This is a genomic window from Ensifer sp. ENS08 (assembly GCF_014852195.1).
GTDB classification, from domain to species: domain Bacteria; phylum Pseudomonadota; class Alphaproteobacteria; order Rhizobiales; family Rhizobiaceae; genus Ensifer; species Ensifer adhaerens.
The window spans coordinates 115,344-171,644 of the sequence record NZ_JACVBF010000012.1; the positions used below are offsets into that span (position 1 = coordinate 115,344).

The following is a 56,301-nucleotide window of genomic DNA, read 5'->3' on the forward strand; positions in this document are numbered from 1 at the left end:
GCCGCAGAATGAAGCCGTGTTCGAACAGGGGGCGACGGCCGATTTCTTCTTCCTGCTGCTGAATGGCCGGCTGAAGGTGACCCAGGTCACCAAGGACGGGCAGCAGATCATCGTGCGGGTCGTCAATCCCGGCGATCTCTTCGGTTTTGCCCGAGCGCTCCAGCGCAGCGACTATCCGGGCACCGCAACGGCGGCGACCGAAAGCCTGGTTCTCGCCTGGCCGACGGAGCTCTGGAACATCTTCGTCGAGAAAAATCCTCACCTTGCTGTCAATGCCCTCCACACCATCGGCCAGCGGCTCGACGAGGCGCATACCCGTATCCGCGAGATGTCGACCGAAGAGGTCGAGCGCCGCGTCGCGCACACGGTGCTCCGGCTCGCCGAACAGGCTGGCAAACCCGAAAGCGGCGGCATCCGCATCGACTTTCCGATCTCACGCCAGGATATCGCCGAGATGACCGGGACAACGCTGCACACGGTTTCGCGCATCCTCAGCGCCTGGGAGGGGCAGGGTCTGGTCGTCGGCGGACGGCAGAAGCTGACGCTGAAGGACATTCCCGGGCTGCGGCGCCTGGCGGAGCGCGCCGACAACTAGCCCGACCCTTGATCGCCTCTACATGGGGCGAGGCCGTCCGTCCCAAGAACGACAGATCACCAGCCCCTCAACGACCGGTCGTTTCTCGAACCCTGGTGATGCAGGTCCATGAATGGTTGAATTGGCTCGCGTAATTCACCAGTATCGGCAATTGCATGACAATGGCCATGACACGGGGGATGGTGTGGTTCGACTTAGCATGCGTGCCGGCCGCCGGCGGTGGACGATCGGGCGCGCACTTTTATCGGTGGGGATGCTGACGGCCGCGGGGTGTGCCCGGGATCCGCTTGCCCCGTCGATCGTGGTGTTCGGGTCCTACTTTCCAGCCTGGCTGCTTTGTGCCGGGCTTGGTATCGTCACCACGGTTGTCGCAAGGCTGATCCTCGTCCACGCCGGTATCGACGAACACCTGCCCGCGCCGCTTCTCGTCTACCTCTCGCTCGCGCTCACCACCAGCATCGTCTACTGGTTTCCGGCCTTTGGCGGAGCGCCGAATTGAGTGCCGATGACGTCTTCCGGCGTGCAGTTGCACGCACTCTCGGCCCGCTCATCATCGCCAGTGCGGCCGTCGCGGTCTATTTCACCTTCTGGCAGGTCGACCGCAGCCCGCGCACGGACGTCGCTGAAATCGATGCGCCGACGGTTGCGATCGCCGCGAGCGTGCCGGGCCGGATAATCGCCGTCGAGGTGCGTAACAATGCGAGCGTGAAGAAGGGCGACGTGCTCTTCCGCCTCGATCCGGAACCCTATCGCCTGCGTCTCGAACAGGCGCAGGCCGAACTGAAGGCGACGCAGTCGGAAGTGGCGCAGGGAGAGCGCAATCTCGATCTCGAGCGCGCCAATGCCGACGTTGCGGACCGGCAGATCGCCCGTGCTCAGAACAATGTCTTGCTTGCGCGCCAGACACAGGAACGGCTGGAGCCGCTCTTGCCGAGGCGCTTCGTGACGGCGCAGCAAGTTGACGAGGCGCGAACCGCCGTCAAAGACGCCGAAGTCAGCCTTGCTCAGGCGTTGCAGTCGGCCCACGGAGCCAACCGGGTGATCGGTACCCTCGACACTCGGAAAGCCCAGGCGGATGTCGCACGCGCGACGGTAGCACTTGCCGAGCGGGACCTGGAGAACACCATCGTGCGGGCGCCCTTCGACGGCAAGATCGTCGGCTTGCGCACGACGGTCGGCAAGGTCGTGGTTCCCGCCGAAACGCTGTTCACTCTGATCGATACCGCCGAATGGGAAACCGTCGCTTTCTTCCGCGAAACAGAACTCAAGGCGATCGCCATCGGCAGCCGCGCCGATGTCTTCGTGATGGCGGATCCGGAGCGCCGTATTTCCGGCACGGTCGAGGGCGTCGGCTGGGGCGTGCGTTCGGAAGATTCCGCCACGATCCTCGGCATACCGATCGTTTCCAACTCGCTGAATTGGGTGAGGGTCGCCAAGCGCTTTCCCGTGCATGTGCGGCTTGAAAATCCGCCGGAGGACCTGATGCGCGTCGGCGCCTCCGCCGTCGTCGTCATCGGGCCCGCGCATAACGACGCCGATGCTGTTCCAGCCGCGAAGTAGCGTCCGCTACACGTCGATCCTCTGGGACGAATTGCAACCCTATCCGGGCCGGCTGGACCTTTCCCTGCGCATGGCGCTGGTCACCACGCTGGTTGCTGTAACGGCGATGGCGCTGCGGGTCCCCGAAGCGGCGATCTCCTGTTATCTCGTCTTCTTCGCGTTCAGAGCTGATGCCGGCTCCGGCATCCTGATCGCCATCGGCTTGCTTGTCGGGGCGACGATCGGAATTCTGCTGGCCATCGTCTGCCTGATGGTGGTGGCGGACGAACCGGCACTGCGCCTGGCACTTGTCGCCTTTTTTACCTTCGGCGGCATGTACCTGACGCAGGCAAGCCGTGCCGGGCCGCCGATCGGTACGGTCGCCATGGTCTTTGCCTTCGTCATGACGCTCTACGATATCGTGCCGATCCCGGAACTGCTGATCCGAGGGCTCGCTTGGATGTGGGTGGTCGTGTTCTTCCCGGTGGTCTACCTGATCGCGATCCATCTCATCACCGGCCACAGCCCGGCGCGACGGCTACGCTCGGCGATCGCCGAGCGGTTGGAAGTGGCGGGCGCGCTCCTGTCCAGTGGAGACCACGCGGCGAAACGCGTGGCTGCGACGTTGCTGGCCGAAGGCAATGGCGAGCTCAAGAAATATGCCGGGTTCTCAAAGCTTCTGGCGTTGATGGACAAGCACGACGTGCCGCGCATGCAGGCGGCGACGGACGCGTCCTATGATTTGCTGACGCTGGCACTCGCCCTATCGCTTGATGAACGAAGGCCGCGGGAAAACGCTGCGGCGCCGGAGGTTCTTCGCCGCATTGCCGAAGCGATCCGCAGGCGGAAGCCGCCGGAACAGACGCTGCTAAGCTCACCCGATTTTCGCGCCTTTGAAGCCGGTGATGCGCTCCCGGCGCATCAGGTCGAAAGGATCGTCGATATCCTATCGGAAGCAGACCCGCCCGGGCCGGTGTCAGATGCGCATAAGGGAGGGTTCTTCCTGCCGGATGCTTTCAGCAATCCGCTCTACACGCAGTTCGCGCTGAAGGCTCTGCTTGCGGTGATGATCACCTACATCACCTACACGGCCCTCGATTGGTTTGCGATCCACACCGCCCTGATCACCTGTTTCATGGTAGCGCTTGGAACGACGGGCGAGACCATGCACAAGCTGGCACTGCGGCTGACGGGCTGCCTCCTTGGCGGCGCCGTGGCAATTGGCTCGACGATCTGGCTCGTGCCGCACATGACGGATATCGGCCAGCTCGCCTTTCTTGTCGGTGCGGTCAGCCTCATTGCGGCATGGATCTCCGTCGGCTCGGAGCGCATTTCCTATATCGGCTGGCAGATGGCGCTCTGCTTTTTTCTCGTCGTGCTGCACGGCTTCGGCCCGAGTCTGGATCTCAACGAGGCGCGGGATCGCATCATCGGCATCGTCTTCGGCAACATCGTCGTTTCGGTCGTTTTCTCGACGATCTGGCCGGTCAGCATCGGGCAGGGAATACGCAAGAGCCTTGCTACGAGCGGTGCCACGCTTGCCAATCTGTTAGCGCGCCGCGGCGGCCCCACCGGCGACTATGCCGACCTGATCAGCGGTGTCGCTGGCGCATTGCGCCAGAGTGAACTGCTGCGTTTCGAGCCTGCAAACGTGCGGCGGGGAGACATCGATGCCCGGACGACGGAGCGCATTGCCCTCAGCCTGCAGGAACTGGCCGCCCCGATCGTCGAATTGCGCGAACACGACCGGGCCTTCGGTCCGTTGCGGGGCGCGCCGACGCCGCTGAAGCGCGCGGTTCTCGGCTATGAACACGCGGTGGCGCAATGGCTGAACGATCAGGCCGAGGGATTAGAGGCATGGCACCGGCCGAAGCCCAGTGCGGATCTGGCCCTGGCGCTTCGGCGGCTGAAAGCGCGTCTCGCCCGCGCCCGGAAGGCAAGCATACATGCCGGAGGTTTTCCCCGGCGAATTCGCGACGAGCTCGCCTGGAGGCTTGCACTCTACGAGAAGATCGAGACTGTGGTTCGGCGGCTGGCAGCGGGGGATGCCTTGGAATGATGGTTTCTGCGGGGGCGAGGTGGGTTTCGGTAGGGGTGATCGCCCTTTGCCGAAGCATGTGCCGTGCTGCCCGAGGCTCTCTTCTCCTTGGCGCATTGTCGATCCCGGCAGCCTGCACGTCCGCTGCACTCGATGATCTGGCGCCACCGAGCGCCGACCGGCCGGCCGTTTCGGGAACGGGCACCAAGGACGCCTCGAAGGTGAGTGCCGGCGCGCCGGATTTCTCTCTCGCGCCGAACCCTGAGATCCCGATTACGATCGCGACGCCGTCGATCGATCCGAAACACGATTACAGCTTGCCGGAACTGGTCGATATCGCCCAGCGAACCAATCCGATCACCCGTGCCGCCTGGCAGCGCGCCCGGCAGGCGGCGATTGCCGTCGGCATCACCGAAGCGGTGTACCTGCCTCTCCTGACGGCCGATGTACTCGCCGGTCTGGAGCAGACGTCGACGACTGCGCCCGGCATCGGCGGTCCCATACCGATCGCCCCCGGCACGCTGACGACAACTGGCGCGCAGTTCATTCCATCCCTTACGGTCAAGTGGCTGCTTCTCGATTTCGGCGGGCGGGATGCGGGGAGAGAGGCGGCAACGCAATTGGCGTTTGCCGCAAACGTGACCTTCAACGGTACGCACCAGAAGCTGATCTTCGATGTTTCCAACGCCTATTTCGTCCTGACGGCGGCGCGTGTTCAGCTGAAGATCGCCCGCCAGACGGTGCAGAATGCCGAGCTTGTCCAGGCAGCCGCCAAGGCGCGCATGGGTCGCGGCATCGCCACATCGATCGAAGTCGCGCAGGCAAACCAGCAAGTGGCGCAGGCGCGCTTCAACCTGACCCAATCGCAAGGGCACGAGCGCAATGCCTATATGACGCTTCTCGAAGCGGTCGGGGTCTCGCCAACGCTCGAGATCCGCATCGCCGACGGCAGCAATCGTGCTCTGCCGAAGGCTGTGCCCGAGGACCTCAACCGGCTGATTGCGACATCGCTCCAGCGTCGCCCGGATGTGCAGGCGGCTTTTGCCCGCCTGCAGGCCGACAAGAACGGTATTGCGGCCGCCCGCGCGGAGTTCATGCCGAAGGTCGCGCTGGTGGGCAACGTGAACCGCAATATCGGCTCGCTCAGCGTCGAAGACACCCGTTTCGACCAGCGCTCGACGATCCGCGTCAACCAGCCGAACGCCAACCTGATGATCGGCCTGAGCTTCCCGATTTACGATGGCGGACTGCGCGACGCGCGGTTGCAGTCGGCGATGGCGCAGGTCGGCGCTGCCGAGCAGGAGATGGCGCAGTTGCAAAACACTGCGGCGCGGGAAGTCGTCGTCGCCTATGATCTGCTGCGCACCAGCCTGGCCGGCTATGCGGCCGCAAGCGAGCTGACGACGGCCGCTCAGACGACCTACGATGCTGCGGTCGACTACTACAAGCAGGGCCTGGGCACGATCACCGATGTCAGCATCGCGCAGACGGCGTTGCTCCAGGCGAAAGTCGCAAAGGCGACCGCCTACAGCGACACGCTTGTCGCCGCGGCAAGCCTTGCTTTTGCAACGGGAACGTTGACGAACCGCAATGCGGTCAATCGCTTCTGACGGCCTGAGGCGACGGGTCGCCCAGTGCCGAACTCACCAGAGGTTCGACGACGCCTCGATCAACAGTCCATCGAATCCGCCGGCAAGAATCCCTGCAACGGCCGTCGTCCCGGCGTACGCGGCAAGAACGAGCAATCCCAGCATCGAGATAGCCGATCCGATCCGGATTGCCGAAGCGCTTTCGCTTTCAACGGTCAGTGAAATGGCTACCGGCGCGAACGATATCGGCCGTGGCGCACCTCGGAGGTTCTGGTTGGCAGCACGCAGGAGGCGGGGTGGCCGCGGATACTTCAGGCGGTTTTTTTCGCATATTCCGGGATAGGTTTCGCAAACTGAGCTTGGCATCTGACGTGTCCCTGATCAACTGGATTTAAAGCGATCTTAAGCGCTCCGTCCGCATTGGCCGTTCCCGGGGGAACTCCTAAGTTGAGGGCTTGTTGCCTTCGAGGAGCGGCCGATGTTTCGCGAGCGCCTGGCCAACAAATTCGGTGAAGGCGCTGACGCGGGCCGTGCGCCGCAGATCCTCGTGTGTGAGAAGCCAAAGCTCTCTCGTCATATCGGCGACCGGTGCGCCGATACGGATGAGACCGGGCGTCGTGTCTCCGAGATAACAGGGCAGGGCCGCAAGACCGATGCCGGCCTTTGCCGCCTCGCGGGCCGTAACCAGCGAATCGCAACGCAAGACCGCGGGTGCCACGAGCGTCGCGCGCATCCATCGTGCCACGCTCGTGGACGCAAGCGCGTCACCAAGCCCGATCCAGTGCTCCCGTGCAATATTCAGCGTGTCGGCTGTCAGCTCCCGCACATCGAGATAGGACGGCGCCGCATAGACGGCGAAAGCGACCTTCGCGATCCGGCGACCGACCAATGCATCCGGTGAATCGACCGCGGGGCGGATGGCAACGTCCGCGTCGCGATGCGAGAGGTTTGCGAGCGCATTCGAGGTGCTGACCTCGAGCAGGACGCCGGGATGGCGTTGACGGAAATCCGCCAGGATCGACGGCAGGATGGACGCCATCAGCGTATCCGTGGTGGTAATCCGCAGGCTACCCTCGAGCCGCAGATCCTGACCCGTCAAGCGGCGCTCGAGCTCCGTGACCGTTTCAGCCATCTGCCGGGCCACGGCCAGCAGCTCCTCGCCGCCGGCGGTGAGCATGTAGCCAGACGGGAGGCGGTCAAACAGCCGGACCCCGAGCTTCTGTTCGAACGACCCGACACGCCTTAACACTGTTGTGTGATTGACGCCAAGCGCCCGGGCAGCAGCAGCAAGGGAGTTCGCCTCTGCGACTGCCAGAACGAAGCGGAGGTCTTCCCAGTCGATACGGTGATGGCTGTGCATGATTGGGCAAACCTAAGTCAGGTTGTTCATCGGATGAGCGAATTTGCACCGCTATCACCGCGTATTGTCAATCGCTTTGCGCAATCGAGCGCCACCGTCAAACGCCTTATTCGCTGTGGAACCGTCATTGAAGCGGCTGTGCAAATATGCAGACGCAGTAGGCGAAACGACAGATCGTTCTGCAACCGAGCACCATCTAAAGATGGTGTCACGATCGGATGGGCCGATCGGTGGAGCGACGCAAGATGATCCCATTCTTCAGAGATCTGGTGCCTGAGACGAGTGATCACTCGACCGTCCCGCACCTTCCTCAGGTCCGGGCGCACCAGAGCGCGTCCACCTGACCAACCCTTCCTCCATTTTCAACTCATTCTCATCAAGGAGGTCCCGTCATGGAGACCCTGTTCGTCCCATTGGCCTTGTTTGCGGGTGGTCTGCTCGCTGTCCAGGCGGGTGCCAACGCACAACTTTCCAAAGCTGTCGGATCGCCTTTTGCGGCGACCACACTTCAGCTCGCGATTGGTACCGGTCTGCTGCTTCTCGTCACCCTCCTGACGGGAACAATCGCCGCGCTTGGTGCAATTCCCGCGGTCAAGTGGTGGCATCTCGTCGGAGGCACCGCCTCAGCCGTCTATGTCGTCTCGACCATCGTTCTCTTCCCCCGCCTTGGCGCCGTCGTTTCCGTCGGATTGTTCATCGCCGGACAGATGCTCGCCTCCCTGACGCTCGATAGTTTCGGCTTGCTGGGCGTTCCGCCGACGGGACTGCGGGTCGGGGCCGTCGTTGGCACGCTCGTCGTGCTCCTCGGGGTTGCCATGGTGGTGTTCGGGCAAGGCGGAAAAGACAATGTTAAAGCCGACCGGCTTGGCTGGATTGCCCTTGCGCTGATGGCAGGGGCCGTGCTCCCGGTCCAGGGCGCCGTCAATGCGCTCCTGCGCCATGATCTCGGGGGTGCGCCGTTCGCGGTGGGTGCGATCTCGTTTCTCGTCGCCACGCTCGCCATGGCCGCGGTGATGCTTCTGGTGCTCGCCGGGCAAAAGACATCCCGTCCCAACATCACCGGCGTGCAGACGATGCCCTGGTGGGGTTGGCTCGGTGGTTTCGCCGGAGCGACCTATGTCACCACGGTCTTTACCGCAATCCCAGCGATTGGTGCGGCCGCGGCGGTTGGTCTCACCGTGGCCGGCCAGCAGGTCGCAAGCGTCTTCGTCGATCGCTATGGCTGGTTCCGTCTGCCGCAGAGGTCCGTGTCGGGGCTACGCCTGGGCGGCGTGGTGCTGCTGTTGGCCGGTGTCGCCGTTATTAAACTCGTCTGAAGCCGCAACCGATCGCGATCTGCCGAACGCCGGAGAATTGCCATGTCATCCACATCGCTTGCCTGGATCTACCTCGTTCTATCCGGCGTTGCAGACGTCGCCTGGGCCGTCAGCACCAAGTTCTCGAACGGTTACAGCCGCCTGTCCTGGACGCTGGTCTCGATCGTTGCCTTGGTGATCTTTCTGTCCCTGCTCACTCAGGCGCTCAAGACCTTGCCGCTCGGAACAGCCTACGCGGTCTGGACCGGCATCGGCGCCGTCGGTTCCGTGCTCTGCGGTGTGCTGCTCTTCGGAGAAACCATCACAGTCTCGCGGGCAATCGCAATGCTGGTGATCGCCGGCGGCGTCATCGCGCTGAAGGTCGTGCCGGCCTGAATTCCGGGCCGGTGTCGGCATTAAAACATAGTTTCTTCAATATATTGATCGATGTTCCTTAACAAAGTTCTTGAGAACGTCAGCCGGCCGACCGGCATCGTGTATGGTACGGCGCCAGCATCTCGTCACGACAGTTCGCCGCCCCACTAGATAGGCAATCGCCTTTACAGAAGCGGCCGCGCAAGCATTTCGGCGCCGAGGACGAGCAGACTGATGAGGAACCAGCGCCGGAATACGGGCGGGTCGACACGGTTGCGAACGACTTGCCCCGCCCACATGCCAGCGAGCGACGGCGCAATCGCGAGGCCGGAGAAGAGCAGATTGTCGGCCTCGAAAGCGCCCCGCCAGACGAGCCCGGCGGTGAGGGCGACTGTGGAGACGGTGAAGGAGAGGCCGAGCGCCTGCACCAGTTCGTCCCGTTCAAGACCTAGCGCCTGCAGATAGGGCACGGCCGGGATGACGAAGACGCCGGTTGCGCCCGTGACGATCCCGGTTGCCGCGCCGACCACGGGAGACAGCCACGGCTCCCACTTCGCCGGAACGCGAAGCTGGCGCGCAAAGAGCGTGAAGGCGGCGTAGAGAAGGAGGGCCGCACCAAGTGCGCCCGTCGTGAGCGCGGTGCTGCCACCGGCAAGCACCGAAGAACCGCTGAGCGTGCCAAGAACGACCGCCAGCATCATCGGCCAAAGCCGGAGCGCAAGCGCGCCGAAGCTCGGGCCCGCGAGAAGCTGCCAGACATTTGTCACGAAGGACGGGGCAATCAACAGGCTGGCGGCCGCAAGTGGAGAGATGAGCGTACCGAGCACGCCCATCGCCAGGGTCGGCAACCCCATGGCGGTGACGCCCTTGAGGATGCCGGCGGCGAAGAAAGTTGCGGCAATCGCAACGACGAGGGACGGAGCAAGATCGAGCATGCCATCGGCATAGCGTATACCCGCATGGGCACAATGCGGATCATCCGCAGTCAGACTTCGGCTGGTCCGAAGGCTGTTTTTCCGTTAACCTCCTTTGCATGCGTTTCGATCTTATCGACCTTCGTCTGTTTCTTGCCGTGGTGGATGCCGGCAGCATGACCCATGGTGCTGCGGATGCCGGGCTTTCGTTGCCCGCGGCAAGTGAACGTCTGCGCGACATGGAGATGATCGGCAAAGTCAAGCTGCTCGAACGTGGTCGCCGCGGGGTGCGGCCGACACCGGCCGGAGAAGCGCTCGCGCATCACGCCCGGCTGATCCTGCGCCAGATGGCGCGGATGCGCGGCGAGCTTGGTGAACACGCCGATGGCCTTCGAGCAACAATCCGGCTTGCGGTGAACACGGCCGCACTCACAGAGTTTCTGCCACAGCGGCTCGGCGTCTGGATGACGGCGCATCCGCGGATCGACGTCGATCTGAAGGAACGGCAAAGCATCGAGATTGCGAGAGCCGTCGCCGCCGACCTCGTGGAGATCGGCATTCTTTCGGACGCGGTCGATACTGGCGGCCTGCAACTGCGTCCCTTTGCCGTCGACCGGCTCGTCGTCGTCATCCCACGCGATCACGTATTCGCGGCACGCAGGCGAGCACTCTTCGCCGACATTGCGGACCAGCCTTTCGTCGGCCTGTCCGATGGCGCATTGCAGAGCCATATCGATGCACAAGCTCGGAGATTGGGGCTGACGCTGAAGATGCGCTCGCGCATGCGTAGCTTCGAAGGCATGTGTCACATGGTTTCGGCGGGTGTCGGCCTTGCCATCATGCCGGAGACGGCGGCACGGCGCGGCGGCAGATCTGCCAAGACCGCGTTCGTGCGCCTTGCCGATGACTGGGCGACGCGGCGGCTGTCCGTCTGCGTGCGCGCGGAAGAGGAACTGTCCCCGCCGGCGCGAGACCTGTTCGAGCATCTGGGCTCGAGCGGTTCGCATTGACCTTAGAAACGCGCCGGTAGTCTCACGCGCTCCCTTCCATGCGTTTGGCGTCGTCGCGCGAAGGCGGCCTTTGATCGCAAAAATTGATTTTCCCTTGGAACTCTTCGCGCCTTTGGCGGTTGGGCTCCCATAGGGATATCGTTCGGCCCGATCCTTTCCGGGCCTATAGCGTGAGAAGGAGATGGAGCATGATACTTTTCCGAACAGGACAGGACACGCCCCGGACTCCCACCTTCTCTCAGACGGACCGCCCGTGCGTTCCCACGCACGAGACACCATGCCGGACCTCTTCTGCAGGCAGCGGGGCATCATCAGGATCGGAAAATCGATGCCGGCCTATGTGATCGATCTCGCCTTTGTCGAACGGATGCTAGAGATGGCGGAACGGCGTATCGCCGAGCCCACGTCGAGCGAAGCTCTCTACCGAGAGATCGCCGACGAACTTGAGCGAACCGAAGGAGATCCGAAGATGGCGCGCATCCTGCTCGTCACCTTTACCAATTCCTACGCCGCGCACGTCACAAGCGGCGATCGCCTCCGAAAGCTGAGAATTGAAGCCGAATGGGGATCTTTCTTGCGCCGAAGGTGGCTTTGAGGCCGCGAACAGAGCGCGTCCACGACAGGCGTCCTGAAACGCGGCAGTCGAGCTTAGCAGAGCAACAGGAATACGGGCATCAGCGCGACCAGATAGGCGAGACCGTCGGCCGCCAGGCGATCGCGGAGGTTATGCGCAGCGAAGGAGTTGCCCGATAGGCGTCCATTATAGTTCATTTTTATTCTTCCTGGGTCGTTGTTGTCGAGCCCGCCGGGAGGAGAGGCCGGGCTCGTCGCATATGGGAGACAGCTCGGTCGGGATCAACGAAGAGCGCCAGGCAAAGCAGCGCCCCACTCGAAATTCCGACGTCGACCGCTTGCTGATCTTCCAACGCGGTGCTTGAGGAGCCGGGTGTTACCAGGGTTTCGACCCGATGCAATCCTTTGCCGGTCACGTCCTTGCACGTTTGCGTGAGCCCTGCGGTTTGCGTCTGGCAACCAGGTGCGCCCTAGCCGGCAAACCTGACGATTATTTGCACTTGCGCTCAGTTTGCCAGGCCGATCGGATTTGCCTTCGGACGGGAGGCATCGCACGTGGCCATCTGGCTTCCCGACATGACCGCGTGCGATGGTTATGGTTGGTTTAGGCTCGCTGTGCCAGCGACGCCCCTTCAGGGATTCGGCCTTTTTCCCGCCGGATCGCCAACTTCCGCACCAGGACATAGAACACCGGTGTCAATACGAGGCCGAACAAGGTAACGCCGAGCATGCCGGCAAAGACGGCGATGCCCATGACGTGGCGCATCTCTGCGCCAGCGCCTTTAGCAATTACCAGCGGAACGACGCCTGCGATAAAGGCAAGCGACGTCATCAGGATCGGTCTGAGCCGAAGGCGGGCCGCCTCGAGCACGGCGGACAGAGGATCGGCACCTTCATCCTCTTTCGCTCGCGCGAACTCGACGATCAGGATCGCGTTCTTGGCCGCGAGCCCCACGAGAACGACAAAGCCGATCTGCGTGAAGATGTTGTTGTCGCCGCCCGTAAACCAGACGCCTGCGATTGCGGAAAGCAGCGCCATCGGTGCGATCAGCAACACGGCGAACGGCAAAGACCAGCTGTTGTACTGGGCGGCGAGAATGAGAAACGCCAGCAGGACAGACAGAGGGAAAATGTACATCGCCGTGTTTCCGGCCTGCTTTTCCTGATAGGCGAGCTCCGTCCATTCGAAGGTCATGCCGGGTGGCAGCGTCTCTGCCGCGATCCGTTCTATGGCCGCGGTTGCTTGGCCGAACGAATAGCCGGGCGCCGGACCGCCGCTGATATCGGCCGACGGGAAGCTGTTGTAATGCATGACGCGATCCGGTCCCGAACTGTGCTTGACCGTCAACAGCGCCGACAAAGGTATCATCGCGCCCGCCGCGTTGCGCGCCTTCAGCCGGCCAATGTCTTCCGGCTGCATGCGGAATGGCGCGTCTGCCTGGACCACCACGCGATAGGTCCGGCCGAAGCGGTTGAAATCGTTGGCGTAGAGAGAACCGAGGTTGACCTGCAGCGTTTCGAAGATGGTGTTGAGCGGCACCCCTTGAGACTTGGCTTTCACCCGGTCGATGTCCACCTGCACCTGCGGCGCATTCACCTGAAAGCTTGCAAGCATTCCGGCAAGCTCCGGCGTCTGCATCGCCTTGCCCATGATCGCGCCTTGCGCTTCGGCGAGCGCCGCAAAGCCGAGACCGGCCCTGTCCTCGACCTGGAACTTGAAACCGCCGGTCGTACCGAGACCCGGGACGGGCGGCGGCGGGAAGATGCCGGCAAAACCGTCGGGTATCTGGCTGAACTTACCCATCAGGCGACCTGCGATCGCGAATGCGGACAAGGAGGGATCCTTCCGTTCGTCGAAGGGCTTCAACATCGTGAAGATGACAGCGGCATTGGGAATATTGACCATGCCGTTGACCGAAAGCCCCGGAAAAGCGACGACGCTTTCGACGCCCGGTTCCGCGAGGGCTATCTCCGACATCTTCTTGACGACCGCCTCGGTCCGGTCAAGCGAGGCTCCCGTCGGCAATTGGGCGATGCCGACCAGGTAGTATTTGTCCTGCGCCGGGACAAAGCCGTTCGGCACGGTCTGGAAGCCCAGCCATGTCGTGGCGACCAGGCCGGCGTAAACGAGAAGGACGAGTGCGCTGAACCTGACGGCGCGGCGCACGGACCAGACATAGGCGTTCGAAGCGCGCTCGAAGAACCGGTTGAAGAGCCGGAAGAACCAGCCGAACAGGCCGTCCATCACGCGCGTCAGGAGATCGCGCTTCACTTCGCCGTGGTGCGGCTTCAGAAGCACGCCTGCAAGTGCCGGGGAAAGGGTGAGGGAGTTGACCGCGGACAGGATCGTCGAGATTGCGATCGTCAAGGCGAACTGACGATAGAACTCGCCTTGCAGGCCGGATAGGAACGCTGACGGAATGAACACGGCCGAGAGCACGGACGTGATCGCTATGATCGGCCCGGTCACTTCGTCCATGGCCTTGCGCGCCGCTTCCTTCGGCGTTTCGCCAAGCGCGATGTGACGCTCGACGTTTTCTACGACGACGATCGCGTCGTCGACCACGATCCCGATCGAGAGCACCAGGCCGAACAGCGACAGCGTGTTGAGCGAAAAGCCGAACATGTACATCAGCGCGAATGTGCCGACCAAGGAGATCGGCACGGCAACCAGCGGGATGATCGACGCGCGCCAGGTCTGAAGAAAAAGCACGACCACGATGACGACCAGCACGATCGCTTCAAGTAGCGTCATCACCACGGCCTCCAGCGAGGCCTTCACGAAGACGGTGGGATCGTAGGCGATGCGATACTCTATGCCCTCAGGAAAGCCTTTCTGCAGGTCTTCCATCGTGGCGCGAATGGAGCTCGCCACGTCGAGCGCGTTGGCGCCGGGGCTTTGGATGATCTGCAGCGCCAGCGCCGGCTTGCCGTCAAGAAGACTGCGCAGCGCATAGGAGTCGGCGCCCAACTCGATGCGGGCAATGTCGCGCAGCCGGGTGACCTGGCCATCGGCGCCGGTCTTGACGACGATGGCGCCGAACTGCTCTTCGTTGGATAGCCTGCCGAGCGTGTTGACCGTGACCTGCAGCGCTGCCGAGGCATCCGGTTGCTGGCCGACGGAGCCGGCGGCCACCTGAGCGTTCTGCTCCTGGATTGCAGCAACCACGTCGGAAGCGGTCAATCCGCGCGCCGCGACCTTGGCCGGATCGAGCCAGACCCGCATGGAGTATTCGCCGGCTCCCCAGACGAGCACGTCACCCACACCCGACAGGCGCGCGAGCTGGTCGCGGACCTGCAGCGTCGCGAAGTTCGATAGGTAGAGAGGATCGTAGCGGTCATCGGGCGAAACCAGATGCACGACCATCAGGATGTCGGGCGAGGTCTTCTGCGTCACGACACCGATGCGCTGAACTTCCTGCGGCAGACGCGGAAGCGCGCGCGAAACCCGGTTCTGAACCTGGATCTGCGCCATGTCGGGATCGGTGCCCTGCTGAAAGGTCACCGTCAGCGTCATGCGCCCGTCGGTTGCGGCCTGCGAGCTCATGTAGAGCATGTTCTCGACGCCGTTGATCACCTGCTCCAGCGGAGCCGCCACCGTTTCGGCGATCACTTCGGGGCTGGCACCCGGATAGCTTGCGGTCACCTGCACGGTCGGCGGCGTCACCTGGGGATATTCGCTGAGCGGCAGCTTTAGGAGGGTCAGGCCACCGCCGATCAGCATCAATACGGAGAGAACGACCGCAAAGATGGGGCGGACGACAAAAAAGCGTGGAATGTTCATCGACGCGCCTCCTGCGAAGCGGCGGCCGCTAAGTCACCTTCGGCCGCCTCGCCCGACACCATCGAAACCATCTGCGGGTCAACCTCCATACCAGGGCGCACGAGGCCCTTGAGAATGATCTTCTCACCCGACCTGAGACCGCTTGCGACGACACGCAAGCCGTCGATCATCGGACCGAGTTCGATCGGCCGGTACTCGGCCTTGTTCCCCGAGCTCAGCGTCAACACATAGCGGCGACCCTGGTCGGTACCGATCGCCTGATCGTCGATCAGAACGGTGCGGGCTGGCTGGGCCGTCACAAGGTTCACCCGAGCAAAGAGACCCGGGGCCAGCAGTCCATCCGGATTCCGGACGATCGCGCGGGCCCGGATCGTGCCGGTGCTGCGTTCGACCTGGTTGCTGATGAAGTCGAGCACGCCGGCATGGGGGAAACCGGCATCCGTCATGAGGCCAATCCCGACCGGCAGCTTCTCGGTTCCGCCTTCTCCCTTGTCAGGACGCGCTCGCCCGCCAAAATCGAGAAACGTCGCTTCGTCGATGTCGAAGTAGACGTAGAGCGGATCCGTGGAGACGATGGTGGTGAGGAGCGTGGCGGCACCCGCATTGCCGCCTGAAACAAGGTTGCCCTCGGTCACCCGGACACGATCGACCCGCCCGCCAATCGGGGCTGCGACGCGCGTGAAGGAGAGATCAAGCTCTGCCGCAGCCACTGCCGCCTTGGCGATTTCGACCTCGGCCTGCCGTTGGCGCCGCACTGCCTCGGCATCGTCATAGGTCTTGCGCGACACGGTCCCGTTCGGAGCCAGGGATTTGGCGCGGCGGAACGCGATGTCGGCGTGATCGAGAAGAACGATCGCCTGTTTCAAGCGCGCCTTGGCGGCGTCCAGGGCGACTTGGAACGGTCGCGGATCGATCTGGAACAGGACCTGTTCCGGTTTGACGAGAGCGCCTTCGGGAACACTCACCCTGTCGATGGCGCCGCCGACACGCGGACGCAGTTCAACGGATTTTGCCGCCTCGAAGTGGCCGGTGAACTCTACGGCTGGCGCGACCTCTCGCGTGATGACCTCGGCGACCGGAACCTTGGGCATGGGCGCACCCGTGGTTCCGGTCGCCGCGACTGCCTCCGACGCACTGGTCGAGGAGGCAAGCCCAAGAAGCCGACTGGCGAAGGTTCCCATTCCATCGCCGTCGGCAAGCGCAAGCCCTCCAACGGTTGCGATACCGGCTAGGAACAGGGCGGCGGCCTTTTTACTCATTCTCGTTCACCTTCATTTTGTTCACGCTTGCGGCCGGAGCGGCCACGGCAGCGATCAGTTCTTCGCGAAGGTGCGGTTTCCAACGATGGAAAGGTCAAGACCTCCTGAAACTTCTTTCGCTCACCCTGATGCGAATGGTCAGGTTCTGCCGATAAGAGATTGGAAAATCTGGATTTTCGTCTTGTGTATTCCCCGCGGCTGGCACTCAGGCGGGGGCCGCCGACCACGACTGATCTGTGCTCTTTGCTGGGGCGCCACGCCACCGTCATTCGTGTAGTCGCGCCGAGGGTCCCACTAGGCAATCGGTCCAGGTTCGCCGTCGCATTCCAATCTCCGAAACTGAGAACGTCGGCGGTGATCCGATACCCCTTGACCTTACCAGCGCTGGAAGCCGCAGCCTGAGGGCATTTTCGCTTGCCGCCGTCAGGAACCGGCCCGCGAGAGAATTCGAACTCTGTGAGGAAACATTTGATATGACCGTCAAACGCATAGACATACGATCGGCACGAACAAACCTCGAAGTGCACGCCGACCAGACCATTCTCGACGCTGCGCTCGCCGCCAAGCTTCCTTACCCCCATGGCTGCAGATCCGGGCGGTGCGGCGCTTGCAAGTCTCGGCTGATCGAAGGCGAGGTGGAGCTTCTCCAGCATTCGCCCTTCGCCCTCACCGATGAGGAGAAAGCCGGCGGTCTCATCCTTGCCTGCCGGGCGCTTCCGGTAACGGACACCGCCGTGGCATGGCTTGGAGGCGGCGAAGAAGATGCCGTCCAAACGCCCCAACGGCTAAGCGGCATCGTTACGCATCTGGAGGACCTCACGCACGACATCAAGCTGGTGCGCATCGATGCGGAAGATGGGGGCAGCTCTCGTTTCGTCGCTGGACAATATGCACAGGTGAGTTTCGACGGGGTCCCCGCCCGCAGCTATTCCATGGCCAACCGGCATGGCGACGGCCGGGTGGAGTTCCACATTCGCCACGTGGTCGGCGGAGCGACCTCGCAATATGTGCACGGCGCTCTGAAGGCCGGGGACAAGGTGACGCTCGAATACCCGATGGGATCCTCCTATCTGCGGGAGAACCACTCCGGCCCGATCCTGTGCATCGCCGGCGGCTCCGGCCTCGCCCCCATCAAATCGATCGTCGAAACCGCCCTTGCCCACGGCCTGAAGCAGCCGATCCATCTCTACTTCGGCGCACGCAGCGAGCGTGATCTCTACCTCGTCGATCATTTTCGCGCGCTCGCCGAGTGGCACGCCAATCTCGTCTTCAGGCCCGTCTTGTCGGAGGCGGATTCGGCAGGATACCGCCGTGGATTCGTGACGGAGGCAGTGGCCGAGGATCTGTCTGACCTCGACGGATGGAAAGCCTATGTCGCCGGCCCGCCGCCGATGGTGGATGCGGCAATGGAGGTTGCGTTTGCGCGCGGCCTGAACCGCTCAGACATGCATGCCGACGTGTTTTTCACGCCCGAGCCGGCGGAATAGCCGCTCTCGGGCGCAAAATCGGCGGTGCAACTGCTTCATCTCAGCCTGGCGGAAGCTCAGCGAAACTGGGCGCCCGTCAGTTCCTCCATCTGCGGCCTTCGGATCCTGACCTTGTCGACGTTGCGGCCATCCAAGGCGACGACTTCATAGGTCAGGCCACCAAAGCTGACGCTTTCGCCCTGGTTCGGCAGGTGTCCGAGGCGCCAAAGAACGAGGCCCGCCAGCGTGGAGTAGCGGTCGGCCTCATCCACGAGATCGACCTCCAGCAGTTTTGAGACATGCCGGATATCGATCCACCCGTCGACGAGGAGCGCTCCGTCTTCCTCGCGCTCGACCGTCAACTGATCATCATCATCGTCGGCAAAGTCGCCGGCGATGGCTTCGAGCAGGTCTGTTGGTGTCACCAGGCCTTCCATCGAGCCATATTCGTCAAGGACGATCGCGACCTGAAGGGGAGACTGTCGCAACTGCTCAAGCAGGCGCAGCGCGCTGACGGTTTCATGCACGACCAAGGGCTGGCGAAGGGATCGGCTGAAGTCGATCTTGCCGGTCTCGAGCAGGTCTCTCAACAGGTCTTTCGCCAGCGCGACGCCCAGAAACTCATCGAGATTGCCGCGTCCGATCGGGAAGCGCGAATGACCTGTTTCGATGATCTTGCGGCGCAACTCGTCGTCACTCTCCTCGATATCCAGCCACTCGACATCAAGCCTCGGGGTCATGACCGATTTTGCCGGGCGCTCTGCAAGTGTCAGTACGCCTTCGATCATCTCGTGCTCCACCGGCGTGAACAGTTCGTCCTCCGTCGCCCGCTCCGCGATGACATCGGCCGTTTCGCCGAGCGACGTCTCGCTCTTGCGTCGACCGAGGAGGGAGAGAACGGCATTTGCCGTACGCTCGCGCAAGTCACCCGTCGTCATGAAGCGTTCGCGGTTGCGGCGTCCGATCTGGTTGAAGGCCTCGATCAGCACCGAGAAGCCGATCGCCGCATAGAGGTAGCCCTTGGGGATATGAAAACCGAACCCTTCGACGATCAAGGAGAAGCCGATCATCATCAGGAAGCCGAGGCAGAGGATGACGACGGTCGGGTGTTTCGACACGAAGGCCATCAGTGGTTTGGACGCAAGCAGCATCACGCCGACGGCGACAATGACCGCGATCATCATCACGGAGAGATGCTGAACCATCCCGACGGCGGTGATGACGCTGTCCAGCGAGAAGACGGCATCGAGGACGACGATCTGCACGAGGACCTGCCAGAAGACCGCATGCTCCACCTTGCCTTCCTTGTGACCGGCATGGCCCTCGAGGCGCTCGTGCAGCTCCATCGTCCCCTTGAACAGAAGGAACAGGCCGCCGAACAGAAGGATCAGGTCGCGGCCGGAGATCTCAGCGCCGAGCACTGTGAACAACGGAGTGGTCAGCGTCACGATCCAGGCGATCGAGGCAAGCAGGACGAGACGCATGCCCAGCGCCAGTCCGAGGCCGATCAGTCGGGCTCTTTCCCGTTGATGCTCTGGAAGCTTGTCCGCGAGGATGGCGATGAAGACGAGGTTGTCGATACCGAGCACGATCTCGAGAACGATGAGGGTGGCGAGACCCGCCCAGGCGGCCGGATCAGACATCCATTCGAACATCATTGGGTTTAAAGGCCAGCCCTCAAGGCAAGGCCAATCCTTCTATTGTTGATGGGAAAAGAAAAAACGTCGCCCGCCCGTCTGGTCGACGGTTGCGGGCGCAAAGTAGGTGACCGCGAAACCGCTTCAGCGGAGCCGCGCTTGTGGGGTCTGATGAACGTTGGTCAGGGTCGGCGTCGTCAGGCATGCCGCGTGGTCCGCCTTGTCGGATAGGCCATGGAGCGGGCGGCAAACAGCAAGCCGAACTCCGCCCATCCTGCGCGACCGACAAGGTGGCGGGTCGTCGTGACCGGATGGGGGACAGGCGGTGGGCTTGGTGCAGCTGGGATCATGAGAAAGGGTTGGCTCTGAGGGAAGGCTGGCTTCCGGGGGAGGGGGACGGTCCCCGGAAGCCAAAAGCGGCGTCAAATATCTTCGTCGCCGCCGAAATCCATGTCGTCAACGGGCGCTTCCGGCTCCGGGGCAGGGGCGGCTGGTTGAGCGGCCTGGGCCTCGTTACCACCCAACATGCCGGCAATCGCATTGCCGAGCAGGACGCCACCGGCGACGCCCATTGCGGTCTGCGCGGCGCCCGCGAGGAAGCCGCCGCCGGTGCGCTGTTGCATCGGCTGGCCGTAAGCCTGGCTCTGGTTGCCCCATGGCGAGCTCGGGGCCGCACGGCCATACCCGGCCTGTTGTGGCGCCGGGCGCTGAGGGGCAGCGTTGCTGCCGAACATCGAGGAGAAGAAGCCGCCGCGCTGCTGGCTTTGTGCGGTGTGCGCTTCCAGTTCTTCGATACGGCGTTGAGCCGCCTCCAGTGCCTGTTCCTGTACGACGATCGTCTGCGCCATGTAATAGGGCGCGCCCGGCTGCTGGCCGATCCGCTCTTGAATGAAGCGGTCGGCTTCCGCGTCGCGCGGAGCGGATTGGCGCTCCGCCTGGGCGAGCTTGGAGAACAGGCCGTCTATGGCCTGTTGATCATTGCGATCCATAAGATATGTCCTTGATATCGGCGACTGTTACTCTTCGCGCTGGCCGGTGAAATTCAGCAGCAGCTGGAAGATGTTGACGAAGTTCAGGTAGAGCGAGAGAGCGCCGAAGACCGCCAGCTTCTGCTGGGATTCCTGGTCGAAGTTGTCGGCATACTGCTCCTTGATGTTCTGCGTGTCCCAGGCGGTCAGACCGACGAAGACGACGATGCCGATCACCGAGACGGCAAACTGAAGGGCGCTGGAACCGAGGAAGATGTTGACGATCGAGGCGATCATCACGCCGATCAGGCCCATGATCATGAACGAACCGAACTTCGCGAGGTCCCGTTTCGTCACATAGCCGTAGAGGCTCGTCGCTCCGAACATGGTAGCGGCGATGAAGAATGTGCGGGCGATGCTGGCGCCGGTGAAGACCAGGAAGACCGAAGCGAGCGACAGGCCCATAACGGCGCAGAAGGCCCAGAAGGTCATCTGTGCCGAGGATGCCGACATCGAATGCATCTTGAAGGAAAAGAAGAAGACGAAGGCGAGCGGCGCCAGCATCACCACCCATTTCAGCGGCGTGGAGAAGATCGGCACGTAAAGCGCCGGCGTGGTGCCGACGATGAAGGCGACAAGGCCCGTCACGACGAGGCCGAGGCCCATATAGTTGAAGACGCGCAGCATGTGCTGGCGAAGGCCCTCGTCGAGGGCGGCGGCCGAAGCCTGACTCATACCGCCAAAGCGGTTCTGGTTCTGATACATGAAGGTTTCCTCAGTAAAGTGAGTTCTTGAGAAGCTCGGCCTCGTCGCTGAGGCCGATGCCCGGCGTGCTTGAAACGACGGCATAGGCAACCTCGCCGACCTGCCACCAGGCAGCCTCGGCATTGGAAAGGTTGAGGTCCTTCACGGGTTCGACCGCGAAACGACCGGGCCTGCCGGCGAAAAGTGAAATGACCGTGCCCGCATCGGTCTTGACGCTCATCTCGACGCTGGGTCCGAATTCCGAGGGGAACACCTGGACATCGATGACGTTCCAGCCCTTCGGGAGCTCCGGCATGACGATGGCGGTCGCGGCACGAATGTCGTCCCGGTCATAGGTCTGAACCTCCGGCTGCGACGGCATTCCAGCCCTGACGACCGAGGTCTGATGGGCGCGGATGGCGTGCTCCACGAAAGCCGGCGGATGGGCCGAGGCATTGACTTCGCTCGGGCCGACCGCCGAATGGGCAATCCACCCGACCGACACCATCAAGCCGACCGCCGCAACCTTTTGCAGCGCGTTCCAAACGCGCGCATTCGCAAGCCCAGAAGAAAGGCGCCGGGCCGCCTCGCGCGTCTCTGGACGACCGGCAACGACATCCGACGTCATCGCCAGTTTGAGCGTGGTGCGCATGCCGAGGTCGGCCATGACGCGCGCCGCCGCATCCGGATTCCTGGCAAGCCAGGTCTCGACCCGCAGCCGACCGGTCGCGTCGAGCTGATTGTCGATGTAGGCGTCGAGATCGCCATCGGTAATCGTATCGACGTCAGTCATTGTCGCCTCCGACAAGCTTCAGATGGTTAGGCTTCCTCCGTCCGCTTTCGAAATCTCTGAGCGCTGCTCGTGCGCGGGAGACGCGCGACATCAAGGTCCCGACGGGGATGTCGAGTATGTCGGCGGCCTCCTGGTAGGAGAGATCTTCGACAGCAACCAGATGTAGGGCTTCGCGCTGCTCCTCCGGCAGCAGCATGAACGCCTCGCGAACCTGAGCGAGCCGGACGCTGTGTTCCTGGTGGGCCGGGTAGGACGATACGGCTTCCTGCGCCGTCTGGCTGTCACGCTGGCCGCGCGATATTACCGATCGTACGCGGTCGATATGGGCGTTGCGAACGATGGCAAAGAGCCAGTTTCGAAGGTTCGCTCCCGACCGGAACGTCGAGCGCCGCTCGTAGGCTCTCACCAAGGCATCGTGAACGAGATCTTCTGCGTCGGGCGAATTGCGCGCAAGCGAACGCGCGTAGCGCCGTAGCGCGGCCAGCTGCCCAATAACGTCGAAAGCGCCTTTTTTCGATTCCATACCCGCATATACGGAGCCGATGCGATTTCTCATCCATCGTCGACGAAAAAAATATCATTCAGCCGGATGCAGCAGTTTCAGAGTGCATGCCCGCTGGCAACACCGAAGCGCGCCTGCGCTGGCTATAGGGGCGGCGAGCCGCACCCGCGCCGCGCTCTATGCGCTCGCAGCAAACGCTTCGAGGGTCGCGGCAAGCAGCATACGGGCACCTTCGATGGAATGCGCGGGCTCGACATATTCCGCTTCGTTGTGGCTAAGCCCGTCGCGGCAAGGCACGAAGATCATGGCTGCCGGCGCGACACGACTGACGAACAAGGCATCGTGGAAGGCGCCGGAGAGCATACGCTTGGTCTTCAGTCCGAGCGATGCGGCAGCGCGATCGAGGCAGGCGAGCAGGTCGTCTGAAAAGAGGGCGGGCGGCATGTCGAAGATTTGCCGCGTTGCGCTCTGGCAACCGTTGGCTTTAGAGGCGTTGTCACATGCCTGCCGGACCCGCTCTTCCAGGTAGTCGATGGCGTTGGTCTCCGGGTGGCACAGATCGACGGTGAACGTGACCGACCCCGGAATCGAGTTCACCGAACCTGGTTCGACTGCGAAGCGGCCGACGGTAAAGCGTGCGCGCGGGTCGCCCGGCATGGCGCTCCTATACAGTGGTTCAAGCGCGGCAACGGCCGCGGCCATCGGGTCGCGCCGGAATTCGAGCGCCGTCGTGCCCGCATGCGCTGCCTGCCCATCGATCCTGACCTCCAGCCACCGCGTGCCCTGGATGCCATAGACGATGCCAACCGGTATGTTCTCCCGTTCGAGCGACGGGCCCTGTTCGATATGAAGCTCAAGGTAGCCGGTGATTGGGAAGCCGAGCGGGCGCATTTCGGCTTCCGGCAGGGCTTTCAGTGTTGCCTCCAACTCATCGACGAACAACGCTCCGTCGCGGCCGCGAAGATCGGACCAGGCCTCGGGGATGGCACCGGCGGCAAACGCCATCGATCCCATCGTGCCGGGGGCAAAGCGGCTTCCTTCCTCGTTCGTCCAGGCAACGACCTCAAGCGGAAAATCAGTCTCAATGCCAGCATCTTCGAGACTTTCCATCACCTCAAAGGCCGCCAGGGTGCCGAGCGCTCCGTCAAAGCGCCCACCGGTCGGCTGGCTGTCGAGGTGGCTGCCGATCACGAACGGCGGCCTTTGAGGAAAAAGGCCCTCCCGCCGGATGAACAGGTTTGCCATCGGATCCTGGAAGACGCGGAAACCGCGCGCAAGCGCGAGTTCCGCTAGCAGCCGGCGGGAGCCCCGATCTTCCACCGACAAAGCCTGCCGGTTGACGCCCCCGGCCGGCGTCCCGCCGATTTTTGCGAAGTCATCAAGACGCTTGAGCAGGCGCTTGCCGTCCACTGTGGTGCGAGAGGTCATAGTCGTTCCCAAATGTCGCCTTGATCAGACGTAGGCTGCGTCATGAAAGGCGATTTCCAGTTGCTGCGCTCGCCCGAAGATAGCGCTCAGGCGTTTGCGCTCGGAAGCCTCGAGCGCGTCGCCGGCAACGTCGAGTTCTTGCTTCAGCCACTTCGCCTGAGCCGCAAACTCATCATCGGCGTGCATTTCGACCCATTCCTTCAAATGTGGATCGGCAAACGATGAACGGGCGGCCCTTTTCGACCAGGTCCAGTACATCCACTCGGCCGCAAACATGGCAGCGACGGTATCGAGGAAACCGCCGTTGCGGGCGATGTCCAGCATACCCGTTCGGAAAGCATGGACCTCGGCAACATTGAGATCATAGGCGCCGGGATCGATATTGCGTTCGGCAAAAATCCGTTCGAAGTAGGCGATCTGCTGGTTGGCGAGCGCATCCAGAACGGCAATCAGCCAGCGCTTCTGTTCGATCGTCTCGGCCTTCGCCGCCGCAAAGGCGAAGATCGAGATCGCGGTTTCGACGAAGGCCCCCTCATAGACGAGATAGCGTTCGAAAACCTGCGGGGACAGGCGCCCCATCACGATGTCCTCGACGAAGCGATGGTTCACCATGGCTTCGAAGACGGTGGCGTTTTCCCGCAGGATCTGTTCCGAAAGCGTTTCAGCCGCCATCGTCACGCCTCCAGCGCGGGTTCGGCAGCGGCGCGGAAAGCCTTAACCCGCTCGATATCGACCGGGTTCCACCAGACCCCGCCCTGCTTCAGAGACGAGGCGACGATCACGCCGTTGGTGCGCTTGAGGATTTCGACGATGTTGTCCTTGGTCACGCCCGAGCCGACCAGAAGCGGTAGGTGCGTCGCCGAGCCGATCTCCTCGATCTCCTCGATGGTTGCCGTATTGCCGGTGCGCTGACCGGTGGCGATCACACCGTCGGCGTCGAAGAAGGCGAGGTCGCGCGTCAACTCCTGGATCGATCGGTCGGCCACGATGGCGTGGGCGCCGTGCTTCACATGGCTGTCGGCAAAGACCTTGATGTGCTCGGCACGCAGCAGCGAACGGTAGCGCATCGCTTCTGCGGCCCGCCCCTCCATGAAGCCTTCGTTGGCGACATAGGCGTTGGCCCACTGGTTGACGCGAATGAACTTGGCGCCGCCCGCCATGGCTATGGCAAAGGCCGGGATCGGCGCATTGGCAAGGACGTTGATGCCGAGCGGCACACCTGTCGCCCGCGCGATCCGGTCGGTGACGACCGACATGAAGGCTGCCGTTTCGTGGCCGATATCTTCCGGCTTGGAGAACGGCACGTCGCCATGATTTTCGATCATCAGGCCATGCAGGCCACCCTCGACCAACGCCTCGGCGTCACGCATGCAGGCATCGTAGATAACAGACATATCGGCACCCCGATAGCGCGGCGCACCGGGGAAGGCCGGGCAATGGATCATGCCGATCAGAACCTTGTCAGTCCCAAATATTTCCCTTATGGCGCTTGTGGACTTGTCAGATATTTCCTGCATTTCTCTCCCTTTCGAAGGTATGTTCATGCACGCTTACGTAATCGGTAATGTGACGGTGGACGAGACTATCGCCGTGTCGGAAATGCCGGCCGCGGGCGCATCGATCCACGGTAGCCAGCGGTCCCGGGACCTCGGTGGCAAGGGCGCGAACCAGGCTGTTGTCATGGCCCGCACCGGCCTGCCGACGAGCCTTGTCGCAGCCTTCGGCGACGGCTTTCGCGCCGACATGATCCGCCAGCATCTGGCAAGCGAACCGGTGGTCAGCAGACTTGTGCCGGTCCTCGGCAAGTCCACCGACTTCTCGATCGTGCTGACCACGCCGGATGGAGAAAACGTCAACATCACGACCACCGACTCTGCCCAGAACCTCACGCTTGCCGACGCCGTGGCAGCGCTGGCCGACGCGGTTCCCGGCGACCTTGCTGTGCTCCAGGGAAACCTGTCGGACGAAACGACGCGCGGTGTCCTTGAAGCTGCGCGCGCCCGCCACATGATCACCGCCTTCAATCCGTCTCCCTTGCGTCCTTATTTCAGCACCCTGTGGCCCTTGGTTGACATTGCTTTCCTCAACCAGGGTGAGGCGCAGGCAATGACCGGTACCAGCGGCGAAGAGGCTGCCCGCAAGCTGCTTGCGGCCGGCGTTCGCGAAGTCGTCCTGACCTTCGGCGGCGACGGAGCCATGCTCGTCACCGCCGAAAGCAGTGTCCGGATCGGCGCCGTCGAATGCGACGTCGTCGACACGACAGGCGCCGGCGACACGTTCATGGCGGTGGCGCTCGCATCCGCCGCACTTCGTGGCACTCGCCTCGATCGCACCGCGATCGAACATGCAACGCGCGCCGCCGCCATCACTGTCAGCCGTCCCGGAACCCGTTCGGCGTTTCCATCGATCGAGCAGTTGCAAGCGATCCTGGCTGCGCGCTGAGGCTCTCCTCAGCGCGCGCTCCTCGCTGCGGTTAGCGCTCCGTTGCCGTCATCCACCCAAGGATGTTCTTCCAGAGGCGGCCGTAGCCCTCCCACTCGCAGAATGCCGGCGACAGCCAGTGGGGGCCGATATCGGACGTCCAGGCGGCGGTGCGCCCCTTGCCGAAACCGCCAAGGACGAGCAGCGGGTGTCCGCCCTGATCTTCGGGAAGCCGGGCGACGACCTCGGCGCCATCGCGAACCTCCACTTCATTGACGCCGAGAAGCAACGGCCAACTGCCCGAAAGCCCCGCCATGGTCGGATGGTCCGGCTTGACGACGTCGGCAACCGCGCCCTCGGGAATCTCGACGCGGTCGTCATAGGGAAGGCACGTCACCGGAAGCGTGTCTTCGACAGCCGTGCGGCGCCAGCGCGCCTTACCGTCGATACCCTGGAAGGAGAAGTAGCCGCCGACCATCAACAGCGCTCCGCCCTTTTCGACCCAAGCCTTGATGAGCTTCAACCGGTTCGGAACGGTGCGCGAGTGCAGCCATACGGCCGGCGGCAGCAACAGCGAGTTGGCGCCGATATCCGACAGGATGATCGCATCGTACTGGTCGAGGCCTGCCATTTCATAGGGGAACTGGTCCACGGCGTCGTGTGCGGTCATGTAGGTCAGCTCGAACTCGCTGTCCTTGAGCACCTTGACGAGCGGTTCCGCGCCCAGATGGAAGGTCACGCTGCCGAACTGGTCGAAACCCTTGTAGTGGGTGGCGGAGCTTACCCAGCTCTCGCCGACGAGAAGCACTTTCTTTGTCATGGTCTATCCGTCTGTCTTGAATAGCGTTGGGAGCCGATATCAGGCCCCGGTTTGGAATACCGAGCGGGGGTTGTCCCGCATCATTCTGTCGAGCGCGCCGTCCTCCAGCCCGTGTCGTTTGAGACGCGGCAGGAAGTGGCGCAGGACGTAGGCATAGCCGTTGCCTCCGTAGTGGCTGAGCATCATCTTCAGGAACACATCGTGCGAGAGCAGGATGCGGTCCATGTGGCCGGCGTCCACCAGCCTGGCGATCGCTCGTGCTGCCTCTTCGTCGCTCGGGCACTGTACCTGTTGATCGGCATAGAAGAAGTCCATGCCGATCATGTCGTATTCGATGAACGCACCGCGTTCGGCGAGCTCGCTTTGATAGGCGAAATCGTCGTGGGACGGGTTCATGTGACAAAGCACGGTGTGGCGCAGATCCGCCCCTTCCTCGGCGACGACATCGAGCACCCGATGGCCGAGCCGGAACCAGCCCGGCAGATGCACCATCAGCGGCAAACCGGTCCGGACCTGCGCCCGGGCGGCCCCACGCAGGGACTTCTCCTCGGCCGGGGTGAAATCGGAGGAGACGCCGATCTCGCCGATCAGTCCGATTTTCACGCCCGTGCCGTCGACACCGTCTTTGGCCTCGCGGACGATGCCGTCGGCGATCTGGTCGACGCTCATGTCGGCGACCTCGGCCGGATGCGAGGAGGCAAGATAGTATCCGGCCCCCATCACGATATTGAGACCCGTCGCCTTGGAGATGCGCCGTAAGGCGAGCGGGTTTCGACCGATGCCATTGCAGGTGGGTTCGACGACTGTACGGCCGCCTGCGGTCGCGAAAGCCTGCAATTCGGCGATAGCCAAGGGTTCGTCGTCAAGCGTAATGTTGTGCTTGTTAACGAAGGGGTCCTGGCGCAGTTCGCCGAGGATCTCCATGCAGACGAAGCCTTCGGCGAGATACTGACGCTCCTTCGTTTGCGGTGCGTTCCACCAGCAGCGGCAATCGTTGAGGATATGCTCGTGCATCAGTGTGATGCCGAGTTGATTCGCGTCGATCGCGCCGTTCACCGTCATCACCTTGCCGGACCGCACATGTCCTTCTGACAGTTCCTTGCTCATGACGGTCATCTCTTGCCGCCGAAGCGAAAGTTGGCGGTGAAGATCCGGGTGTTGAGCCAGATCGCAACGAGAATGATCGCACCGGTAACAATCTGCGTGAAGAACGGCGAGATATGCATGAGGATCAGGCCGTTGCCGATGACCGCAATCGTCATCGTGCCGAGCACGGTCCCGAGGATCGTGCCGCGCCCCCCCATCAGCGATGTCCCGCCCAGCACTACGGCGGCGATAACCTGAAGCTCGAAGCCGACGGCCGCATTCGAAGAGCCGGAGCCGAGGCGCGCGGCGATCAATAGGCCAGCAAGGGCGCAGGCAACGCCGGCGATCATATAGACCGAGGCGATCACCCATTTCGCCGGCATGCCGACGCGGCGAGCCGCTTCCATGTTGGACCCGACGGCGACGACCTGGCGGCCGTATTTGGTGGAGGATATGACGACATAACCGGCGACCGCGACCGCAACCGCGATAAGCGCAGGCATCGGAATGCCCAGCAATTCACCGCGGCCGAGCATGAAGAAGCCGGGAGCGTCCTTGATCGGGATCGAGTACCCTTGCGTCAGATAGAGCGCCAAGCCGCGCAGGATCGACAGGCCGGCAAGTGTGACGATGAAGGCCGGAATACCCTGATAGGCGGTGAACCATCCCTGCACGAAGCCGAGAAAGGCGCCGAAGAAGAGCATCGCGACGACGACGAGAGGCCAAGGATAGCCCATGGCCAAGACAATGGCCGCAACCGCATTGACCAGGGCGACCTGCGAGCCGACAGAGAGGTCGATGCCGCCGGTGATGATGACGAGCGTCATCGCAACGGCGACGATGAGAATCGGCGCTGCCTGGCGGATGACGTTCAGAATGTTGCCGAGCGTCATGAAAGTATCGGTCGTGGCCGCGAAAAAGACGACGCAGGCCAGGAAGAAAAAGGCGATCGACAGGACCTGGGCGTTTTCCGAAAGGAAGTCTGCCGCCGGCGAGCCTTTCGCACGTTCGGTATAGGCCGTCATTGCTTGGCTCCTTCCCCGACGATCAGCTTGACGAGGTCTTCCAGGTTGGTCTTGCCGATTTCGCGCTCGGCGACCTTGGTGCCTTCGTACATCACGGCAATGCGGTCGCAGACACGGAACAGGTCCTGGAGACGGTGGGTGATCAGGATGACCGAGACGCCCTTTGCCTTGACGCGGTTGATCAGCGCGAGCACGGCTTCGACCTCCGCCACGGCGAGCGCCGAGGTGGGCTCGTCCATGATCAGGACTTTCGGATTGAACGAAGCGGCGCGCGCGATCGCGATCGCCTGACGCTGTCCGCCCGAGAGCTGAGCGACCTTGCCGGTCAGACGCGGAATGCGGATCTCCAGCGCATCGAGCATCTTGCGTGCTTCCTCGAGCATGGTCCTCGTATCGAGGAATGGCCCTTTGCTGATTTCTCGACCGAGGAAAAGATTGCCGACCACATCGATGTGGTCGCAAAGGCTCAGGTCCTGAAAGACCATTTCGATATTGCGGTTACGGGCGTCCGCAGGTCCTGAGAACCGAACCTCTTCGCCTTCCAGCGTAATGGTCCCGCCATCGGGAATGTAGGTGCCCGAGATGACCTTGGTCAGCGTCGATTTGCCGGCGGCGTTGTCGCCGACGAGGCCAAGGCACTCGCCGGGATAGATGTCGAGGTCGACGCCACGCAGCGCCTGGTGCGATCCGAACGTCTTGACGATCCCTTTGAGGGACACGCGGGGACTGACACCGGTGCGGGAGGGCAGAGCCCCCCCGACACCAGCGACAGCGGGAGGATGCTGTCTTTCAGTCGTCATCATTTGAAGATCGCCCGATATGGCTCGACCTTGTCCTTGGTGACGATCGTTACCGGCACGGCGATGGTCTTTTCGACGCTGCCGCCGTCGGAGACCTTCTTCAAGGCGTCGACGGCAGCGGCACCCATGGCAGCCGGGTCCTGCTGGATCACGGCGGTGACGTAGCCGGCGTCGATGCCGGCGATCGCCTGGGCCGTCAGGTCCCAACCGAAGACCTTCACGCTATCCTGCTTGCTCTGGCTTTCGACCGCGGCGATGGCACCCATCAGGGCCGGCTCGCCGGTCGCATAGATTGCGGTCAGGTCGGGATTGCCGGTAATCAGGTTCTCGGCGGCAGCGAGCGCGTTGTCCTGCACGTTCTGTCCATCGACGACGCCGGCCGAGCTGATACCGTCGACATCCTTGATGGTCTTTTCAAATCCCTCCTGGCGAACGTTCTGAATGAAGGAGTTCAGCGCGCCGACGACACCGATCTTGGCTTTGCCATCGGCGTTGGCCTTGATGTATTCGAGGAAGAACTTGCCCATGTCGGCGCCGGCCGTTGCGTTGTCGACGCCGATCTGCGCCTTCTGCGGGCCTTCCGGAAGGATCGCATCGATGGCGACGACGGGGATCCCGGCTTCGGCTGCCTGGTTGACCGCCGGCATGATGCCGTTGACGTCGATTGCAACGACGGCGATGCCATCGACCTTCTGCTGGATGTAGGTTTCGATCGCACTGTTCTGCGCGGCCGGGTCGTTGTTGGCATTGAAGATGACGAGCTTCGCGCCGGCAGCGTCGGCCGCCTTCTGCGCGCCTTCGTTCATCTGATTGAAGAAAAGCGCCTGCTGGTTGATTTGCACGAGTGCAAAGGTCTTTTCGGCGGCAAGGGCCGGCGAGAGAGCAGCGCCGAGGGTCGTCAATGCCGTGAAACCAAGCGTGGCGACTAAAGTCCTGCGTTTCAAATTCCAGTTCATGTTCTCATCCTCTGTTGGTTCTCCATTGCGTGATTTATCGTTTCGCAGGCGGAGCAACGGATTTCCGCACGACGATTTCGACTGGCAGGAGCTCTTCGACGAGAGCCTGTTTGCCCTGCCAGTTTGTTTCGAGAAGAAGGGAGAGGGCACGCCCGCCGATCGCGCGGACCGGCTGGCGAATGGCGGTCATAGGCGGACCGAAAAGATGGAGCGGGCCGACGTCGTCAAAGCCGATGACCGAAACATCGTCCGGGATCGAAACCCCCTGGTCCCGGAAGACCTCGATCATGCCGATGGCGATTTCGTCCGAGCTGGCGAAGATCGCCGTTGCCGGGCGACCTTCCTCGATGAAGCGCTTCGCCGCCTGCCGACCGAAGGCCACGGTGTAGTCACCGGCGTATTTTAAAAGACGGATATCCTCGCCGAACGCATCGCGCAGCGTCCGCTCAAGACCGTTGGAGCGCCGACGCGAACTGATCATCGCTTGCGGGCCGCCGACGAACAGCACATCCCTGTGCCCGAATTCCGCCAGATGCCGGCCTGCGAGCGCTCCGCCCAGCTCGTTATCGCAGAAGAGCTTGGGTGCCTGCGCGCCGGGAACGTCTTCGTCGGCGATCACGACTTTGCCGGTGCGGTTTATCAACGTGGCGAGTTGACCGTCGTCCGGGTGGTTGGTGACGAAGATCAGGCCATCGACGTGATTGCGTTCGATCAGCTGGAGATAGGCGACCTCGCGACCGGCCCGGTTCAGGGTGGCGTAAAGCGAGACGGCAAGCCCGCGGGTATCCGCCTCTTCTTCGACAGCTGCCACGAGCGTCGCGAAGAAGGGGTTGGCGATATCGGGAACGACAAGACCGATCGTATCGGAACGACCGCGGCTGAGCCGGCGGGCATGCGGGTTGGGCTGGTAATTGAGGTCGCGGATCGCATCCGAGATCCGCTTCTTCGTTTCGAAAGGCAGGTCGAGCGATCCGTTCAGCAGGCGCGAGACCGTTGTCACGGAAACGCCGGCAGCTCGGGCTACATCCTTCAGACCTGTGACGCGTCGTGTGGTCACCTTGGCTCCATCCCCTGCCGTTGTAAACCGATTTACTAAAACGCTTTACAATAAGATTTCGACTTTCGTGTTCTGTCAAGAGACTTTCTCTGACACGAGGTCGGTGCGCCTATGGGGCCACGGATCGAGGCTCGGCCTGGGGCCGATTGGCGGCGGCGAAAAAGCCGCAAGGTCAATGCCGTTTGCACCTGAGAAAGCAGCATCTTGGCGCCGCGAGGCGGGAACAAATCAGGGGCTGATCGATTGAGAGATCATGAAAAACAAGGTTCCATTGGCGGCGCTGATGCTGCTATCCCCCGCCGCGCTGGCCAATGCCCAGACGCTTCAGCCAGACGCCATCGACGGTGCATCGATTACACCCACATTGTTGGAACGGACGACCGAGACCTCGGACAAGCCAGACCCCGCCATCGTCCGGCTCCAGGTGCTTCTCGATCGGGCGGGGGCGTCGCCCGGTGTGATCGACGGTTTCGCCGGTGAGAATGTCGCCAAGGCGATCGCCGCCTTCGAGACCATGCAAGGCCTGTCCGCTGACGGAACATTGGACGCCGACGTCATCGGGCGACTGCCGGAGCAGACGACGGTGGTCGAGCCCTACGTCATCTCCGAAGACGATGCTCAAGGATTGGTCGCTGAGATCCCCGAAGACTACTCCGAGCAGGCGAAGATGGCTCAGCTCGGATACACGAGCGTCGCCGAGAAGCTGGCGGAGCGCTTCCACATGGATATCGACCTTCTCAAGGCGCTCAATCAGACTTCGGCGTTCTCGGTCGGTGACACGGTTTCCGTTGTGAACCCAGGTCCATCGACGCAGGGAACGGTCAAGCGCATTGAAGCGCACCGGCGCACCGGTCAAATCGTGGCACTTGGCGCCGACGATACGCTGATCGCAGCCTATCCGGCAACGATCGGCAGCCGGGAGACGCCATCTCCTTCGGGAACGCACAAGGTCAAAGGCGTCGCCCGAATGCCGCCCTATGTCTACAATCCCAAGATCAACTTCAAGCAGGGCGACAACCGAAAGATCTTGACCTTGCCGGGCGGTCCGAACGGTCCGGTCGGCACGGTCTGGATCGATCTCTCGAAGCCCACCTACGGAATTCACGGCACGCCGGAGCCGTCGATGATCGACAAGTCGGGATCGCACGGATGCGTTCGCCTGACCAACTGGGATGCGGAGGAGTTGGCGGGGATGGTCAAGCCTGGCGTGATTGTCGAGTTCGTCGACTAAGGTAGCGAAGACCTTTAGGAATTTCTGAACGGGCAAGAAGTCGAAACCGGCCACCGATCACGCGGTGACCGCTCGCGCAATTCCCATGTCGAAGCTTCAGCGGATACGCGTCTGAACGCGCACGATGTTCATCTGGAGCTCGTGGCTGGTTGCCTGTCTACCGAGCATCTTGATCAGGCGCTGCTCTTCGGTTTTGTGAATACCGGTCCGCCGGCAATAATCCGCGACGTCCCAGATATGTCTGATCTGGGAGTTGGCGACTGTTCGAACATCCGCGTGTTTCATTCCGTGCCTCCCCTAACCCAATACAACGTTTGGAGGCTGGTTTGGTTCCGCCAGGATGCGTTCCTGGCGGCTGTGGGTGCGTTCGTACCGATCCGTCGTGTATGGGCGCCAGCTACAAGGTGCAAAGCGATCGCGACGTCGGGGTCAGCCGAGAAACCTCGATCCTTCGCCAGCACTGGCTATCCATTCGAGGAAAGACCTCACTGGTCCATCTGACGTCCTTGTTCAGTTGCTCCCGATGCCGTGAAAGGCCGTCGTCGTCCTCATGCATTTCAAACCAGATAAACACCGTTTCGCCCTCACGGACGGGGAGCCTCGGGAAGGCGTTTGCGCTGCGTTCGGTAACGAACACCGCGTCGATGCGAGCACCGGCGTCTTCGAGGATCGGCAGTGCCTCGGCAATGAAGAATGCAGCGAAACGGTCCTCCGTGCCGGGCGCCAGCGAGCAAAGGTTCACGGTGACGACACCTCTGGTCGATTGTACCTCTTGCTCCCTTGCAAGGTTGTGAGGAAACGGCTGCGTGCCAGCGACAGGCTTGACCAGCAACACATTGTCCGAGTTGAGCATCGTCTCGTTGGCGCGAGACCCATGGTCCTTCCAAACCGGGCCCGAATAAAAGGCCGCCAACGCGTCGGTTCGCGTTTGCATATCGGCAAAGGAACGTACCCAGACGAAGGCGTCGGGATCGTCGCAGTCGCGGAATTCGCCTTCAAGACGCATTCCGAGCGCTTCCTGCGGTTCAACGAATTCGCGGTCAAACAAGTCGATCAGGCGATCCCTTCCGCCGGGATGAAGTCGGTAGCGGCGAAGTTCGTAAACGGCGTGCGGTTCCATGAATCCTCCACAACAGGTCAATTGTCCTGTTTCTAATAACAGGTTGATCGACCTGTTTTGTCAAGGCACTATGGCGAACGATTTTTCAGGCGGCGGTCATGAGCGAACACAAAAGAACCAACGATCCTCAAGCGGTGCGCCGCAGGATCGTCGATGCGGCCTACCAGGCCTTTGTCACCCAAGGATATCTCGCGACGGGAATGCAGGAATTGCGCGCGAAGGCATCCGTCTCGGGGGGCGCTATGGCCCATCACTTTCCGGCCAAACGGGAACTTGGATTGGCGGTTATCCGCGACCGCGTCGCCGAAGCGGTGCGGCAAACGTGGATCGACCCGCTGCGTACCTCTAGCGATACGCCCACAGCGATCGATCAGATCTTCACCGAGATCATCAGCGAGCTCTCCGAAAACGGCTCCGTCTCCGGCTGCCCGCTGAACAATATGGCGATCGAAGTGTCCAGGCATGATGACGAGATGCAGCAGGCGCTGGGTGCGATTTTTGAGGCTTGGGAAGAAGCGCTCGCAGCGCGATTCCAGGAAGACATCCGCCTGAAGCGCGTCGCAGGCATTCAACCCGGCAGCCTCGCCACCCTGATCATCGCCGCCTATTCCGGCGCGATGGCGATGGCAAAAGCCAATCAGCACACACGTCCGCTCGTGAACTGTCAGGCGGAGATCGCAGCACTTCTCGCGTCGAAATACGTCTAGGCTGGGTCCGCTCGGCTCCCTCGTGGGGAGGCCGCTGCTCCGGGCTATCCGCAAATGTTGGGGGTGTGGGCGACAGCTTGAGATGCTAGAGGTGCTCATCGGGAAGGGGCACTCCAGTAAACAGGAGACTTCTCGATGAGCAGAACTGCCATGAACGCCCTCGGACAACCGCTCCATTATAGCGGAAGTTCGACCGCATGGTTTTCCGCAACCGGATCCGGGTCCACGCTCTACGGAACTCCCGGCAACGATTCGATCTGGGGCGACGGTTCCGTCGATGTGACCATGTTCGGCGGCACGGGCGACGACGTCTACTATCTCTATTCATCGACGAACCGGGCCGAAGAGGCACCCGGCGAAGGGATAGACACGATCGATACCTGGATGAGCTACAGCTTACCGGAGAACTTCGAAAACCTGACCGTCACCGGTGACGGTCGACACGCCTTCGGCAACAGCGCCGACAACATCATCACCGGTGGCTCCGGCAGCCAGACCATCGACGGACGCGCAGGCAATGACGTGCTGGTCGGTTCCGGAGGCGCTGATACCTTCGTGTTCGAGCACGGCAACGGCAGCGACCTTGTCACCGACTTCAGCTCCAACGATACCATTCGTCTCGACGGATACGGGATTACCTCGTTCGAAGAGGTGCTGGCGAATGCAGGCCAGCAGGGAGACGATCTCCGCCTCCATCTCGGCGATGGAGAAAGCCTGGTCCTGGCCGATACGACAGCCGACCAACTGCAGGAGGGCCAATTCCAGTTGAGCCTGGACCGATCCGCCCTGACGCAGACCTTCTCAGACGATTTCGACACGCTTCAGCTCACCGACGGCACGGGCGGCATCTGGGATGCCAAATACTGGTGGGCGCCGGAAGAGGGGGCGACGCTCTCGGAAAACGGTGAGCTGCAATGGTACGTCAATCCGAGTTACGGGCCGACCGCATCGGCTAACCCGTTTTCGGTCGAGGATGGTGTACTGACGATCACCGCAGAGCGTGCACCGGACGCAATCCAGTCGGAGATCGGCGGCTATGACTACACGTCCGGGATGTTGACGACCTATTCGTCCTTTGCACAGACCTACGGTTACTTCGAGATGCGGGCCGACATGCCGGACGATCAAGGTGCCTGGCCCGCTTTCTGGCTGCTGCCCGCCGACGGCTCCTGGCCGCCGGAGCTCGACGTCGTCGAAATGCGAGGGCAGGACACCAACACCGTCATCACCACCGCCCATTCCAATGAAAGCGGCGAGCACACGATCGTCAGAGACGGCGCGCAAGTCGCCGATACCGACGGGTTCCACGATTACGGCGTGCTTTGGACGGAAGACGAGATCGTCTGGTACTTCGACGATACCGAGATCGCCCGCGCCGATACCCCCGCGGACATGCACGAGCCGATGTACATGCTCGTCAATCTCGCGGTCGGCGGAATGGCCGGCACACCCGATGGCGATTTTGACGACGGGTCGCAAATGAAGATCGATTCCATCGAGGCCTATGCGCTGGACGCCGACTGGCTGATCTAGGCGGAGAAGCACGAGGGGGGCCGGCAGCGTCCGGGCTGCTGGTCCCGGCCTGTCGAAGCTGGAACGTTCGCCGTTCCAGCTCCGCAACAGGGCTAGTCCGCGATATGCGTGAGCCAATGGCGGGGCTTGTTGTCGGCGAGCTGAGCGACCTTATCGATCTTGTTGCTCATCACCCAAGCCATTGGCTGTTGGTGCAGCGGCAGCATGATGATCTCGTCCTTGACCATCTGCAGTGCCTTGGTCTGCAGATCGAGCCGCTTGGTCCGATCCATTTCGGTCGATGCCTGGATGATCAGCTTGTCGATATCAGGATAGCTCCAGCCGCCCCAGTTGAAGACGCCCGCCTTGTCGCTCCTCGTCTCGATCATCTGAAGCAGGATCGAGTAGCTGTCGAGCATCGGCTCGTTTGCCCAGCCGATGATGTAGACATCCGACAGACCGCCCGTGCGCTTGGGCGCCTGTGCCGCCGTCGGGCCGATGTCGAGTTGCGGCTTGAAGCCGGCGCGGCTCAGCATGTTGACGATGCTCTGGCAAAGCTCCTCTTCGTTGACATAGGCCTCGTTCGTGCAGACGAGCGTGAAGGGGAGATCGCTTGCGCCGGCCTCGGCGAGCAGCTTTTTCGACAGTTCGGGATCGTACGGCACGACCTTGTCCAGTGCTTCGACATATCCCGGGATTTCCGGCGCAACGATCGCACCCGCTGTCCTCGACTTGCCGCGCATGACCCGCTTCTGGATGAGTTCTGTGTCGAGCGCATGGGCGACGGCCTGGCGGACACGCAGGTCGTTGAACTTGTTGTCGACGCCGTCGGCCAGTTTCGGTTTGCGGTTGAAGCCCATCATGATGGTGCGAAGGTCGGTGCGCTCCATGACCTTCAGGTCCGGCTGCGCGACAAGGCGCGGAAGATCCTGCGCTGGCGCATTCTCAGTGAAGTCGATCTCGCCTGACAACAGTGCCGCCACGCGTGTCGCGGCTGAGACAATCGGCGTAAACTCGATGCGATCGATGTTGGACTTCGCCGGGTCCCACCACTCGCCGTTCTTGACCAGAACGGTCTTGCTGTCGGGCGTGCGGCTCTCGAGCTTGAACGGACCCGTGCCGTTGGTGTGGTAGGTAGCGTAGCCTTCTATCTTCTTGCCGACATCCGTCGGCTTCAGCGAATTGTTGTCGGCGAGCCACGTGGCGTCGAAAATGTGGATGTTCGTCAGGTCGTTCAAGAGCAGCGGATAGGGGCCGGTCAGTTCGATATCGACAGTGCGGTCGTCGACCTTCTTCGCCGACTTGTATGCCGGGAGGTTGCCCCGTAGCGGAGATGCAGGATCGCTGACCCGCGTCAGCGAGGCGATCACGTCATCGGCCGTGAAATCAGCGCCATTGTGGAACTTGACGTCCTCGCGCAGATGGAACCGCCAGACCGTGTCCGATACCGTTTCCCAGGAGGTCGCCAGGGCCGGCTCGATCTTCAGGTCGGCGTCAAAGCGCACGAGCCCTTCATAGACGTGATTGAGGAAAGACAGCGTGTAGCTGTCGCCATAGGAATAAGGGTCGAGCGAGTAGATATCGCGCGAGGAGCCCCATTTGAGCGTCTCCGCGTGAGCAGCCGCGGAAAGCGCCGTCGACATGGCGGCTGCGAGGATCAGTTTCTTGAGCATTCTGCTGTTCTCCTTTGTTGAGGTCACCGGTCCCCTTGAACGGGAAGCTTCTTTTTAAGAGGCAAGGACGGCTCACAGGCCGTCCATCTCGCCGCCCGACAGGGGCGGCCAGTGGCGTGATCTGCTGTTGCGCGGCATGACCTTCTCGGTCGTGTCGATCACCGCAAAGACCTTCGGCGGCCTATGCGGCAATCTCGATCAACCGGCGTTCTTGGACGGCGATGCACCCAAGCGAAAGCCTCCTGGCGAGGCTTGAAGCACCAAGTCCCGTTGTCGATCGGCGGTCATTCGATGGCCAACACCAAGCATCAACTCGAACAGGGGCATATCTCTGCGCCGCTTCATGGAGGCGGTTCAGAAACCCGAGTCCAGTGTTGGACGCCGCAATGGCGATCGAATGAGGAGATGTCAGGCGAGCCGGCCCGGCGGTGCGGGCTCGTGCGTGCGGCATTGCGAAAAGTCGTGCGAGTACGCGGTCTCCTGGAGCCCTTGCATCAACCTGCTCCTCCCTAGCTCGTTGCTGCTAAGCGGCACCATCGCACGCCAAAAATATTTGTCAACGTCTTTGTCGACAATCTTGAATACGATCATGGCGACAATCCAAATGACCAATTGATCGACCCAGGCGCGAGCAACATTGTGGGCAATGGAGAGGACGCCTTAGGCCAAGGTACGCTACGGCCAGCTCGATAGGGAAAGCCACAAGCGGTCAACCTGTCACTTCGCCACTGAGGCCTGCTCGCTGCCGCCGCAAAGACTGTCGATGCGGGCGCGAACCCGGGCGACGCCCTCAGCAATGCTTGTGCTTGGAATGGACGAATATCCCATGCGGAAGTAGCGGCAGGGCTGGTCGCTTCTGGGGAAGAAGGGCGAGCCGGATTCGACCAGCACGCCGTCCTGCCGCAATTCGCTGACCAGCCGGTCGGCATTGAGCCCTTCCGGTCCCTCCATCCAGAAGGACGTGCCGCCGAAGGTCGAGGAGCCTGCGACTTTCAGGTTCGCCCTACGCAGTGACTCGGCCATGATTACGTGGCGCTTGTGATATTCGGTCCGCATCCGGTGGAGCACGGCGTCGTAATGGCCGAGCGCCAGGAAATACGCCGCGGTGCGCTGAAGGTGTCCGGGCGGGTGGCGCAACATCAGCGAGCGAAGCGCACGCGCCTCGCGAATGAAGGCGGCTGGCGCCACGAGGTAGCCGAGCCGAAGCCCGGGAAAAAGCGATTTCGAGAAGCTGCCGATGTAGAGCACCCGGCCTGACGGATCGAGCGCCTTCAGCGCCGGGGAAGGCGGAGCGAGGTAGCTGATCTCGAACTCGTAATCGTCCTCGACGATGACGAAATCCCGTTCTTCCGCAGCCTGCAGCAGTTGCGTTCGCCGATCCACCGGCATAGTCGCGCCGGTCGGCGAGTGGTGGCTCGGGGTCACGAAGACGGCATCGACGTTTTCCGGCAAGGCATCCGGTGACAGGCCCTCGACATCGACATCGACGGTGGTGACGTCGGCGCCGCTCAACAACAGCGAGGCGCTGATATCGGGATGGCAGGGGTTTTCACAGACGGCGGCGGAGCCCTTCTCCAAGATCAGACGGGTCACGATCCAGAGCGCATTCTGCGCGCCGACGGTGACGAGGATTTCGTCCGGCGTGGCGTGGATGCCCCGGCGCGGCAGCGTGCGCGAGCAGATGTAGTTGACCAGCCGCACATCGTCGGCCGCGGCAAAGTCGCTCGCCATCAGCACGAAATCCTCTCGCGCCAATGCCCGCCGGGCGCAGTCGCGCCAGGCATTGAGATCGAACAGTGTCGGGTCCATCTGGCCATAGAGGAAGGGGAATGGATAGCGCCGCCAGTCCAGCGGCTTGGCGACCTGGCGCACGACGCCAAAGCTCATCTTGATCTTGCGGCTCCAGTCGATCGGATTGGAGCCGGCGGATCGGCGCTCCCCTTCCACATCCATGCCCGGCGGATTGCCGGAGATGCGATAGGAGCTGCGGTTGACCGCCTCGACATAGCCCTGGTTGATCAGTTCCTGATAGGCGAGTGTCACCGTGATGCGCGATATTCGCAGATAGTCGGCGAGCTTGCGGCTGGATGGCAGATGCGCGCGCGGCTGCACCCTTCCGGCGAGCACGGCCGAAACGACCGTCTCGCGCAACTGCGCCTGCAGGCCGATCCCACTGTCGCGATCGATGAAAAAAATGGTTTCGGAAACGTTCATCTGCACGACGCCTGCTCCCCCGACAGCGTTAAACTGGATCTATTCAACTTCCAGACTGGATATAACGCAAGCCGGATCTCGGCCTTATCGTCATCAGCAAGACCGGAGAAACGGTCAGCGAATAAACAAAGAGGAGGAAGACAAATGCTACATGGACATTTCAGACGACTGGCCGCAGCCGCCAGCATTGTCGCGAGCCTGGCCGCATCCGGCGTCGCTTATGCCGAAACGAAACTCGTCGTCGGCTATCAGCAGATCGTCGGCCCGTTCGTGGCTGCGATCGCCGATGGCCGCTTCGATGCGGCCGCCAAGGAGGCCGGCTATTCGATCGACTGGCGCCAGTTCAGCTCGGCCGGCGACATCACTACAGCGCTTGCCTCCGGTGACGTGCCGATCGGCGTTCTCGGTTCGACCGGTACTGCGGCTGCCGCGACGCGCGGCGTCGAACTGCAGCTCTTCTGGATCCTCGACAATATCGGCCAGTCGGAAGCGCTGGTCGCCCGCGAGGGCTCGGGCATCGAGACGCCGGCCGATCTCAAGGGCAAGAAGGTCGCCGTGCCTTTCGTCTCGACGTCGCATTTTCACTTGCTGGTCGGTATGAACAAGGTCTGGAACGTCGATCCGCGCGAGGTGGAAATCCTCAACCTGAAGCCGCCGCAGATCGTTGCCGCCTGGCAGCGTGGCGATATCGACGCCGCCTATGTCTGGCCGCCGGCGCTCTCGGAAATCCAGAAGACCGGCAAGACGATCTCGGATTCCGAGGTGATTGGCGCGGCTAGCGTGCCGACCTTCGACGGGCTGGTGGTCGACAAGGCCTGGGCCTCGGAGAACCCGAAGCTGATGGAAGCCTTCACCAAGGTTCTGGCGGACGCTTATGCCGACTACAACGCCAACAAGGCGGCGTGGACGGAGGAGTCGCCGCAAGTGGAAGGAATCGTCAAGCTGATCGGCGGCGATGGCCCGAGCACCGTCGAAGCCTTGCGCCTGCTTTCGTTCCCGAATGCGGATGAGCAGGCCTCCGAGGTCTGGCTCGGCGGCGGCGCCACGCGTGCACTGACCGAAAGCGCCAAGTTCCTCGTCGAGCAGAAGCAGATCAGCCAGTCGCTCGACGACTACGCGCCTTATGTGAACGCCGACTTTGCCAAGGCGGCCGCACAATAGGCTAATCTGTCGATTGCCCCGGCCGTTGAGGAGCGGCCGGCGCACCATCATAGACCGTGACCGAGGTGCAGGGAGGCATTTCTCATGGAAACATTGAGCGTCAGAAACATCAGTCTGACCTACCCGGGCCTCTATTCGGACCAGGCAATCATCGCCTTGAAAGGCGTCAACCTTACCATCAACAGCGGAGACTTCGTCGTTGCGCTGGGCGCATCGGGCTGCGGAAAAACGACGCTGCTCAACCTGATGGCGGGCTTCATGGCCCCATCGGAAGGCGACATCACCCTTGGCAACCATCAGGTCAACGGACCTGGCGCCGAGCGCGGCGTCGTCTTCCAGAAGCACGCGCTTCTGCCTTGGCTGAACGTCATCGAGAACACCGAGTTCGGCCTCAAGCTGCGCGGCGTCGACAAGGCGACCCGGCGGGATCTTGCCACCAAGAACCTAGCTCTGGTCGGCCTGCAGGATTTCCACCGCCACATGATCTACCACCTCTCAGGCGGCATGCAGCAACGTGTTGGCATCGCAAGGGCGCTGACCTGCGATCCCGCGATGCTCCTGATGGACGAACCGATGGCAGCACTCGACGCGCTGACACGCGAGACCATCCAGGAGCTGTTGCTCAAGGTCTGGCAACTCACCAACAAGATGTTCTTCTTCATCACCCACAGTGTGGAAGAAGCGTTGTTCCTCGGCTCGCGGCTGATCGTCATGTCGCCGCGCCCGGGCCGCATCACCCACACCTACGAGCTCAGCTTCAACAAGCGGTTCCTCGCCGAGGGCAATGCGCGCGCAATCAAATCCAGCCCGGAATTCATCCGCATGCGCGAAGAAGTGCTCGGCATCATTTATGGCGACGAACGTGCGTCCGGCAACCCGGAGGTGGCCCATGCTTGACAGAGTGACACGCGCCAAGCCCGTAAAGGCCGGCAAGATCTTCGGCGCGCCCGGTGAAGGCAGCAGCGGCCTCATCAGCTTTTCGACGACGGTCGTTATCGTCGCTCTCTGGTTCCTCGTGACCGAAGGCGGCTGGGTCAAGCCGCTGTTCCTGCCGTCGCCGCTGGCGGTCTGGGACAAGTTCATGCTGGCGATGACCGACGGTGTTTCGAACTCGACGCTGATGCAGCACACGCTTGCCAGTATCGGCCGCGTGTTCGGCGCTTTCCTGCTGGCGCTGCTGACCGCCGTGCCGATTGGCGTGCTCATGGGCGTCAATCGCTTCGTGCGCGGCCTGTTCGATCCGATCATCGAATTCTATCGGCCGTTGCCGCCGCTCGCCTACCTGCCGCTCGTCATCATCTGGCTCGGCATCGGTGAGTTCCCGAAGGTGTTCCTGATCTATCTGGCGATCTTTGCGCCAATGGCAATTGCCGCAAGGGCAGGGGTGCGTTCGGTCTCGACGGAACAGATCCACGCTGCCTATGCGATGGGCGCCACCCGCGGGCAGGTGATCAGCCAGGTGATCATGAAGGCGGCCTTGCCGGAGATCTTCACCGGCATGCGCATCGGCATCGGCGTCGGCTGGACCACCCTGGTTGCCGCCGAAATGGTGGCGGCCAACCGAGGCCTCGGCTTCATGGTTTTGAATGCCGCCGAAAACCTCGAAAGCGACACGGTGATCATGGGCATCTTCATCATCGGCATCTTCGCCTTCGCCTTCGATCTTCTGATCCGCTACCTCGAAAAGGCGCTGATCCCCTGGAAGGGCCGCCTCTAACCGGCGGCTACCTCCGACACTTCAACTGAATACGGCCTGGCGGCCTTTTGAAGACGGCCTTTCCCGTCTCCGGCGAAGCCATGCCTTACGACCAAGCCAAAGGACTGGACCATGACACTGACGGCAACCGATCTCAAAACCTTGTTCGACGCCTTCAACCGGCATGACATCGACGGGGTCATGCACTTCTTCGCCGAAGATTGCGTATTCAACGCCGTCGGCGGCCCGGAGGTCTACGGCAACCGTTTCGTCGGTACCGGTCCGATCGCAGATGCCTTCAGCGGCGTCTGGAAATCGATGCCGGACGCCGAATGGGGCAACCACAGCCACTTCGTCGAAGGCAATCGCGGCGTGTCCGAGTGGACCTTCTCAGGCACCGCTGCCGACGGCAGCCGCATCGAGGCAGAAGGCTGCGACCTCTTCACCTTCCGCAACGGCAAGATCGTGCGCAAGCAGGCGTTCCGCAAGAACCGCCCGGTCCTGCAACCCCGCTACTGATGGCCTGGAGCTAGAGCCATGCAACTGCGCGCCACACCCTTGAAGCCTGAAAGAGAGCCGTTTGACCCGGCCTATGACCCCAACCATGCCCGCAGCCCCGGCACGGGCAAGGACTATGCGCCGACCTACTGGATCGGCACCGCCGGTCCCGAACCGGAGGACGACGGTCCGATCACGGGCGATATCGATGTCGATGTTGCGATCATCGGGTCCGGCTATACCGGTCTCTCCTGCGCCATTCATCTGGCGCGCGAGCACGGCATCAAAGCAACGGTGCTGGAGGCCAATGGCGTCGCCTGGGGCTGCAGCACCCGCAACGGCGGGCAGGCACAGATTTCTGCCGGCCGCCTGAAGCGCTCGCAATGGATCGCCCGCTGGGGCGTGGACGTTGCCCGCAAGATGCATGCGGAGATTTCCGAGGGATTCGACCTCTTTCGCTCTCTCGTCCGCGAGCCCGAAATCGACTGCGATCCGCAGGATGGCGGCCATCTCTATATCGCCCACCGCGACAAGATGCTGCCGGCGTTGCAAAGCGAGGTCCGCGTCCTCAACGATACCTTCGGCTATCGCGCCCGCATGGTCTCGCGCGACGAGATCCACCGCGATTTCGTTCGCGACGAGGAAGCCCGCGGGGCGATGTATGAGCCCGATGGCATGGGCATCCATGCCGCCAAGCTCGCCTTTGGCTACCTCAGGCTTGCCCGCAAGCTGGGGGCAAAGGTGCATACGTCGAGCCCGGTACTTGATTGCACCGCCAAGGGCGGCATGCATTACCTGACGACGCCTGGCGGAACGGTGCGGGCGCGTGCCGTCTGCATTGCGACGGCCGGCTACACGTCACCCGGCATGAACGCGCTCACCCGCCACCGACTGATGCCTATCCTGTCGAACTCGATCGTCACTCGGCCGCTGACGGAAAGCGAGCAGAAGGCGCTGAACTTCAAGGCGCGCATCCCGCTCACTGATACCCGGACGCTGCGTCACTACTATCGCATGCTGCCGGATGGCCGGGTGCAGATCGGCAGCCGCAGCGCCATCACCGGACGCGACGCGAGCAATCCGAAGCATCTCGAGCTTCTGCTTGCCGGTCTCTACCGCAAGTTCCCGGCACTCCGCGGCATCGACATCGACTACTCCTGGTGGGGGTGGGTGGATGTCAGCCACGACATGATGCCGCGCATCTTCCAGCCGGACCGGAGCCAGAGGCTGTTCTACGCCATGGGCTATGGCGGCAACGGCGTGATGTATTCCGCCCAGGCCGGCCGTCGCATGGCCCAGATGGTCGCCGGCAAAGGCGGCGGCCTCGACCTTCCCATCTTCACTTCGCCTCTGCCGGGCCACGGGCTTCTGACGCCGTTCCGACGGCTCGGCCAATGGGGAATGTACCGCTGGTACTACCTCCGTGACGAGATCCTCTAACTCTCTGAAATAATACCAGGAAAGGAACCACCCCATGAAAATGACCACCGAGGAAGCCTTCGTCAAAGTTCTTCAGATGCATGGCCTCGAACATGCCTTCGGCATCATCGGCTCGGCCATGATGCCGGTGTCGGACCTGTTCCCGAAGGCCGGCATCAAATTCTGGGACTGCGCCCATGAGACCAATGCCGGCATGATGGCCGACGGCTTCAGCCGCGCCACGGGCACGATGTCGGTTGCGATCGGCCAGAACGGCCCCGGCGTCACCGGCTTCATCACCGCGATCAAGACCGCCTACTGGAACCACACGCCGCTTCTGATGGTCACGCCGCAGGCGGCCAACAAGACGATCGGGCAGGGCGGTTTCCAGGAAGTCGACCAGATGGCGATGTTCGAGGAGATGGTCTGCTACCAGGAAGAAGTACGCGATCCCTCGCGTATCCCCGAGGTGCTCAACCGCGTCATCGAAAAGGCCTGGCGCGGCTGTGCCCCAGCACAGATCAACATCCCGCGCGACTACTGGACCCAGGTGATCGACGTCGACCTGCCGGCGATCGTTCGCTTCGAGCGCCCGGCTGGTGGCCCGCAGGCGATTGCCGAAGCGGCCAAGCTTTTGTCCGAGGCAAAATTCCCGGTCATTCTCAACGGCGCCGGCGTCGTCATCGGCAATGCCATCTCCGATTCCATGAAGCTCGCCGAGCGTCTCGACGCGCCAGTCTGCTGCGGCTACCAGCACAATGACGCCTTCCCGGGGAGCCATCGCCTGTCGGTCGGCCCGCTCGGCTACAACGGCTCGAAGGCTGCGATGGAGCTGATCTCCAAGGCCGATGTTGTCTTGGCGCTCGGCACGAGGCTCAATCCGTTCTCGACGCTTCCGGGCTACGGCATCGACTACTGGCCGAAGAACGCCTCGATCATCCAGGTCGACATCAACGCCGACCGGATCGGGCTTACCAAGAAGGTGTCGGTCGGCATCTGCGGCGATGCCAAGCAGGTCGCCCGCCAGATCCTGGAGCTGCTCTCACCGTCTGCCGGCGATGCCGGCCGCGAGGAGCGCAAGGCCGCGATCCACCAGACCCGCTCGGCCTGGCAGCAGCAACTCTCCTCGATGGATCACGAGGACGACGATCCGGGCACGGAATGGAACGAAAGCGCACGCTCGCGCGAGCCGAACCGCATGTCACCGCGCCAGGCCTGGCGTGCGATCCAGGCGGCCCTGCCGAAGGAAGCGATCATCTCCACCGACATCGGCAACAACTGCGCGATCGGCAATGCCTATCCGACCTTCGAAGCGGGCCGCAAATATCTGGCGCCGGGCATGTTCGGCCCCTGCGGCTACGGTTTCCCGTCGATCGTCGGCGCCAAGATCGGTTGCCCTGATGTACCAGTGGTCGGTTTTGCCGGTGACGGTGCCTTCGGCATCTCGATGAACGAGATGGGCTCGATCGGCCGCGAGGGATGGCCGGCGATAACGATGGTGATCTTCCGCAACTACCAATGGGGTGCCGAAAAGCGCAACACGACGCTCTGGTACGCCAACAACTTCGTCGGCACGGAGCTCAACCCCAACCTCTCCTACGCCAAGGTGGCGGAAGGCTGCGGCCTGAAGGGCGTGGCGGTCAACACGACCGCAGCTCTCACCGAAGCCCTGTCCACTGCGATCGCCGACCAGAAGAAGGGCGTGACAACCTTCATCGAAGTCATCCTCAACCAGGAGCTCGGCGAACCCTTCCGCCGAGACGCGATGAAGAAGCCGGTGCCCGTTGCCGGTATCGATCGCGCCGACATGCGTCCCCAGAAGCGGGCCTGATCCTCGATTACGTCAAGCCCCGCCCGGTACCCGGGCGGGGCGAAGCCTCCCGCAGATGACCGGAACAGAACCATGACCTTCGTCGCCTCCGTCCACGAACGCTTCCGAAGCGTGCCCTCCGGCTTTGCGGCCTACTGGCCTGGCTTTGCCGTTACCGCGGCGGTGGCCGTCGCTGCCCAATTCCTTTCCGACCACTACGGCGCGCCGGCCATGCTCATGGCGCTCCTGCTCGGCATCGCCTTTCACTTTCTGTCCGAGGAAGGGCGTTGCGTCGCCGGCATCGATTTCTGTGCCAAGAAGGTGCTGCGCATCGGTGTGGCGCTGCTCGGCATGCGCATCAGCGTCGACCTCCTCATCGGGCTTGGCGCAAGCACGATCCTGCTCCTCATCTCAGCCATCGCCGCGACCATCGGCTTCGGCCTGCTTGCCGCAAAGCTTCTCGGGCGTGGCTGGCGGCTGGCGCTTATCACCAGCGGTTCGGTCGCAATCTGCGGAGCGTCTGCAGCGATGGCGATCGCAGCCGTTCTTCCCAAGAACGAGTTCTCCGAGCGCAACCTGATCTTCACCGTGCTTTCGGTCACCGTGCTCTCGACACTTGCGATGATTGCCTATCCGATCCTCGCCCAGACCATGGGGCTCGACGCGCGCGCCACGGGCATCTTCTTCGGTGGCACCATCCATGACGTCGCGCAAGTCGTCGGCGCAGGCTTCTCGGTCTCGCCGGAGGCGGGCGAAACGGCGACGCTCGTCAAGCTGATCCGCGTCACCATGCTGGCGCCGGTCGTGCTCATCTTTTCGCTGTCGTTGCGCAAGGTGCCGCAGCCCGAGGGCGAGACCGGTAAGCGCCCGCCGCTCTTGCCCGGCTTCGTCGTCGCCTTCCTGATCTTTGCAGCGCTGAATTCCTTCGGTTTCGTGCCGGAACTGGTGGCCAAGGCCGGCATGGAAACGTCGCGCTGGGCGCTGCTTGCCGGCATCGTCGCCGTCGGCATGCGCACGTCGCTTCGCCGCGTGCTCGATGTCGGTGGCGACGCCGTCGCGCTGATCGTCGCCGAAACCGTCTTCATCGCTCTCTTCATCCTCGTCGGCATTCACTATCTGGGGCACGCCTGATGAAACCGCTCGATCGCATTATCGAGGCCGCTAAAGCCGCCCCGCGCCATATCGTGCTCGCCGAGGGCGAAGACCCACGCATCGTCGAAGGCGCCTTGCGCGCCGTGCGCGCCGGTATCGCCAAGATCACGCTCGTCGGCGACAGGAAAATCGTCGCGGAGGAGTTGCACGCCGCCGGCGGCGCACCAGACGAAATCCGCATCGAGGATCCGACTTCGTCTGCGCTGACTGAGCACCTTGCCGTTGCCTACCACGATCTCCGTCGTAGCAAGGGTGTCGACGAAGCGGCCGCGGCAGCAGCCGTACGCTCGCCTCTTGTCTTTGCGGCCATGATGGTCCGCGAGGATCAGGCAGACGGAACGGTCGGGGGCGCTGTCGCCACCACCGCCGATACGGTGCGCGCCGCACTCCAGACCATCGGCCGGGCACCGGATGTCGGACTGGTGTCGAGCTTCTTCCTGATGATGCTCTGCGCGCCGCACCACGAAAAGAAGGGCGCCTTCGTTTTCGCCGATTGCGGGTTGGTTGTGGATCCTGACGCCACCGGCCTTGCCGATATCGCCGTGACCTCGGCACGCTCCTACGAGGCGCTCTCCGGCAAACCGGCGAAGGTGGCGATGCTCTCGTTTTCGACGGCCGGCAGTGCCGCGCATGAGCGCGTTTCGAAGGTGGTGGAGGCGACGCGCCTGGCCCATGCCTCAGCGCCGGGATTGGTGATCGACGGGGAATTGCAATTCGACACCGCTTTTGTCGAGGCCGTCAGCGCGGCAAAGGCGCCGCAATCGGCGCTGCATGGCGAGGCCAATGTCTTTGTCTTCCCCAACCTCGACGCAGCAAACATCGGCTACAAGATCGCCCAGCGCATCGGCGGCGCCACCGCCATCGGCCCGATCCTGCAGGGGCTTGCGAAGCCTGCCAACGATCTCTCGCGCGGCTGCAACGCCGACGACGTCTTCCATATGATCGCCGTCACCGTCGTTCAGGCGTCGGGCGGGCAGTCGACCGGCTAAGTCGCGCAAGTGACAGCGAACCGCCTTGCCGGTTGAGCCTGGCAAAGCTATCACCTTTGGGTCGAATTGGACCATCGGCGGTCTATCGACTGCCGATCTAAAGGAGAGACCGAACAATGACTTGGGCGTCAAGGATCATCTTCTTTCTTACCATCGCCTTCGTATCGTCGGGTATGGCAACAGCAGAGGAGGCCGCGTCTACTGACGATGATCTCACGATCCTATTGAGGGCGGATAAGGGCGCGCTCACGCTTGAATACCGCAAGCCAGGCCAACGTCTCGAAGATGATCCCTCCGTCCAATGCGCCGTTGGCGCTCGGTTCACGCTTCCCGCCGGCGCGGTGGTGAACCTCGAACTCGTCTCGACGGACATCGTCTATAGCTTCGAAGTGCCGGGCTATGTCGAGCAGGTGGATCTCGTGCCCGGCCTCGTGAATTATCGGCAGATCGAGACCCCTGCCGAAACCGGCCAGGCCGACGGCGTGCTTCAAGTGCACCCGGATGGTTTGAAGAAGGCCATCGCAGTGCGCTTCAACAAAGAGCAAAGCGCTTTCGACGCCCGAATGCTGTGCGCCAACTAGGCGCACGATCTTCTCGCAGCGAATCCTTCGTGTTCGCGGCGGAGCAAAGCTCGGTTGCCGCGCAGGCTGTCGGTCACGACGTCATGATGAATGGCCGGCATGTCTCCGGCGGCAGACCATCAAGTACAAGTTTTCGGAACGCAGCGTCGACTTCCCGGGGAGGCATTTCCGGTCGCTCCTCCAGCCACCAGCGCAGAACGGCGTTGAACGTGGAGACCATGTGACGGATCACGAGGTCACGCGGAAGAGCGGCATGCATCGTTGCGGGGAGCGACTGGCGAAGGACCTCCGCAAGCACCTCGTCAACCGCATCGCGAACGATGCCACCTCCGCGTCCGCCGGCAAGTGCGACCTGGATGTCCGCGTGTTCGGCGACATGCTCGAACAAGGCGCGGCTGGGATCCCACGCCTCTTCTCGCTCCCGCTCGCGTGGCGATGAGATCGTCTTGTCTTTTGCAGTCACCAGCAGATCGCGCAGACGCTCCAGACTGCGTTTCAGAAGGTCGTCTTTCGACGTGAAGTGCGCATAGAACGTCGACCGCCCGATATTCGCCTCGGTCAGGATGTCTTCGACGGTGATCAGTTCGTAGTGCTTGCGGCGTATCAAGGCGAGAAGTGCTTCATAGAGCGCCGTGCGCGTTCGGGCCACGCGTCGATCGATCGGCAAGTTTGTTCTCCTTTTTCCGAACGAGCGCGCGTTGCAGTCCCATTCGGTACACGAGGCGCCCTTCTGTTTCGCAACTTCCGAACACCGTGTTCCGGATCGTGCTAGCCGAATGTCGTCTAGTCAACATCGAGGAACAGCCATGGTTGCGCTTTCTGCAACGTCCCCTCTCTCTTCCCCATTTCGAAAAGCGGGTGCCTGCGCGCTTTTCCTGCTCACCCTGACGAGCCTGCATCACGCCTATGGCGCCTACATCTATGAAACACCGTGGCGTCTCCATATCGTCCAGTTGGCCGTGCCGGCGGCAATAGTCATTGTGGCCGCCCTGTTCGTTGGCCGGTCGAGGAGCGGGACCACAGCTGGACGTGTCGCGACCTGGCTGGCCGCCCTTGTCGTGCTCGCCTTTCCGGTCGCAATGATCGGCATCTACGAGGGAGGCTGGAACCATGTGGTCAAGAACGCCGCCTATTTCGGCTTCGGAACAGATGCAGCACGGTCCCTGTTTCCCGAGCCCGTGTACCGGTTGCCGGATAATTTGCTCTTTGAATTGACGGGGATCGCCCAGTTCCCGCTCGCCATCATCACGGCGCTGAATACGATCGCTCTGTTGCGGCCGCCCGCCCGGTGATCGGATTTAGGTGCCGGCGGCCGCCCCTTCGTGCCGGCCGCCTGCAGGCCGTTCTACTCGCTCTTCGTCTTCTGTTCTTCAACACGCTTCTTCAGCCGGAGAAGACAAAGAGCTGGGTGGCGACGGCAGCCATCAAGAGGCCCGATCGAACAGGTCCCGGCGCTCTTCGAGAAACGCCGCGGAGGCCGCCTGAAACCGCGACTGGTCGGCCTTCCTGCCCTGCCGAGCGGCGTCGCCCTGGTTGGCCCGTTTCAGTTCCTGCTGGCGATACGCAACCGCTGGCCGAAGGCCCATCGCCACCTGGGCAGGCTGTATCTGCTTTGCGTCCTCGCCGGGAGTTGTGCCGCCATCTCGGCAACAGTGATGAGGGCGGCCGGCGTTCATGCCCAGGTGGGCTTCGGTCTGCTTGTCGTCTGCTGGCTTCTCTTGGGCTGGCAGTCCTACCGCGCCGCGCGACAACGCCGCTTTCGCGATCACCGCATCCGGTGATACGCAATTACGCCCTGACCTTCGCCGCCGTCCTGTTGAGGGTCTACCTGCTAGCAGGCATCAGGCTCACGCAATTCGTGCACTCCATCTCCTTCGGCGAACTCTACGCGGCCACCATCTGGGGCTCGATCGCCGCCTCAGTGCTGGTCGCGGCCTGGTTTATCGTCACAGGTACCGAACGAAAGATTTGATGAGCGCTCCTTGAGCCGATTCGTCTCAGTTTGACGGTCGATCCGGCTGCGCCTTCACATAGGTTCCGATGAGGTCGACGACATGCTGTCTTCGTTCGGTAACGATCGCCTCGGATGAAAGGTCGACTCCGAAGGTGACGGAAAGCGTGTAGCGACTGGAGATGTGAATGAAGCTCAGCGCCACAATCGAAATGTAGAGCTGCATGGCATTGATGCCCGGCTGGATCACGCCGGCGGCTTCGCCGCGATCTAGAAGCGTCTGGATGGTCTCGATCAAGGGCCTCGAGGACCGCGGGATGCTCTCGATCGCCCGGATAAACTCTCCCTGCAGCAGGTTTTCCGCCAGCACCATTTTGATGAATGTTGGCGTCGCCGCCATGTAGTCGTAGGTAAAGGCGGTGAGCGCCTCGATCGCTTCGACCGGCGGACGGTCCAATATGTTCAGCCCGGCTTCCTGGCTGCGCAGGTCGTTGTAAACCTCCTGCAGCGCGGCCTTGTAGAGCAGCTCCTTGCTCTGGAAGTAATGGTAGAGCATCCGGATGTTGCACCCGGCGCGCTCGACGATACGCGCCGTGCTCGCACCACTCAGTCCATGCTCACAAAACTCCGCAATCCCCGCATCGAGGATGGATTTGCGCGTCGCCTGCGCATTCCGCGAGCGGGGGCCACCTGTTTCGCCGGGCTGGTGATCACTGTTGTCTGCGTCACGCATTCTGCATCCACCTTTTGTCGTGCCAACCGCGGCAGGATCTTTCTATCGCAAATGGCCATCGAGACAATTGACAACCAAGTAAGTAATAGCATACTTACCGAAATAGAGGAGACGCTTTTTGCATGGCAGAATGCAAAAAATGAAGACCGCCGATCGCTAAGGGGGCGGAGAACGGGAGGGAACTGTGTTCAAGGCAATCAAGAGAATCCTGCTGTTGAGCGGCGCAGCTGCCGTCATGGCCGGAGGAGTGGCGCAACAGGTGCAGGCGCAACAGGCGGATCAGATCACCGTTGCGATCACCGAGGGAATTACCGGCAACAATCCATACGCAGACTCAGTGGTCCTCATCGGCTCGATCTGGTGCCAGGTTTATGGCTGCCTCACGACCTGGGATTTCAAGGCTGGAAAGTTCGTTCCGTTCCTCGCCGAGAGCCTGGAGCCCGAGGACGATCTCAACTGGATCCTGACGCTGCGCTCCGATTGGAAGCGCCACAACGGCGATCCAGTGGTGGCTGCGGACGTGATCCATTCGATCGAACGGTCGCGCAACGATCCTGAGAGCATGTCGCAAGCGTCCGTCCAGTACATCGCTTCGGCCGAGGCGCTTGACGAACGCCGCCTGCGCATCAAGACGACCCAGAAGATGGCGACGCTGCCGAACTATCTGGCGACGATGCAGATCACATCCAAAAAGATCTACGACCAGTTCGGCGCCAAGGCGGCCGACCGCGAGCATCCTGTTGGCGCAGGCCCCTACAAGCTCGTCGAGGTCGGCATCGGCAGCCACATTGTCATCGAACGGGTGGATGGCCACCCGATGATCCAGCCAACCAATCCGAAGCGCATCATCTACCGCATGATGGTCGAGCCCGAGCAGCGCGTGACCGCACTCGCAAACGGCGAAGTGCAGATCGCCCAGGGCATCCCGCCGCAACTCGTCAGCCGTGTACAGCAACTGCCGAACGCGACCGCCGAGATGGTCGATTCCGCCGAAGCGATGTTCATCGCGATGAGCCCGAAGACCGCCCCCTGGGACAATCCGAAGGTGCGCCAGGCGGTTTGCCACGCGATCAACCGCGAGGGCATCGCTCGCGCCATCCTCGGCAACCAGGTGACGCTGCTGAACGGTCCGGTCGGCGATGGCCAGCTCGGCTTCGATCCTGATTACGCGTCGCCGATGAACTTCGACCCGGAAAAGGCAAAAAAGCTGCTCGAGGAGGCCGGTGCGGTCGGCGCCGCCATTGATCTCTACACGCCGGTCGGACGCTACACCGCCGATCGCCAAATCACCGAAGCGATCGTTCCGATGCTCGAACAGGTGGGCTTCAAGGCAACGCTGCAGACACCCGAATGGGCAACGCTTTGGACCAATGTCCAGCGCGGCGAAACGCCATTCTACTACATGGGCCGAGGCAACATGCTCGATCCGTCGCCGGCACTCGCGCAGTATTTCGAGACCGACGCCTCGCCGCGGTTGAAGTACTCCAACGCCGAGGTCGATGCTCTCCTCCAGGCCGAGCGCCAGGAGTTCGATCCGACCAAGCGCGTGGCTATGCTCTCCAAGGCCATGGCGGCCATCACCGAGGACGCGCCGGCCTGCTTCCTGTGGCTGCACAAGCTCGCCTGGGGTGTCGCCAAGGGCGTCGACTACAAGCCGAGCAAGGCTGACCGGGTCAACGGCTGGGAAATCCACCTGCGATAGCCGCCGCCATCCCTTCACGCCGGGGACGCTCGCAGCATCGCCCCGGCGCCCATTCCCTCAAGAGTTCCAAGGGTTTCCCATGCTTGGCTACACGCTGAGACGCGTGGCCGGCACCGTTCCGGTGCTGTTCATGGTCTCGCTTCTGATTTTCGCATTGGTCCAACTCGCGCCCGGCGATCCGGTCGACATGCTGGTAAGCGACGAGGCGACCGAGGAGGTTAGGCTGGCGATCCGCTCGGCCTGGGGTCTCGATCAGCCGATCTACGTGCAATACCTGACCTTCGTGAAGAACGCTGTCATGGGAGACTTCGGACAATCCTTCCGCTACCGCGAACCGGTTATGGACCTGATCCTGGCACGCCTGCCGGCAAGCCTGGAACTCGCCATTTATTCGACAATGGTTGCGGTCGCCATCGGTCTCCCGCTCGGTGTCTGGGCGGCCAGCCGACCCAACTCGCTCGTCGACACGGTCGGCTCGATCGGCGGATTCTTCGGCATTAGCCTGCCGAACTTCTGGCTTGGCATCCTGTTGATCCTGCTTTTCGCAGGAACCTTCAACCTGCTGCCATCAGGCGGCCGCGAGACCTGGGGCCTGAACGTCGAACGGGTCACTGGATTCTTGACGATCGACGCCATCATCGCCGGCCGCTGGGACGCGCTCTGGGACGCGCTTCGCCACCTAACCCTCCCGGTCATCGTGCTCGGCACCAACATGACCGGCATCATCATGCAGATCACCCGCGCCTCGGTGCTGGAGAACCTGCAGGAAGACTATGTGATGACGGCCCGCGCCAAGGGCATGAGCGGACGCGTCGTCCTCTGGCGTCATGCCTTCCGCAATGCACTTATCGCCGTCATCACCATCATCGGCCTCGAATTCGGCACGCTGATCAGCGGCGCCATCATCGTGGAAACCGTCTTTGCCTGGCCCGGCATCGGCTACCTGCTGCTGCAGGGGATCTCGTTCCGCGACTTCCCGCTGATCACCGGCCTGGTGCTCGTCTACACGACGCTGTTCGTAATCATCAACCTCGCGATCGACATGATCTACACCGTCGTCGATCCGCGCATCCGTCTGGGGTGACTAGGATGGCTCGCTCCTCTAAAACTCGACAGCTCCTGCAGGCGTTGAAATCGCCAAAAGGCGCCTTCAGCCTGGTCGTCATCGCCCTCCTATTGCTGGCTGCTGCCTTCGCGCCACTGCTTGCGCCGTTCGACCCGAACCGCCAGGACCTGATGCTCGCGATGACGCCGCCGCAACTGACCGGTCCCCATTTCCTGGGCACCGATCATGTTGGACGCGACATGATGAGCCGCATCATTTATGGCTCGCGCGTCTCGTTCCTGATTGCCGTTGCCGTGGTTCTCTTCTCGGGCGTCGTCGGCGTAACGCTCGGTGTCGTCTCCGGCTATTACGGCGGACGGGTGGACTCGCTCATCCAGAAATTTCTGGAAGTCGTCTGGGCATTTCCGCCGCTGCTGCTTGCGATCTCGATCGTCGCCTTTCTCGGCCAGGGCCTTGGCATTCTCATCGTTGCGCTCGCGTCGCAACGCTGGATCCCCTATTGCCGCCTTGCCCGCGCAGAAGCACTAACTCTGCGCGAACGGGAATTCGTCTCCGCCGCGCGATCGCTCGGCGCCAGCGACAGTCGCATCCTGCGCACCCATATCCTGCCCAACCTAATCCAGTCGGCCTTGATCGTCGCGACCTTTGCCATGGCCACCGCGATTATCGCGGAATCGAGCCTCAGCTTCCTCGGCCTCGGTGTGCCGGCGTCGACCCCGACCTGGGGCGGCATGCTGTCGGATGCGCGAGCCTACATCAGCACCTCCTGGTGGATGGCTCTGTTTCCGGGGCTCTGCATCTTCGTCACCGTTCTCGCCATCAACCTCTTAGGTGATGTGCTCAGAACCCATCTCGATCCCCGCCTGAACCGCGCTTGACGGTTCGGAACACTAAGAAAAGAAGGATTATTCCATTGGTTGAACGTATCGAAACCTCGATGGCGGACGGCGCGCTCAAAAGCATGGCCGTCGTTCACAACGACATGGTCTTCCTGTCGGGCGTGCATGCCACCGACACCAGCGGTGACATCAAGGAGCAGACGCGCGAAGTCC

General features: G+C 62.3%; 55 protein-coding genes (2 of these 55 running past the window's edge). 29 read left to right on the plus strand and 26 right to left on the minus strand.

From position 1 onward, the window contains the following. The 5 genes from IB272_RS23100 to IB272_RS23120 form a co-directional block, all read left to right on the plus strand. Positions 1-595, plus strand: partial view of a Crp/Fnr family transcriptional regulator gene (locus IB272_RS23100; RefSeq protein WP_034790556.1) — the 3' portion only. It extends 104 nt beyond the left edge of the window; 595 of the gene's 699 nt are visible here — the last part of the coding sequence; its start codon lies off the left edge, out of view; its stop codon occupies positions 593-595. A gap of 184 nt (positions 596-779) precedes the next feature. After that, positions 780-1,094 carry a YtcA family lipoprotein gene (locus IB272_RS23105; RefSeq protein ID WP_348646804.1) on the plus strand — a complete coding sequence of 105 codons (315 nt, stop codon included), beginning with the start codon at positions 780-782 and terminating at the stop codon, positions 1,092-1,094. Continuing rightward, positions 1,091-2,155, plus strand: coding sequence for a multidrug transporter subunit MdtN (mdtN, locus tag IB272_RS23110; RefSeq protein WP_051659199.1), 1,065 nt, complete (start codon positions 1,091-1,093; stop codon positions 2,153-2,155). Before IB272_RS23105 ends, mdtN begins: the two co-directional genes overlap by 4 nt. Then, on the plus strand, positions 2,133-4,193 hold the full coding sequence (locus tag IB272_RS23115; RefSeq protein WP_192445129.1) for an FUSC family protein: 2,061 nt from the start codon (positions 2,133-2,135) through the stop codon (positions 4,191-4,193). The genes mdtN and IB272_RS23115 overlap by 23 nt, the downstream gene beginning before the upstream one ends. Then, the gene (locus tag IB272_RS23120; RefSeq protein WP_192445131.1) at positions 4,190-5,782 is read left to right on the plus strand and encodes a TolC family protein; all 1,593 of its coding nucleotides are present in this window, start codon (positions 4,190-4,192) and stop codon (positions 5,780-5,782) included. The genes IB272_RS23115 and IB272_RS23120 overlap by 4 nt, the downstream gene beginning before the upstream one ends. A gap of 421 nt (positions 5,783-6,203) precedes the next feature. Here IB272_RS23120 and IB272_RS23125 read toward each other — a convergent pair whose 3' ends face one another. Further along, positions 6,204-7,121 (minus strand): LysR family transcriptional regulator, encoded by a 918-nt coding sequence (locus IB272_RS23125; protein ID WP_060521144.1) that lies wholly within the window; start codon positions 7,119-7,121, stop codon positions 6,204-6,206. A gap of 392 nt (positions 7,122-7,513) precedes the next feature. Between IB272_RS23125 and IB272_RS23130 the strand changes: the two genes are divergently transcribed. Further along, a complete protein-coding gene (locus IB272_RS23130) occupies positions 7,514-8,437 on the plus strand; it encodes a DMT family transporter (RefSeq protein ID WP_159415986.1) in 924 nt (307 codons plus the stop codon). A 42-nt stretch (positions 8,438-8,479) separates the two neighbouring features. Next, positions 8,480-8,812 (plus strand): multidrug efflux SMR transporter, encoded by a 333-nt coding sequence (locus tag IB272_RS23135; RefSeq protein ID WP_159415987.1) that lies wholly within the window; start codon positions 8,480-8,482, stop codon positions 8,810-8,812. Between the two features lie 164 nt (positions 8,813-8,976). On the opposite strand, the gene IB272_RS23140 is transcribed toward IB272_RS23135, so the two are convergent. Next, the gene (locus tag IB272_RS23140; protein WP_192445133.1) at positions 8,977-9,726 is read right to left on the minus strand and encodes a sulfite exporter TauE/SafE family protein; all 750 of its coding nucleotides are present in this window, start codon (positions 9,724-9,726) and stop codon (positions 8,977-8,979) included. Between the two features lie 98 nt (positions 9,727-9,824). On the opposite strand from IB272_RS23140, the gene IB272_RS23145 reads away from it, so the two are divergent. Next, positions 9,825-10,715 carry a LysR family transcriptional regulator gene (locus tag IB272_RS23145; RefSeq protein ID WP_192445135.1) on the plus strand — a complete coding sequence of 297 codons (891 nt, stop codon included), beginning with the start codon at positions 9,825-9,827 and terminating at the stop codon, positions 10,713-10,715. Between the two features lie 328 nt (positions 10,716-11,043). Further along, on the plus strand, positions 11,044-11,310 hold the full coding sequence (locus tag IB272_RS23150; RefSeq protein ID WP_090297322.1) for a hypothetical protein: 267 nt from the start codon (positions 11,044-11,046) through the stop codon (positions 11,308-11,310). Positions 11,311-11,363: 53 nt separating this feature from the next. Here IB272_RS23150 and IB272_RS35405 read toward each other — a convergent pair whose 3' ends face one another. From IB272_RS35405 to IB272_RS23160, 3 genes are all read right to left on the minus strand, one after another. After that, positions 11,364-11,486 (minus strand): hypothetical protein, encoded by a 123-nt coding sequence (locus tag IB272_RS35405; protein WP_268087653.1) that lies wholly within the window; start codon positions 11,484-11,486, stop codon positions 11,364-11,366. Between the two features lie 406 nt (positions 11,487-11,892). Continuing rightward, entirely contained in the window at positions 11,893-15,072 is a 3,180-nt protein-coding gene (locus IB272_RS23155) for an efflux RND transporter permease subunit (protein WP_192445137.1), read from the minus strand. After that, the gene (locus tag IB272_RS23160; protein WP_192445139.1) at positions 15,069-16,331 is read right to left on the minus strand and encodes an efflux RND transporter periplasmic adaptor subunit; all 1,263 of its coding nucleotides are present in this window, start codon (positions 16,329-16,331) and stop codon (positions 15,069-15,071) included. The genes IB272_RS23155 and IB272_RS23160 overlap by 4 nt, the downstream gene beginning before the upstream one ends. A gap of 473 nt (positions 16,332-16,804) precedes the next feature. Between IB272_RS23160 and IB272_RS23165 the strand changes: the two genes are divergently transcribed. Then, the gene (locus IB272_RS23165; protein ID WP_192445141.1) at positions 16,805-17,818 is read left to right on the plus strand and encodes a 2Fe-2S iron-sulfur cluster-binding protein; all 1,014 of its coding nucleotides are present in this window, start codon (positions 16,805-16,807) and stop codon (positions 17,816-17,818) included. Between the two features lie 56 nt (positions 17,819-17,874). Here IB272_RS23165 and IB272_RS23170 read toward each other — a convergent pair whose 3' ends face one another. The 8 genes from IB272_RS23170 to IB272_RS23205 form a co-directional block, all read right to left on the minus strand. Beyond that, positions 17,875-19,455, minus strand: a complete 1,581-nt coding sequence (locus tag IB272_RS23170) for a TerC family protein (RefSeq protein ID WP_060521147.1) — start codon at positions 19,453-19,455, stop codon at positions 17,875-17,877. A gap of 401 nt (positions 19,456-19,856) precedes the next feature. Further along, positions 19,857-20,423 (minus strand): DUF2076 domain-containing protein, encoded by a 567-nt coding sequence (locus IB272_RS23175; protein WP_034790482.1) that lies wholly within the window; start codon positions 20,421-20,423, stop codon positions 19,857-19,859. Between the two features lie 27 nt (positions 20,424-20,450). Then, a complete protein-coding gene (locus tag IB272_RS23180) occupies positions 20,451-21,167 on the minus strand; it encodes a Bax inhibitor-1/YccA family protein (RefSeq protein ID WP_034790478.1) in 717 nt (238 codons plus the stop codon). Between the two features lie 10 nt (positions 21,168-21,177). Then, complete coding sequence (locus IB272_RS23185; RefSeq protein WP_192445144.1) at positions 21,178-21,939, minus strand: anti-sigma factor; 762 nt, start codon at positions 21,937-21,939, stop codon at positions 21,178-21,180. Then, entirely contained in the window at positions 21,932-22,462 is a 531-nt protein-coding gene (locus IB272_RS23190) for a sigma-70 family RNA polymerase sigma factor (protein ID WP_034790462.1), read from the minus strand. Before IB272_RS23190 ends, IB272_RS23185 begins: the two co-directional genes overlap by 8 nt. Before the next feature lie 156 nt (positions 22,463-22,618). Beyond that, positions 22,619-23,869: a Zn-dependent hydrolase gene (locus IB272_RS23195; protein WP_192445146.1), complete on the minus strand. Its 1,251-nt coding sequence runs from the start codon at positions 23,867-23,869 to the stop codon at positions 22,619-22,621. 24 nt (positions 23,870-23,893) lie between these two features. Continuing rightward, positions 23,894-24,541, minus strand: coding sequence for a TenA family protein (locus IB272_RS23200; protein WP_192445148.1), 648 nt, complete (start codon positions 24,539-24,541; stop codon positions 23,894-23,896). Between the two features lie 2 nt (positions 24,542-24,543). Then, positions 24,544-25,386, minus strand: coding sequence for a BtpA/SgcQ family protein (locus IB272_RS23205; protein WP_112772383.1), 843 nt, complete (start codon positions 25,384-25,386; stop codon positions 24,544-24,546). A 25-nt stretch (positions 25,387-25,411) separates the two neighbouring features. Between IB272_RS23205 and IB272_RS23210 the strand changes: the two genes are divergently transcribed. Then, complete coding sequence (locus IB272_RS23210; protein ID WP_060610860.1) at positions 25,412-26,311, plus strand: ribokinase; 900 nt, start codon at positions 25,412-25,414, stop codon at positions 26,309-26,311. 31 nt (positions 26,312-26,342) lie between these two features. Here the strand turns inward: IB272_RS23210 and IB272_RS23215 are convergent, their stop codons facing one another. Genes IB272_RS23215 through IB272_RS23240 form a run of 6 tightly spaced genes read right to left on the minus strand, consistent with a single transcriptional unit; the run spans position 26,343 to position 32,034 of the window. Next, the gene (locus tag IB272_RS23215) at positions 26,343-27,110 is read right to left on the minus strand and encodes a glutamine amidotransferase (RefSeq protein ID WP_060521153.1); all 768 of its coding nucleotides are present in this window, start codon (positions 27,108-27,110) and stop codon (positions 26,343-26,345) included. Between the two features lie 39 nt (positions 27,111-27,149). Further along, positions 27,150-28,217 (minus strand): phosphotriesterase, encoded by a 1,068-nt coding sequence (locus tag IB272_RS23220; RefSeq protein ID WP_192445150.1) that lies wholly within the window; start codon positions 28,215-28,217, stop codon positions 27,150-27,152. Between the two features lie 5 nt (positions 28,218-28,222). Further along, a complete protein-coding gene (locus tag IB272_RS23225; protein ID WP_060610650.1) occupies positions 28,223-29,221 on the minus strand; it encodes an ABC transporter permease in 999 nt (332 codons plus the stop codon). Further along, positions 29,218-30,021, minus strand: a complete 804-nt coding sequence (locus IB272_RS23230) for an ATP-binding cassette domain-containing protein (protein WP_034790756.1) — start codon at positions 30,019-30,021, stop codon at positions 29,218-29,220. Before IB272_RS23230 ends, IB272_RS23225 begins: the two co-directional genes overlap by 4 nt. Next, a complete protein-coding gene (locus IB272_RS23235) occupies positions 30,021-30,977 on the minus strand; it encodes a substrate-binding domain-containing protein (protein WP_192445152.1) in 957 nt (318 codons plus the stop codon). Before IB272_RS23235 ends, IB272_RS23230 begins: the two co-directional genes overlap by 1 nt. 34 nt (positions 30,978-31,011) lie before the next feature. Beyond that, complete coding sequence (locus IB272_RS23240; protein WP_089044856.1) at positions 31,012-32,034, minus strand: LacI family DNA-binding transcriptional regulator; 1,023 nt, start codon at positions 32,032-32,034, stop codon at positions 31,012-31,014. A gap of 253 nt (positions 32,035-32,287) precedes the next feature. On the opposite strand from IB272_RS23240, the gene IB272_RS23245 reads away from it, so the two are divergent. Next, a complete protein-coding gene (locus tag IB272_RS23245; RefSeq protein ID WP_112772382.1) occupies positions 32,288-33,265 on the plus strand; it encodes a L,D-transpeptidase family protein in 978 nt (325 codons plus the stop codon). A 96-nt stretch (positions 33,266-33,361) separates the two neighbouring features. Here the strand turns inward: IB272_RS23245 and IB272_RS23250 are convergent, their stop codons facing one another. Beyond that, on the minus strand, positions 33,362-33,550 hold the full coding sequence (locus IB272_RS23250; protein WP_034790447.1) for a hypothetical protein: 189 nt from the start codon (positions 33,548-33,550) through the stop codon (positions 33,362-33,364). 112 nt (positions 33,551-33,662) lie between these two features. After that, positions 33,663-34,385, minus strand: coding sequence for an NIPSNAP family protein (locus tag IB272_RS23255; RefSeq protein WP_112772381.1), 723 nt, complete (start codon positions 34,383-34,385; stop codon positions 33,663-33,665). Positions 34,386-34,483: 98 nt separating this feature from the next. On the opposite strand from IB272_RS23255, the gene IB272_RS23260 reads away from it, so the two are divergent. Together IB272_RS23260 and IB272_RS23265 are read left to right on the plus strand one after the other, a co-directional pair. Then, positions 34,484-35,092 carry a TetR/AcrR family transcriptional regulator gene (locus tag IB272_RS23260; protein WP_192445154.1) on the plus strand — a complete coding sequence of 203 codons (609 nt, stop codon included), beginning with the start codon at positions 34,484-34,486 and terminating at the stop codon, positions 35,090-35,092. Between the two features lie 135 nt (positions 35,093-35,227). After that, positions 35,228-36,625, plus strand: coding sequence for a family 16 glycosylhydrolase (locus IB272_RS23265; protein ID WP_112772379.1), 1,398 nt, complete (start codon positions 35,228-35,230; stop codon positions 36,623-36,625). A 92-nt stretch (positions 36,626-36,717) separates the two neighbouring features. On the opposite strand, the gene IB272_RS23270 is transcribed toward IB272_RS23265, so the two are convergent. Then, entirely contained in the window at positions 36,718-38,277 is a 1,560-nt protein-coding gene (locus IB272_RS23270) for an ABC transporter substrate-binding protein (protein ID WP_034790432.1), read from the minus strand. Between the two features lie 717 nt (positions 38,278-38,994). After that, positions 38,995-40,491: a PLP-dependent aminotransferase family protein gene (locus IB272_RS23275; protein ID WP_192445156.1), complete on the minus strand. Its 1,497-nt coding sequence runs from the start codon at positions 40,489-40,491 to the stop codon at positions 38,995-38,997. Between the two features lie 144 nt (positions 40,492-40,635). Between IB272_RS23275 and tauA the strand changes: the two genes are divergently transcribed. From tauA to IB272_RS23320, 9 genes are all read left to right on the plus strand, one after another. Then, positions 40,636-41,652, plus strand: a complete 1,017-nt coding sequence (gene tauA, locus IB272_RS23280; protein ID WP_034790430.1) for a taurine ABC transporter substrate-binding protein — start codon at positions 40,636-40,638, stop codon at positions 41,650-41,652. An 84-nt stretch (positions 41,653-41,736) separates the two neighbouring features. Then, a complete protein-coding gene (locus IB272_RS23285) occupies positions 41,737-42,549 on the plus strand; it encodes a taurine ABC transporter ATP-binding protein (RefSeq protein ID WP_134887212.1) in 813 nt (270 codons plus the stop codon). Further along, positions 42,542-43,369, plus strand: a complete 828-nt coding sequence (locus IB272_RS23290) for an ABC transporter permease subunit (protein ID WP_034790428.1) — start codon at positions 42,542-42,544, stop codon at positions 43,367-43,369. Before IB272_RS23285 ends, IB272_RS23290 begins: the two co-directional genes overlap by 8 nt. Positions 43,370-43,486: 117 nt before the next feature. Then, on the plus strand, positions 43,487-43,867 hold the full coding sequence (locus IB272_RS23295) for a nuclear transport factor 2 family protein (RefSeq protein ID WP_192445188.1): 381 nt from the start codon (positions 43,487-43,489) through the stop codon (positions 43,865-43,867). Positions 43,868-43,885: 18 nt separating this feature from the next. After that, positions 43,886-45,286 carry an FAD-binding oxidoreductase gene (locus IB272_RS23300; RefSeq protein WP_060521161.1) on the plus strand — a complete coding sequence of 467 codons (1,401 nt, stop codon included), beginning with the start codon at positions 43,886-43,888 and terminating at the stop codon, positions 45,284-45,286. 34 nt (positions 45,287-45,320) lie between these two features. Further along, positions 45,321-47,096 (plus strand): sulfoacetaldehyde acetyltransferase, encoded by a 1,776-nt coding sequence (gene xsc, locus IB272_RS23305; protein ID WP_034790425.1) that lies wholly within the window; start codon positions 45,321-45,323, stop codon positions 47,094-47,096. 72 nt (positions 47,097-47,168) lie between these two features. Continuing rightward, positions 47,169-48,206: a YeiH family protein gene (locus IB272_RS23310; protein ID WP_034790424.1), complete on the plus strand. Its 1,038-nt coding sequence runs from the start codon at positions 47,169-47,171 to the stop codon at positions 48,204-48,206. Beyond that, positions 48,206-49,216, plus strand: coding sequence for a phosphate acetyltransferase (gene pta, locus IB272_RS23315; protein ID WP_034790423.1), 1,011 nt, complete (start codon positions 48,206-48,208; stop codon positions 49,214-49,216). The genes IB272_RS23310 and pta overlap by 1 nt, the downstream gene beginning before the upstream one ends. Before the next feature lie 116 nt (positions 49,217-49,332). Then, positions 49,333-49,797, plus strand: coding sequence for a hypothetical protein (locus tag IB272_RS23320; RefSeq protein ID WP_192445158.1), 465 nt, complete (start codon positions 49,333-49,335; stop codon positions 49,795-49,797). Positions 49,798-49,870: 73 nt separating this feature from the next. Here the strand turns inward: IB272_RS23320 and IB272_RS23325 are convergent, their stop codons facing one another. Then, the gene (locus tag IB272_RS23325; protein WP_060610676.1) at positions 49,871-50,464 is read right to left on the minus strand and encodes a TetR/AcrR family transcriptional regulator; all 594 of its coding nucleotides are present in this window, start codon (positions 50,462-50,464) and stop codon (positions 49,871-49,873) included. Between the two features lie 139 nt (positions 50,465-50,603). Here IB272_RS23325 and IB272_RS23330 point away from each other — a divergent pair, with 139 nt between their 5' ends. Further along, positions 50,604-51,089, plus strand: a complete 486-nt coding sequence (locus IB272_RS23330; protein WP_060582258.1) for a hypothetical protein — start codon at positions 50,604-50,606, stop codon at positions 51,087-51,089. A gap of 132 nt (positions 51,090-51,221) precedes the next feature. Here IB272_RS23330 and IB272_RS35010 read toward each other — a convergent pair whose 3' ends face one another. Then, the gene (locus IB272_RS35010; protein ID WP_246810406.1) at positions 51,222-51,566 is read right to left on the minus strand and encodes a hypothetical protein; all 345 of its coding nucleotides are present in this window, start codon (positions 51,564-51,566) and stop codon (positions 51,222-51,224) included. Positions 51,567-51,574: 8 nt separating this feature from the next. Here IB272_RS35010 and IB272_RS23340 point away from each other — a divergent pair, with 8 nt between their 5' ends. Further along, complete coding sequence (locus IB272_RS23340; RefSeq protein WP_060582256.1) at positions 51,575-51,769, plus strand: hypothetical protein; 195 nt, start codon at positions 51,575-51,577, stop codon at positions 51,767-51,769. Positions 51,770-51,794: 25 nt separating this feature from the next. On the opposite strand, the gene IB272_RS23345 is transcribed toward IB272_RS23340, so the two are convergent. Continuing rightward, entirely contained in the window at positions 51,795-52,481 is a 687-nt protein-coding gene (locus IB272_RS23345; protein ID WP_060610685.1) for a TetR family transcriptional regulator, read from the minus strand. Between the two features lie 184 nt (positions 52,482-52,665). On the opposite strand from IB272_RS23345, the gene IB272_RS23350 reads away from it, so the two are divergent. The 4 genes from IB272_RS23350 to IB272_RS23365 all read left to right on the plus strand — a co-directional run. Further along, positions 52,666-54,183, plus strand: a complete 1,518-nt coding sequence (locus IB272_RS23350) for an ABC transporter substrate-binding protein (protein ID WP_060582254.1) — start codon at positions 52,666-52,668, stop codon at positions 54,181-54,183. 79 nt (positions 54,184-54,262) lie between these two features. After that, on the plus strand, positions 54,263-55,267 hold the full coding sequence (locus IB272_RS23355; RefSeq protein ID WP_060582253.1) for an ABC transporter permease: 1,005 nt from the start codon (positions 54,263-54,265) through the stop codon (positions 55,265-55,267). A 5-nt stretch (positions 55,268-55,272) separates the two neighbouring features. Next, positions 55,273-56,127: an ABC transporter permease gene (locus tag IB272_RS23360; protein WP_192445162.1), complete on the plus strand. Its 855-nt coding sequence runs from the start codon at positions 55,273-55,275 to the stop codon at positions 56,125-56,127. Positions 56,128-56,162: 35 nt separating this feature from the next. Next, positions 56,163-56,301, plus strand: the 5' portion of a protein-coding gene (locus tag IB272_RS23365; RefSeq protein ID WP_060582252.1) for a RidA family protein. It continues 221 nt past the right edge of the window; the window shows 139 of its 360 coding nt (coding positions 1-139); it begins with the start codon at positions 56,163-56,165; the stop codon falls past the right edge of the window.

What these genes read in the sequence shown, in the direction of transcription:
- IB272_RS23115 (WP_192445129.1), top strand. Translation starts at nt 2,133, where the DNA reads ATGCTGTTCCAGCCGCGAAGTAGCGTCCGCTACACGTCGATCCTCTGG.
- IB272_RS23120 (WP_192445131.1), top strand. Translation starts at nt 4,190, where the DNA reads ATGATGGTTTCTGCGGGGGCGAGGTGGGTTTCGGTAGGGGTGATCGCC.
- IB272_RS23125 (WP_060521144.1), bottom strand. Translation starts at nt 7,121, where the DNA reads ATGCACAGCCATCACCGTATCGACTGGGAAGACCTCCGCTTCGTTCTG.
- IB272_RS23130 (WP_159415986.1), top strand. Translation starts at nt 7,514, where the DNA reads ATGGAGACCCTGTTCGTCCCATTGGCCTTGTTTGCGGGTGGTCTGCTC.
- IB272_RS23135 (WP_159415987.1), top strand. Translation starts at nt 8,480, where the DNA reads ATGTCATCCACATCGCTTGCCTGGATCTACCTCGTTCTATCCGGCGTT.
- IB272_RS23140 (WP_192445133.1), bottom strand. Translation starts at nt 9,726, where the DNA reads ATGCTCGATCTTGCTCCGTCCCTCGTCGTTGCGATTGCCGCAACTTTC.
- IB272_RS23145 (WP_192445135.1), top strand. Translation starts at nt 9,825, where the DNA reads ATGCGTTTCGATCTTATCGACCTTCGTCTGTTTCTTGCCGTGGTGGAT.
- IB272_RS23150 (WP_090297322.1), top strand. Translation starts at nt 11,044, where the DNA reads ATGCCGGCCTATGTGATCGATCTCGCCTTTGTCGAACGGATGCTAGAG.
- IB272_RS35405 (WP_268087653.1), bottom strand. Translation starts at nt 11,486, where the DNA reads ATGAACTATAATGGACGCCTATCGGGCAACTCCTTCGCTGCGCATAAC.
- IB272_RS23155 (WP_192445137.1), bottom strand. Translation starts at nt 15,072, where the DNA reads ATGAACATTCCACGCTTTTTTGTCGTCCGCCCCATCTTTGCGGTCGTT.
- IB272_RS23160 (WP_192445139.1), bottom strand. Translation starts at nt 16,331, where the DNA reads ATGAGTAAAAAGGCCGCCGCCCTGTTCCTAGCCGGTATCGCAACCGTT.
- IB272_RS23165 (WP_192445141.1), top strand. Translation starts at nt 16,805, where the DNA reads ATGACCGTCAAACGCATAGACATACGATCGGCACGAACAAACCTCGAA.
- IB272_RS23170 (WP_060521147.1), bottom strand. Translation starts at nt 19,455, where the DNA reads ATGATGTTCGAATGGATGTCTGATCCGGCCGCCTGGGCGGGTCTCGCC.
- IB272_RS23175 (WP_034790482.1), bottom strand. Translation starts at nt 20,423, where the DNA reads ATGGATCGCAATGATCAACAGGCCATAGACGGCCTGTTCTCCAAGCTC.
- IB272_RS23180 (WP_034790478.1), bottom strand. Translation starts at nt 21,167, where the DNA reads ATGTATCAGAACCAGAACCGCTTTGGCGGTATGAGTCAGGCTTCGGCC.
- IB272_RS23185 (WP_192445144.1), bottom strand. Translation starts at nt 21,939, where the DNA reads ATGACTGACGTCGATACGATTACCGATGGCGATCTCGACGCCTACATC.
- IB272_RS23190 (WP_034790462.1), bottom strand. Translation starts at nt 22,462, where the DNA reads ATGGAATCGAAAAAAGGCGCTTTCGACGTTATTGGGCAGCTGGCCGCG.
- IB272_RS23195 (WP_192445146.1), bottom strand. Translation starts at nt 23,869, where the DNA reads ATGACCTCTCGCACCACAGTGGACGGCAAGCGCCTGCTCAAGCGTCTT.
- IB272_RS23200 (WP_192445148.1), bottom strand. Translation starts at nt 24,541, where the DNA reads ATGGCGGCTGAAACGCTTTCGGAACAGATCCTGCGGGAAAACGCCACC.
- IB272_RS23205 (WP_112772383.1), bottom strand. Translation starts at nt 25,386, where the DNA reads ATGCAGGAAATATCTGACAAGTCCACAAGCGCCATAAGGGAAATATTT.
- IB272_RS23210 (WP_060610860.1), top strand. Translation starts at nt 25,412, where the DNA reads ATGCACGCTTACGTAATCGGTAATGTGACGGTGGACGAGACTATCGCC.
- IB272_RS23215 (WP_060521153.1), bottom strand. Translation starts at nt 27,110, where the DNA reads ATGACAAAGAAAGTGCTTCTCGTCGGCGAGAGCTGGGTAAGCTCCGCC.
- IB272_RS23220 (WP_192445150.1), bottom strand. Translation starts at nt 28,217, where the DNA reads ATGAGCAAGGAACTGTCAGAAGGACATGTGCGGTCCGGCAAGGTGATG.
- IB272_RS23225 (WP_060610650.1), bottom strand. Translation starts at nt 29,221, where the DNA reads ATGACGGCCTATACCGAACGTGCGAAAGGCTCGCCGGCGGCAGACTTC.
- IB272_RS23230 (WP_034790756.1), bottom strand. Translation starts at nt 30,021, where the DNA reads ATGACGACTGAAAGACAGCATCCTCCCGCTGTCGCTGGTGTCGGGGGG.
- IB272_RS23235 (WP_192445152.1), bottom strand. Translation starts at nt 30,977, where the DNA reads ATGAACTGGAATTTGAAACGCAGGACTTTAGTCGCCACGCTTGGTTTC.
- IB272_RS23245 (WP_112772382.1), top strand. Translation starts at nt 32,288, where the DNA reads ATGAAAAACAAGGTTCCATTGGCGGCGCTGATGCTGCTATCCCCCGCC.
- IB272_RS23250 (WP_034790447.1), bottom strand. Translation starts at nt 33,550, where the DNA reads ATGAAACACGCGGATGTTCGAACAGTCGCCAACTCCCAGATCAGACAT.
- IB272_RS23255 (WP_112772381.1), bottom strand. Translation starts at nt 34,385, where the DNA reads ATGGAACCGCACGCCGTTTACGAACTTCGCCGCTACCGACTTCATCCC.
- IB272_RS23260 (WP_192445154.1), top strand. Translation starts at nt 34,484, where the DNA reads ATGAGCGAACACAAAAGAACCAACGATCCTCAAGCGGTGCGCCGCAGG.
- IB272_RS23265 (WP_112772379.1), top strand. Translation starts at nt 35,228, where the DNA reads ATGAGCAGAACTGCCATGAACGCCCTCGGACAACCGCTCCATTATAGC.
- IB272_RS23270 (WP_034790432.1), bottom strand. Translation starts at nt 38,277, where the DNA reads ATGCTCAAGAAACTGATCCTCGCAGCCGCCATGTCGACGGCGCTTTCC.
- IB272_RS23275 (WP_192445156.1), bottom strand. Translation starts at nt 40,491, where the DNA reads ATGAACGTTTCCGAAACCATTTTTTTCATCGATCGCGACAGTGGGATC.
- tauA (WP_034790430.1), top strand. Translation starts at nt 40,636, where the DNA reads ATGCTACATGGACATTTCAGACGACTGGCCGCAGCCGCCAGCATTGTC.
- IB272_RS23285 (WP_134887212.1), top strand. Translation starts at nt 41,737, where the DNA reads ATGGAAACATTGAGCGTCAGAAACATCAGTCTGACCTACCCGGGCCTC.
- IB272_RS23290 (WP_034790428.1), top strand. Translation starts at nt 42,542, where the DNA reads ATGCTTGACAGAGTGACACGCGCCAAGCCCGTAAAGGCCGGCAAGATC.
- IB272_RS23300 (WP_060521161.1), top strand. Translation starts at nt 43,886, where the DNA reads ATGCAACTGCGCGCCACACCCTTGAAGCCTGAAAGAGAGCCGTTTGAC.
- xsc (WP_034790425.1), top strand. Translation starts at nt 45,321, where the DNA reads ATGAAAATGACCACCGAGGAAGCCTTCGTCAAAGTTCTTCAGATGCAT.
- IB272_RS23310 (WP_034790424.1), top strand. Translation starts at nt 47,169, where the DNA reads ATGACCTTCGTCGCCTCCGTCCACGAACGCTTCCGAAGCGTGCCCTCC.
- pta (WP_034790423.1), top strand. Translation starts at nt 48,206, where the DNA reads ATGAAACCGCTCGATCGCATTATCGAGGCCGCTAAAGCCGCCCCGCGC.
- IB272_RS23320 (WP_192445158.1), top strand. Translation starts at nt 49,333, where the DNA reads ATGACTTGGGCGTCAAGGATCATCTTCTTTCTTACCATCGCCTTCGTA.
- IB272_RS23330 (WP_060582258.1), top strand. Translation starts at nt 50,604, where the DNA reads ATGGTTGCGCTTTCTGCAACGTCCCCTCTCTCTTCCCCATTTCGAAAA.
- IB272_RS23345 (WP_060610685.1), bottom strand. Translation starts at nt 52,481, where the DNA reads ATGCGTGACGCAGACAACAGTGATCACCAGCCCGGCGAAACAGGTGGC.
- IB272_RS23355 (WP_060582253.1), top strand. Translation starts at nt 54,263, where the DNA reads ATGCTTGGCTACACGCTGAGACGCGTGGCCGGCACCGTTCCGGTGCTG.
- IB272_RS23360 (WP_192445162.1), top strand. Translation starts at nt 55,273, where the DNA reads ATGGCTCGCTCCTCTAAAACTCGACAGCTCCTGCAGGCGTTGAAATCG.